The sequence below is a fragment of the Actinoplanes sp. NPDC049681 genome, assembly GCF_044465265.1.
In the GTDB taxonomy this organism is placed as follows: domain Bacteria; phylum Actinomycetota; class Actinomycetes; order Mycobacteriales; family Micromonosporaceae; genus Actinoplanes.
The window spans coordinates 287,102-343,663 of sequence record NZ_JBITLP010000007.1 but is presented as its reverse complement, the minus strand read 5'-3'; the positions used below and the strand labels follow the sequence as shown (position 1 = coordinate 343,663).

Here is a 56,562-nt window from a genome sequence, read left to right as displayed (position 1 = left end):
CGGCCGTCGTCGCCGCCGTACGCCTCCTCGAGCTGGCGCTCGTACTTGGCCTTGACGTCGGCCATGGTGAAGACGGTTGGGTCGAGCCGGAACACGTTCTGGATCCAGCGGTGCCGCAACGTGCCGAGCCGTTCGGCGTCGAACTGGAAGTACATCAGCGCCGGCATGAGGGTCGCCACCGAGATGAACGTGAGCTGCATCAGGCGGCCGACGATCACCAGCGGCTGGGAGAAGTCGACGGCGAACCCGTCGGGCCAGAAGGTGACCACGTCGTGCAGGTCGGTGGCGAGATAGAGGATGACCGCGGGTACGAGGATCCCGATGGCCACCACCATGACCATCGTGAAGTTGTACCAGGTCCAGCGGCGCACCTGCCGTCCCGTGCCCCGGGTCAGCGCCGCACTGCGCTTGCGCCCTCTGCGGGCGGGCTGGGTCAGCAGCGCGAGGAACCACACCCCGCAGCCGATCGCCAGCGCCGCGCCCAGGCGTACCCACCACCAGAGCGGCAGGGGCCACCAGGCGGCCAGCCAGCACGCACCGATGATCATGCTGATGCGGACGGCGGCGGCCATCTGCGGGTCGGTCTCCGGCGCGTCCGGCTTGCGGCACAGGGTGACCTGATGGCGTTCCTCCAGCCGGGTCAGCTGCGGGAACGCCTCGAGCAGCGCCGGTCCGGCGTGCCAGATGCTCTCCTCGTGCGGGGCGAGGCTGAGCACCCGCCCGTCGTTCTCCAGCCAGATGGGGCGCGGCGTCTCGTTGCGGATCAACCAGCACGGCGCCGCGGCGGGTGGTGCCCATCGGTTCTCGTCCTGGACGGTACGGGGTGAGGTCCGCAGAATGCGGGACGGCGTCATCGTCGGTGCGGCCACGGGAGTTCACTTCCTTCCTCGTACTGTCACGAGGCGGGTTCCCGGCGCCGAGATACCTGGCCTCAGATGGCGTGGTCCTGCAGGAACCGGACCAGGTGGGCGAACTGCGGGGACGCGTCGGTGTCGGAGCCGGTCAGCACCCGGGTCGTCCCGGCGTCCTCGACGGTGACGGTGTAGGACATGGCATCCCGAGCCGCGGCGGGCCCGGCCGGCGGGGCGGCGTCCGTGCCGAGCGCCGCGTCCGTCAGCCGGGCCAGCTCCTCCGCCTGCTCCGGCAGCAGCAGGCGGGTGTCGGCGACCCGTACGGCAGCGACCCGGTTGATCGCCGCCGCCAGGCCGCCGTGCTCCTGCAGGGTCACCCTCACTCAGCGCCTGCCCGCCAGCGCCTGCACCTCGGCGGCGAGGGCCTGTACCTGGGCGGTGAGGCCCTCGAGCTGCTCGGAGATCGCCGTCGTGGACCCGGTGCCGTCGCCCGGCGTGGCGGGCGGTGCGCTGATCGCGACGCCCACGGCCTCCCAGGCGTTCGCGACCGCCTGCTGTTCGGCGCTTCCCGCACCGCACAGCTCGCCCGCCTTGCGGTAGGTGATGCCGGCGAAGTCGGCGAACTGGGCGCGGGCGGTCGAGGCCTTGAGCGACTCGTACCAGATGTGTCCGGCGGCGTCCCAGGAGTTGCCGCCGATCGCGGTCGCGACCAGGTAGAAGGCCTTGTTCGGGATGCCGGAGTTGATGTGCACCCCGCCGAAGTCGCCCTCCTCGGTGTCGGGCAGCTCGACGTAGTCGTTCATGTGCGCCGGCTGCGGGTCCTTGCCGAACAACCGGTTGTCGAAGGCCGTGCCGGGGGCCTTCATCGAGCGCAGGGCGTCGGCCTCGATGCCCGGGGTGAACACGTCGGACCCGATGAGCCAGTCGGCCTCCGCGGCGCTCTGCTTGAGCGCCCACTGCTTGACCATCGAGCCGAAGACGTCGGACATGGACTCGTTCAGGGCGCCGGACTGCTCGTGGTACTCCCACGCGGCGGTGAACTCGGTGACACCGTGCGTCAGTTCGTGCGCGATGACGTCCAGGGACCCGGTGAAATCGCTGAAAACGCGTCCGTCTCCGTCGCCGAAGACCATTTCACTTCCGTCCCAGAAAGCATTGTTGTAACGCAGTCCCCGGTGGACGTAACCGTGCAGCCGCATGCCGCGGCCGTCGATGGAGTCCCGTTCGAACACGTCGCGCAGGAAATCCCGGGTGACCCCGAATCCGTCGTATGCGCGGTTGACGGATTCGTCCGCGACCGCCTGGCCGCCCTCGCTGCGGGCGAGCGTCGCCAGCTGCAGGACGATGCCGGTACGGCAGTCGAAGATCGTCCGGCGTCCCGCGACCGGGGCGCCGGCAGCCCCGGCGAGCAGGGACCGGACCCCCCGTTCGCCGCGGAGCTGGGCGGTCGACACCAGCGTGGCCAGCGCGGCGCGCCGGATCTCGGCGTCGTCGCTCTCGAGCAGACTCTGAAGAATGTAGGGCGGTGTGATGCAGGTCAGGCGCCGGTGATTGACGGTCACGGCTTCAGCCTCCTCGGAGCACGAATGGGGTTTTTGTTCTGTGCCCGGAGTCCCTGTGTGCTCGTGATCCGCACATCGGCCGGCGGTCGCAGAATTTCCTCACCGTGACAGCCGCGTCACCCTTGGTCCAGACGAAAGTCCAGATGGCGACATGCGTATCTGGAAGGTCCGAGGAATCACCACCGGACCATTAACGACGAGTGTCGATCGGTTTACGGCACCGAGCTGGCGGAACTGCTCTCCTGCCGGTCCGCGAAGTCCTGCACGGCCCGCGAGGTCAGGTGGCGGTGCAGCTTCACCAGCTGACTCACCTCGCGGCGCATGGTCGACGTGGTGGCGCGTACGTCGGGCAGCAACTCCTGCCCCGGCTCCTGATCGGCCCGGCGCGCACCGGTCCGCGCCTCCCGGCGGGTCGCCTCGATCCAGCAGGCGACGGCGACAAGGCGTTCCCGGCCGGGTTCCGCCACCTCGGCGGCGTACTCGGCGGCCTCGCGGAGCAGGCGCGGCGTGGCCCAGCCGTCGTGCAGGAAGGTGATGCTGTCACGGATCTCGACGACCCGTTGGTGCAGCAGCTCCCAGCTGTCGCCGGAGCTCAGCAGGTCGGCCGGTCGCGACCGCGGCTCGTGCAGGACCAGCTCCGGCGTCGCCCTCCTGAGCAGCAGCCACAGGGGGTACAGGCGCTGCCGGCGCGCCCGGTAGACGAGGGCCCTGCGCATCGGTTCGAGCGCGGCGACGGAACAGGCCAGGGCCACCACGACGAATCGCGTGAAGGAGAACCAGAAACCCGCCACGGCCAGGCCGGCGGGCGTGTCCGGCACGAACCATCGGACGGCCCTGATCACGAGGTACGGCAGCTCTGCACCGACGCCCAGGGCCAGGGCGATCATGCTGAACCGCAGGATCGGGCTGCGCATCGACCGGGCGGTGCGCCAGAAGATGGCCGAAGCCCCGATCGCCGTCGTCGCCCCGTACCCGATCCAGGCGATGGCGTAAGGGATCCACCAACCGTGGGCCTGCTTGCCGTATCGGTCGGCGTCCGGGGTGAGGAGGAACAGCACGACGGCGATGACGGCCATCGTGGCGGCCGCGATCAGCGGGGCGCGCAGGGGTCGTCCGGATCCGGGGTGAGCGGCCCGGTGCAGGTGCAGGGCGAACCACCAGACGGCCGCGAAGTCGGTCAGCGCCACCAGGGACACCACGAGGTCGCTCAGGTGCGCCACCCCCGTGCCGTCGATCCACCGGGCGACACCGGCCTGGATGACCACCGAGCCGAGGGCCAGGCACAGCAGCACGACCCACGCCGGGCGCTGCTGCCGCCGCCGGAGCGCGGGCAGGCGGAGGACCAGCACCGTCCACACGATGACGAGGAGGACGCCGCGCAGGCTCTCCACCCAGCCGGGCACGTCACGCACGGAAGGCTCCGAGCAGTTCCTCGGCGCGTCGTTCCGTCGCACTCAGGTCGGGCGGGGGCAGCTGGCCCGCCGCCTTCAGCACCATCGACGCGAACGTCTCGGCGATCTCCTCCTCGATGCTGTTGCACACCCGCGCCATGTCACGTCGCGCAGTGCCGTGGCCGGCGAGGAGGTGGCATATCTCGTGCAGGATGATGTGGTCCCGGTAGTAGCCGGTGGCCGAGGCACGATGGATGATCCGGTCGTGGGTGCCGTCGTCGTACCACAGGCCCGAGGGCAGGCCCCGGAGCCGGACCGCGTGCACCGTGAGCGGCCGGCCGCGCGCCTCGGCGATGTCCCGGCAGAGCGTCTCGATGTCCCAGGGCTTCGGCAGGTCCGGAAGCCGGGCGACGAGCCTGCCGGCGATCGCGCGCGTGTACTTGGACGTCAAAGCCCTCTCCGTTCTCCGCCCCCGGGGGCATCGCCGGCTCACCCTCGGTCGGTGGTGTCGCGCTGTCCGTCACGCTCCTTGACCATGTGGATGGCCTTCTCGATCGCGTCCAGCTCCTCGGGGCGCAGTGAGGAGAAGCGCATCGCGAGCGTCTCGACGTCCGTCTCACCGGCGGGCTCCACCGCCGGCATCAGGACGGACGGCGGCACACCGAGGAACCGGGCGAGCACGGCTCTCGTCCGGTCCGTGATGTTCACGGCGTCACCGCTGAGGATGTTGTGCATGTGGCCGTGCGAGATGGCGTCGCCGCCGTTGGCGTCCTTCATGTGCCGGGCCAGAACGCGTACGGAGGGGACACGGCCGCGCCCGTACCGTTGCTCCAGGAGCCTGATCACCGTGCTGGCCAGCCAGACACCGGAGGTGTCGCCGGCGGGGGTGCCGGTCATCACGTCAGCCCTCCCCCCGGACGCCGGCGAACAGGTCGCGCTCGGGCAGCGGCGCCCCGCTGCGGTCCCAGGTGCGGATGTAGGACTCGCGGGCGAGCACCGCGGGCAGCTCCTTGGCGAAGAGCCGCTCCATCCAGGTGCCCCCGACCTGGCTGGCGTGCGCGAGGATGGCAGCCTGCTTGCGGTCGAGGACGCCGGCCACGTCGACGGTCGTGGTGGTCCGCTCGTCCACGCGCTCGGCCTCGGCGCTGGACTCGGGCTCGGCGAAGGAGTCCCCCAGCCCGGCCTGCACCGCCGCGTCGTGGATCCCCCTCCAGTAGGAGGCGCCCAGGGCCACGCCGTACGCCTTGGCCGGGATGCCGGTGGCGGCCACGGCCCGGTGGGTCGCGGCCGCGGCGTGGGCATGGTCCGGGTGATACCGCCCCTCGGGGTCGTACGTGACCACCACCTGCGGCTTGTACCGGCCGATGAGCGCGCCGATCCGGGCGGCGACGTCGTCGACGGGAACGTCGCGGAAGGCGTCGGGCCGGCGCTCGTCCGTCATCCCGGAGTCGTGGTAGCCGAGCAGCTCGAGGTCGGAGACGCCCAGGTGCGCGCAGGCGCTGCGGAGCTCCGCGACGCGACCTCCATCGGCCGCCGGCCCGGCGCGGTGCTCCCCGTTCGTGCAGGTGATCAGGACGACACGCACACCCTGCCGCGCGTAGTGCGCGAGGATGCCGCCGGTGTTGGTGGACTCCGGCCCGGGGTGGGCATGCACCGCCATCAGAACCAGCTCTTGCGGGAAAGCCATCGTCGAGAAGGTCCTCTCGTGGGCGACGTCATTGACTCCGGTCAGTGTACGGCCCTTCGATGATCAGCTCTTCATACCACCGCCACCGCCTCACGTCCCACAATTGTCTGCTACACCACAAATGGCGTCGCGGATGTCACGCTGTTGAATGCATTCTATTAAGGACTGTGCCTTCCTTCCGGAAAACCCTGGCGCAGCAACCACTGTGCCACGTCCACTGTGGCGTCCAATGCACTTGACACCCTCCGGGGCCCCTCCTAGGCTCAATCACGCCTTCAGGAGGAAACCGCAATTGTGAAGGCTGTCGAAATAGCCACGAGAATGGATACGCAGCGATCTGCATCACGGGCGATCCACCGCTCCGAACGCCACGGCAGGTTATCGGGGGCGTCGCGCTCGGAGCACCGGAGGCACGTATGCAGAACCCCATCGCCAGCTCCAGGAGATCTCCGCATGGCCAGGCACCTCACCACCGTGCTGACCGATGACATCGACGGCGGCAGCGCCGACCGTACGGTCGAGTTCGGCCTCGACGGCATGACCTACACCATCGACCTCTCCGACCAGAACGCCGGCCACCTGCGCACGGCGCTGCAGCCGTACCTGTCCGCCGCGACCCGCATCGGTCCCGGCCGGAACCAGGGACGGACGAGGCGCCGCGCCGGGCCCGGCCAGGACCAGCACCACGCGATCCGGGAGTGGGCGAACCGGATCGGCTACGAGCTGACGGGGCACGGCCGGATGCCCATCTCCGTCGTCGAGGTCTTCCACCACGCGCACTGACGCGGGTCGTGCCCGCCCTACCGCCGGCGGCGACGCAGCCGCCCGAGCAGCGCGGGAAACGTCCCCGATTCGACGTCCTCCACCTGGATGACGATCGCGTTGGACGTCCCGCCGCCCGGCGCCGGGTTGACGACCACGAGCTCGAGCGTGCCGCCCTCGTCGAGGGCCCGCTCGTCGATCGTCAGCTCCATGGCGGTGTCGCTCACCACGCGCTGCTCGGCGGGAACGTCGCCGCGCCCGCCGGCCCGGGTCACGCGGGCGGTGGACTCCTCGGCGAAACCCTCGCCGAGCAGCCGCAGCACCGCGGTGGCACGGATCGGCACGCTGGCCGGTTCCACGGCGACCAGCCGCGGCACCGGCAGCGCCACTTTGTCCTTGCGCAGCGCGTCGCCCTTGCGGTCCTGGACGCGGAACAGCGTCGTGAAAACCTCCTCCAGCTTGTCGGTGGCCTGCTTGGAGAAGAGTCCGACCAGGCCCGCGAGGGCCGCCATGCCGTACGGATTGACGTCGCCCGAGTCGGCCTGAGCAGCCAGGAACCCACCGCGGACGGCCAGGTAGAAGATGACGGCGAGGGCGCCACCGATGAAGATCCGCAGCAGGTACCACCACACCCAGCTCAGCGTCAGCGCCCGGTTGCCCACGTACGTCGCGAACGAGGTCGCGGCGTGGACGAAGCCGCCCAGGGCACTGCTCACCACCACGAGCAGGAGCAGGGCCGCGTCGGGCACCAGCTCGAGGGTGACGACGCCGAAGAGGTGGACCCGATGGGCCGCGCCGGGGCCGGTGGCGGTCACGGCCGGCCAGATGACGATCAGGACGTAGACCAGCCCGGTTCCCATGATCACCAGGCCCAGCCCCAGCAGCTGGGTGATCCACGCGAGCAGCTTCGGGGAGTCCGCCGTCATGCCGATTCAAGGTAGTGCGCGGCACCGCGGCGGGCGGCGGCGTTGTCGGATATCCGGGCGGACGACTTCGGGATGCGTACGGCGCGCAGCGTTGCGGCGGCCATGCACAGCGGGAACACCGCGCCGCTGGGGCCCTGCACGGCCCGCCCGGCGACCATCGGGCCGAGGCCGCCGGCCGCCGCCGACACCGCCGATCCGGCGCTCATGGCGGCGAGCCGGCCGAGCAGCGGCGTGGGGTGGAGCCCAGCTCTCGCGGGAAGACGCGAGCGCGGGCACCACCAGCGACTGCAGCACCGCGTAGGCGGCGGTGCGGGGCAGAGGCCGCCCAGAACAGCCCCCGCCCCGCACCCGCGTCACGGCAGGACCACGGGACTGCGGTCAGCCGTGTTGCGGTTCGCCGGACGCGGCAGGCCGTAGTGCTCGCGCAGCGTCCGTCCGGTGTACTCGGTGCGGAACCGGTCCCGCTCCTGCAGGATCGGCACCACCTCGTCGACGAAACGCTCCAGCGAGGACGGCAGCACCGGCGGCATGATGTTGAAGCCGTCGGCCGCGCCGGCGTCGTACCAGTGCAGAAGCGCGTCGGCGACCTGTGCCGGCGTACCGGCGAAGGTGAGATGCCCCCGCCCGCCGCCGAGCCGGGCGATGATCTGGCGGACGGTGAGCCGCTCGCGGCGGCCCAGGTTGACCACCAGCGTGCGCCGGCTCTTGGCGCCCTCGATCTCGTCCTCCTCGGGCAGGTGCGCCGGCAGTTCCTCGTCCAGGCGCAGCTCGGCGAGGTCGACGCCGAGCAGCTCGGCGAGGCCGGGCAGCGCGAACTCGGGCCGGATCAGCCGGTTGAGCTCGGCGTCGAGCTCGCGAGCCTCGGCCTCGGTGGCCCCGATCAGCGGCACGATGCCGGGCAGGATCTTCACCCCGTCCGGGTCGCGGCCGTGCTCGGCGGCGCGGCGCTTCAGGTCGTCGTAGAACTCCTGGGCGTCGGCGAGCGTCTGGTGTGCCGTGAACACCGCCTCCGCGTAGCGGGCCGCGAAGTTCCGTCCGTTCTCCGAGGAACCCGCCTGCACCAGCAGCGGGTGACCCTGCGGGGTCCGGGGCACGTTGAGCGCCCCGGCCACGCGGTAGTAGCTGCCCTCGTACGCCGGAGGGTAGATCTTGCCGCCGTCGCCCCAGATCCCGCGCTCCTTGTCGGCGATGACGGCCTCGTCGTCCCACGAGTCCCACAGCTTCAGGGAGACGTCGACGAACTCGGCGGCCCGCTCGTAGCGCTCGCGGTGCGCGGGCAGGTGGTCCAGGTTGAAGTTGCGGGCGGCGTCGAGCCCCGCGGTGGTGACGATGTTCCAGCCGGCCCGGCCGCCGCTGACGACGTCCAGCGACGCGAATCGCCGGGCCAGGTTGTAGGGCTCGTTGTAGGTGGTGGAGGCGGTGGCGATGAGTCCGATCCGCTCGGTGGCCCCGGCCAGCGCGGTCAGCAGGACCGTCGGTTCCAGGACGCCGGACGGGCGGCGCTCGACCTGGTCCCACAGCACGGGCCCGTCGGCGAGGAACAACGAGTCGAGCTTGCCGCGCTCGGCGATGCGGGCCAGGTTCTTGTAGTGCTCGACGTCGGCGGCGGCGTACGGGTCGCTCTCCGGCAGGCGCCAGGCGGCCTCGTGGTGGCCGACGCCCATGAGGAACGCGTTGAGGTGCAGGTGTCCGGGCCGGGTCATCACGCCGCCTGCGGGGTGTAGTGGGCCGCGTCGCCGCCCTCGAGGACGTGGCTCTTGCCGCCGTCCGCGCCGACGGGCACGTCGCCCGCGACGGTCACCCGGTGCAGCTTGCGGGGCAGGTCGCCGTAGTCGTCGGCGGCGTAGTGCTGGGAGGCGCGGTTGTCGAAGACGACGACGTCGCCGACCGCCCAGTGGTGGCGCAGCGTGTTCTCCGGGCGGGTCACGTACGCCTGCAGCAGCCGCAGGACGTCCCGCGACTCGGTCCTGGACAGCCCGATGAGGCTGCTCGCGAAGCCGCCGATGAACAGGTTCGGCGTGCCCGACTCGGGGTGGATGCGGACCACCGGATGCGCGGTGCGGTAGCGCTGGGAAACGAACACCTTGTGGTATTCCTCCACTTCTTCCGTACGGAACTGGGGGTGCTCGGCGTAGTCGTGGTCGTTGGTGTGCACGGCCCACAACCGGTCGGCGAGCAGGCGCAGGTGCTCGGGCAGGTCGGCGTAGGCGGCGGCGGTGTTGGCGAACAGGGTGTCGCCCCCGTACGGCGGGATCACCAGGCTGCGCAACGTGGTGGCCTTCGGCGGCCGGAGCACGAACGTCACGTCGGTGTGCCACGAGTTGGCGCGGGCGCCCTCGCCGCCCTGCACCGGCAGGATGTTCGCCTGCCCGTGCACCGAGGGAACGGTCGGGTGGGCGGTGGTCAGCGGCCCGAACGCCGCGGCGAAGCGCAGGTGCGCCTCGTCGTCGAGGTCCTGGCCGCGGAAGACGAGCACCTTGTGCTCGACGAGGGCCTGGTTGAGCTCGTTTCTCAGCGTGTCGTCGAGCGGCCGGGAGAGGTCGAGGCCCTCGATCTCGGCACCGATGCGGCCACCGATTCGGCGGATGGTCATGGTCTCTTCCTTCCGGTCAGGCGGTACGCCAGGTGGAGAAGCGGCGCTCGATGAGCACGAGCAGCTGGTTGACCAGCAGGCCGATGCCGGAGATCGTGATGATCCCCGCGTACATGTCGGGCACGGCGAAGTTGTACTGGGCGTAGTTGATGAGATAACCGAGGCCGGCCTTGGCGCCGACCATCTCGGCGGCGATGAGGATCAGGATCGAGTACGCGCCGGCCAGCCGGATCCCGGTGAAGATCGTCGGTACGGCGGCCGGCAGCACCACCTTCTGGAACAGCCGCAGCGCCCCCAGGTCGAGCGAGCGCGCCGACTTGATCAGCAGCGGGTCGACGGTCCGTACGCCGCTGATCGTGTTGAGCAGCACGGGCCAGGCGCAGGCGTAGAAGATGATCGCGATCTTCGAGGTCTCGCCCAGCCCGAGGATGAGGACGAACACCGGCAGGATCGCCAGCGCCGCGGTGTTGCGGAACACCTCGAGCAGCGGGTTGAGCAGGTTGGCCACCGGCCGGTACCAGCCGATGAGCAGGCCCAGCGGGATGGCCGCGACGATCGCCAGGCCGAAGCCGGCGAGGGAGCGGCTCAGGCTGGCCTGCACGTGGTTCCACAGCTCGCCCGACTGCACGAGCTGCCACCAGGCGACCAGCACCTCGGACAGCGGCGGCAGGAACGTCGCGTCGACGACGCCGAGCCGCGGAAGGATCTCCCACACCACCGCCAGCGCGGCGATCGCGACGGTCCGGGTCACGACCGCGCCGACGGCGCGCAGCACGGGTACGCGCGGGGTCGTGACGATCTCACGTGGCACGGGCAGCACGACGCTAGACACGGGTGGTCTCCTTCTTGTGGGCCAGGCCGAGTTCGGCGCTGCGCGCCTTCCGGACCTCGTCGCGCAGCAGGGTCCAGATCTCGTGCCGGTGGTGGGCGAACCGGGGGTCGGAGCGCAGGTCCTCGGTGGCCGAGCGGGCGGTGAGCGGGATGTCCACGACCTGCTTGATCCGGCCCGGGCGCGAGGTCATCACCGCGACCCGCTGCCCGAGGTACACGGCCTCGTCGATGCCGTGCGTGATGAACACGACCGTCTTGCCGGTCTTCTCCCAGATCCGCAGCAGCTCGTCCTGCAGGCCGTCGCGGGTCTGCGCGTCCAGGGCGGCGAACGGCTCGTCCATCAGCAGCACGTCGGGGTCGAAGGCCAGGCTGCGAGCGATCGCCACCCGCTGCTTCATGCCGCCCGACAGCTCGTGGGGGTACCGGTCGTGGAAGCCGGCGAGCCCGACGAGGTCCAGGTATTCGCGGGCCCGGCCGGCGCGCTCGCGGCGGGGCACGTGCTTGGCCTCGAGGCCGAACTCCACGTTGCCCTGTGCCGTACGCCAGGGCAGCAGGGCGTACTGCTGGAAGACGACGCCGCGGTCCAGGCCGGGGCCGGTGACCTCGGCGCCGTCGACCAGGATCCGCCCGCTGCTGGCCCGGGTCAGGCCGCCGAGCAGGTCCAGCAGGGTCGACTTGCCGCAGCCGCTCGGGCCGACGATGACCAGGAACTCGCCCGCCCGGACGTCGAGGTCGATGTCCTGCAGCGCCGTGACGGTGGTGCCGCGGGCCTGGAAGCTCTTGCTCACGTTCCGGAACCGGATCTTGGCGTCGCTCATCGGGCCGCACCGCCCGAGGCCAGGTCGTTGTACTGGTTGGTGTACAGGTCGGAGGGCTTGAGGTCCTTGTTCTTGAGCTCACCGGTGCTGCTCAGCCACTCGATCCAGGTGGAGAAGTCCTTGTCGGTGATGGTGCCGCCCTTGCCGGCGACGCCGTAGCTCTTCCAGAACTTCAGCTGGCTGTCGTCCTCGTTGCGCCCGCGCTTGGCGAGGATGTCGCGGAACCGGGCGATGACCACGTCCCGCGGCTGCGTCCGCGACCACTCGATGGCCTTGGCCACCCCGGTGACGAAGGTGTGCACGGTCTCGGGGTTCTTCTTCAGGAAGTCGTCGCGCAGCACGTAACTGCCGCCGGTGAACGCCCCGAGCAGGTCGTAGTCGGTGTAGAGCGGCCGGATGCCGCCACGCTCCAGAGCCTTGTCGCGCAGCGTCCCGCTGAGCGAGGCGACGTCGATCTGGCCCTGGCGCAGCGACTGCTCGGTGTTGACCGGCGGCACCACGATCAGCTCGACCTGCTTGATCTCCTCCGGCGTGAGCCCGTTGCGGCTCAGGTACGTCTTCGTGACGGCCTCGGCGTGGGCGCCCAGCGTGTTGACCCCGATCTTCTTGCCGATGAGGTCCCTGGCCGTCTTGATCGGGCTGTCGGAGCGGACGTAGAAGCCGTTGTAGGTGTCCTTGTCCGACCCGTAGTAGCCGATCACGGCGGTGATCGGCGCCTTGCCCGCCTTCAGTTTGACGATCGCGCCGTTGAAGGCTCCGCCGAAGTCGATGTCGCCGGTGGTCGCGGCCTGGATGTCCTGCGGGCCGCTGATCGTGTTGCCGATCCACTTGAGCTTGACGTCGCCCAGGTAGCCGAGATCCTCGGCGAGCTCGGGCGGCGTCACCTGGCCCACCCAGCCCTGATATCGCAGTTCCTTGACGTTCTTGGCGGCGCCGGCGGCGCCGGACCCGCATCCGGACAATGCGGCCGCGGCGAGGCCGGCGGCCAGGGCGGCCGCCACGGCGGCTCTGGTCAGCTTCATGGGAGAGCTCCTTGCTGCGGGTAGGTGTCATCGGCCCGGGTGGCGGCGTCGCCACCGGAGGAGGGCAGGGTTGATCGCGCCGGCTCGCGGCGTCGTCATGCGAGAAAGGTCGGGCGGGGATCCGCTGTGCTCGCCCGGCGACTCAACAGGTGCAGCTACACACCCGGAGGTAGTCGACGAAGCGGCGTCGGGTGAGACGCTTGCTCCGGTTCATGCCAGCAACGTAAACATCCCGATCCGCCCACGTCAGCCACTTTGTGACCCACGTCACATACATTTCCCATAGAGTGAGTGGGATATCGGCGGAGGCGGGCGTGCAGCCGGCCGCCCAGGCCGCCGCCGCGCCGACCGTCACCCAGATCGAGGGCGCTGCCGCCGATGCGGCGGGTCTGCAGCCCACGGTCGACGCCTACCGCTCGCCGCTGGGCGAGCCCGGCAACGGCAGCACCCCGGGAAGCCACGCCCCGTACCCGAACGTCTTCGGCGCCTTCAGCCCGCACGGTCAGGGCTTCGGCGCCGTCTTCACCGACGTGACAAGGCGGACACCACCAGGATCGAGCTGTACGACCGCTGGGGTATCCGCCTCTGGTGGCACGCCGTGCCCAAGGGCACGACCGCCTCGAAGAGCCTGTCCTTCCTCGGCGTGCACGGGGAGTCCAAGGCCCTTTCCTGAGCCACGGGTAGGCGGCGTGACCGGGGTGAGAGAGGTCCCCGGTCACGCCGCCGGCCGTGACCCCTGTCGCCGCTCGTCGGCGCAGGCACGCTGCGGCACGGCGCCGCGGCGCTGGTCGGGGTAGACCGCGTCGAAGGCGGTCAGCCACCGGATCTGTTCCCGCGGCGGAATCCCGCAGCCGCGCAGGAAGGCCACCAGCGAATCCCGCCGGGGCACGCTCCGGGCGGTGACCAGGTTGTGCACCGTGGCGCGCGAGATCGGTGTCCCGGCGTCGCGGCTGCGCAGGGCCACGCTGTCGAGGGACCTGCGGCAGGCATCCATCAGGGCGCGCAGGCGGCGGGCGAACTCGATCGGAGTGGCGGCGCCGGTCGGGTCCGGCGGCACCTTCGGGGTGGTTGTGACGCTCACAGCAATCGATCCTCAGTCGGGTTCCCGACAGGAACAAGAACGCACTTGCGTACGAGTTCGGCTCACGCGACTCGGGCGAGGACGGGCGGCAGGTAGAGGCCATGATCTGCGGCGCGCATGACCGCCGCGGCGCTGCTGCCGGCGCCGAGCTTCATCCGTGCCTGGTCGAGGGCCGTCCGCACCGACCGGACCGGGATGCCCAGCCGGACGGCGATCTCCGTGACGGCACAGCCGCTGATCAGCAGGCCGAGGATCGTCATCTCGCGATGGCACAGGTGGCGCAGGTCGCCGGCGGGACGCAGCAGCACCACGGCGGTGAGCTCGTACGGCGGCTGGTCGGGGCAGGCCAGCATCGTGACCCTGAGGTAGCCCGGCGGTTTCGCGGCACCCGTGGGGGTGAGGAAGGTGGCGCGCGTGTCGCCCTCGTCGTACGACGTCCGGGCCTCGGCCAGGATCGGCGAGCCCGCGGCCAGCAGGCGGTGGCCGGGCAGCCCCGGAAGGGCGATCGTGTCGCCGCGATGGGTGAGCACGACACCGGCGATCGCGTCGTCCACGAGGGCGGCGAGGCCGGCCACCGTACGCATCGGGTCGAGGGCATGGGCGATGGGCCGCCGGAGCCGGCTCAGCACGGCGTAGGTGGCGTCGTCCACGGGCTCGGCGTCCGCGCTCAGCGTGGTGCAGAAGCCGAGGTAACGACCGTCCGAGGTGACCAGCGGGACGATGACGCCCTCCCGGAGCCCGGCCGGGTACAGGTACTCCGCCCACAGCCGGCTCTCCTGGGCGGGGACGGGCAGATCCTTGATCCGCATCGGTGGCGGGTCGCGGTGCAGGCCCAGCCGCTCCGCCTCGCGTACGGCTGCCGGCCCGGCGAGATACTCCCGCGCCCGCTCGGGGTAGCCACGACCGGCCAGGCTCGTCTGCCGCCGGCGGGGCACGTCGAAGAGGGCGATCCGGGCGGCGTCGAAATGCGTGAGCCGATGCAGCACGTCGAGCACTTCCTCGGCGCGGGCGGCGATGGGGCCCGGACGGGAACCGATCGTGTTCACCTCGCTGATGAGGCGTTGCGCCGGCGGTGAGATCGCACTCATCGGGAATCGCGCTCCTGCGGAAGCGTGAGTTCGGCGGGTATGTAAAGGCCCCGGCGCAGCGCCCGGGCCGCGGCCAGGTGCCGGGTGGCCGCGCCGAGCTTGGCCAGGAGGAGCTCGAGCTGGCCCGCCAGCACGCGTACGCCGACCGACAGCGCCGCGGCCATCCCCTCCAGGGCCCACCCCTCGACGAGCAGGCCGAGCAGGTGCAGTTCGTAGCGGGTGAGCCCGTGGGTGTGCCGCACCGGTGACAGCAGGACCACCCGGCGCAGGTGGCCGGGAGGATGGGGTGGACAGACGAGCATGCTGACCCGCACCAACCCGGACTCCGCGCGGTCGTCCGGGCACAGGAACGTGAGCAGGGGATGCCCGGCGACCGAACGGGCGGCCACGGCGACCATCAACGGTGAGCCGGGCGCCAGTAGGGGATCATCGGGCAGCCCGGTCAGCGGCACGATCGCACCGCCGCGGGTCAGCACCACTCCGGCGACGGCGTCGCCCACCAGCCGGGCGATGGCGCTGACCGTACGCAGCGGGTCGATCGCATGCGCGATCCACGGCACGGCACGGCCCAGCACGCCCCGGGCCTGCTCGGCGGCGGGCCGCGGGTCGGCGCTGTTCATCGTCACGACGCCCAGATACCGGCCGTCGCGGGTGAAGAGACCGCTGCTCAGGCACTGGCGGATCCCCGCCGGATACATGTGCTGCGACCACGTCGGCAAAGTCTCGGCCGGCACGGGCAGGTCGCCTATCCGTACGGGTGGACAGGGGCCCAGCAGACCGGCCTGCTCGAGGTCCTCACTGAGCTGAGGTCCGTCGAGGGCCCGCATGACCGCAGGGGTGTAGCCATGGCGCAGCAGCGGCGTCTGCATCCGGCGCTCCGGGTCGAAGGCCGTGATGAACGCCGCGTCGCACGGCGCGATCCGCCGCAGCGGCGCCAGCAGCGCTTCCGCACGCTCCACGGCGCTGCCGGGCGCCAGCGCGATCCCGGCGATCTCGTCCAGCACCGACACGTCGGCGGCGGACAATCGCATCATGAGGCGCACCTTCCGGTCGGCCCCCGCTCGCAATGCCTTTTTTCCACCATAGAAGGATTCGTCCTTGTAAGGAAACGACCGTGTGCGGGACGCTGGGTGACAGGCCTTCGTGAGGGGTGGGATTCCACCGTGGCCGGACTCGGCGCCGCTCGCCATGTGATGCTGCTGTACGGCCCGGACCGGGCCTGGATCGGCGACTGGGTAAGGCGCGGTCTGCGGGCCGGCGAGAAGATCCTCTACCCGGTGGACGCCGGCGGGTCCGCTCCCCCGCTGCCCGACATCCTCGACGAACGTGGTGTGGACGTCACGACGGCGACCGCCCGCGGAGATCTGCTGGCGTTGCCGTCCGAGTTGTACCTGCGGCCCGGCGACCTGGCTGCCGCGGTGCGCGGGGCTCTGCAGCGCGGATACCCCGCGGTCCGGGTCGTCGCCGGTATCGGGGCCTCGCTTTCCGAGCAGGAGTACGCGGCCTCGGAGCAGATACTCAACGACGTGTGCCTCCGGTACCCGGCTACCGTGCTCTGCCCGTACCGGGAGGACGACCTGACCGACGAGCAGATACGGGACTTCGCGGTCTGGCATCCCCATGCCCGCCACCGGTATCTCGAACTTCGGCGGCGCGACCGTACGGTGGTGGTGGCCGGGCAGGCGGACTTCACCAACGAGCGGCTCCTGCGAGGCGTCCTGAGCACGGCCGTCGCGGCCGCGCTGGCCGCATCCGCGGTGCTGTACCTCGATGTCGAGGCCCTGGCGCTGATCAGCGCCGCGGGGTGGCGGGCGCTGGCACAGGGCAGCACGGACCTGCGCGAGCGGGGCGGACGGCTGGTCCTGATCTCCCCGCAGCCGGCCGTGGCCAGGATGATCAAGCTGCTGCGGCTCGACGTGTCGATAAGCGCAGGGGGACGGGGGAGCGAACGGTGATGCCCGGTCCCTTTGCCCACGACGTCCTGTTCTTCGACACCACTGAGGAGCTGCTCACCGTGACCGTGCCGTTCCTGCGCCAAGGCCTGGCGAACGGCGAGGCGGCGGTCGTGGTCGACGCCGGCAGGAACGGCGCACCCATCGCGTACGCGCTGGGCGACGACCCGCGGATCGGCCACCTCACCCGCGACGCGCACCAGCGACCGGCGCGCACGCTGAGCATGTTCCAGCACACCGTGGAGGAGGCCCTGGCGGCCGGAGCCCGGGGCGTCCGTCTCGCGGGCGACGTGGGCCTCCCCGTACGCCCCTCCCAGTGGGGGGAATGGGTTCGCTTCGAGGCGGCCTTCAACGACGTCCTCGCCGGCTACCCGGTGCAGGCGATCTGCCCCTGGAACGTCCGCCAGTTCTCGGACGAGGCGCTGCACACGGTCCGGCGTACGCATCCCAGCGTCATCACCGCGCGCTCGCGGCGCAGGAACCCCGACTACCTCGAGCCCCGCGACTATCTGCGCCGCTTCGCCGCGCCGGCGCCGGATCCGCTCGAGTCCACCGGACCCGCCCTGACGGTGGACAACGTCACCGATCTCGAGGTGCTGCGCCGCGCGCTGGAGGAGACGCTCGCCGGCAGCCCCCTGCCGGTGGAGTACGCCGAGGATCTGGCCTTCGCCGTCAACGAGGTGGCCAGCAACGCGCTGCAGCACGGCCGCCCACCGGTGCAGGTCCGGCTCTGGTGCAGCCGCAGGAAGGTGTTGTGCACGGTTCGTGACCACGGCCGGGGCTTCGACGATCCCCTGGCCGGCTACCACACCGAGCACCACGCGGACCCCGCCCGGCACCGCCTGGGCCTGTGGCTGGCCCGCCGGCTCTGCGACCGCCTGGACTTCTTCCCGCACGCCGAGCACTTCACCGTACGGCTGACGACGACGCCCTGACGGGCGCTAGACCCCGTCAGACCTGGGTACACCCCACCGCGTGAGCGCCGAACCCTCCCTCGCCCCGAGCACTGCACCGTCGGCCTGGGCGCCTTTGCGCATCGCGGCCTACCGCAGCCTGTGGCTGGCGCTGCTGGCGAGCAACATCGGTACGTGGATGCAGACCGTCGGCGCCCAGTGGCTGCTGGTCGAGCAGTCCGGGTCCGACACGCTGGTGGCCGTGGTGCAGACGGCCAGCACCCTGCCCATCGTGCTGCTCGCGCTGCCGTCCGGGGCGCTGGCCGACACCCTCGACCGGCGACGGCTGCTCATCGCCGTGCAGGGCTTCCTGGTCGGCGTGGGAACGCTGCTGACCGTGCTGACGCTCGCCGGGCGGATGCCCGCGACGCTGCTGCTGACGCTGACCTTCGCGCTGGGCGCGGGGCAGGCGCTGACCGCTCCGGCCTGGCAGGCCGTCATTCCGGAGCTGGTGCCGCGCCCTCAGCTCGCCTCGGCGTCCGCGCTGGGCGCGATCAGCATGAACCTGGCCCGGGCCGTGGGGCCGGCGGTGGCGGGCGTCCTCATCGCGCGTACCGGCGCGGGCGTCGTGTTCGGCCTCAACACCCTGACGTTCGCCGTGTTCGTCCTGGCGCTGTGGCGCTGGCACCCGCCGGCCGCCGGCATGGCCGACGCTCCGGAACGCTTCGGTGCTGCGGTGCGGGCCGGCGGGCGATACGTGCGCCACTCTCCGGTCGTGCGGCGCATCCTGCTGCGCGCGGCGCTGTTCCTCGTCCCGGGCAGCGCGCTCTGGGCCCTGCTCCCCCTGGTTGCCAGCCGCCGTCTCGGCCTGGGCTCGGGCGGGTACGGCATCCTGCTCGGCGCGGTCGGCGTGGGAGCGGTGGCGGGCGCACTGCTCCTCCCCCGCCTCCGCGCCCGCTGGTCGGTGAACCGCCTGCTGTCCGTCGCGGGCGCCGTCTTCGCCGTGGTCCTGGTCGCCCTCGGCACGGCCCGCTCGGAGACGGTCGTCGTGGTGGCGCTGCTGCCGGCCGGGGTGGCCTGGGTCATGGTGCTCTCCAGCGTGAACGCCACCATGCAGCTGTTCCTGCCGAACTGGGTCCGGGCCCGCGGCCTCGCCGTCTACCAGATGATCTTCGCAGGGGCGCAGGCCGCCGGCGCCCTCGCCTGGGGCGCCCTCTCCGACGCGTCCGGGCTGGTCGTCGCGCATCTGGCGGCGGCAGCGCTGATGGCGGCCGGCGTGCTGACCATGCGCTGGTGGCCGCTGCGGGACACCAGCGGGATGAACCAGGAGCCGGCGGTGTTCTGGCCGGAACCGCACCTCGAGCTCGACCCGGAGGATCACGACGGCCCGGTCCTGGTCACCGTCTCCTACCCGGTCAGCCCGGCCCACGAGCAGGCCTTCGTCGAGGCGATGGAGGCCGTACGCCGCACCCGGCTCCGTACCGGCGCGGCTCGCTGGGGACTGTTCCGCGACGGCGAGGAGCCGGACCGCTTCGTCGAGGCGTACCTGGTGCCGAGCTGGGACGAGCACCGGCGGCAGCACACCGGGCGGCTGACCGGCACCGACCGGGCGGCGGAGGAACGGGCCCAGGCGCTCGCCGACGGCCCGCCCCGGGTCACCCACCTGCTCTCCGCCCGCTGAGCCGTATCATCGCCGCGCCCGCACGAGCACCTCCTCCGCGGTGAGCGCGCTGGTCGGATGGTGGGTCAGGCACATCGGCGTGTTCACCTTGCGGAACGGCGCCCCCTCGGTGACCGTGTAGAACTGCCCGGCCCGCAGCCGGGAGATGTCGAGCACCGCGCTGCCCTTGGCCTGCGCCACCTCCTTCGCCGCCGCGATCTGGGTCGGGCTGTTCAGGAAGCCGTAGAACTGGGTCGCGGCGTTGCCGACGATGCGGTTGTGGATGCCCTTCGGCGCCTGGGTCGCGAAGACCAGCCCGAGGCCGTACTTGCGGGCCTGGCTGGCCAGCGCGAGCGTGCTCTCCGTGCAGGCGGTCATGGCGCCGGAGGGCGCGAAATTCTGGGCCTCGTCCATGACGAAGAGCCCGCCCAGCGGCCGGTTTCCCGCCGGGTGCCGCTTGATCCAGGCGAACAGCGCCATCTGCAGCTGGTTGACGAAGCTCTGCCGCTGCTCGTCGCCGGGCAGTCCGATGAGGCTGATGACCGACACCCTGGACCGGCGACCCTCGGCCGGCGTCAGCAGCACCCCCGGGTCGAGGGGCGCGCCGGCGCCGCCGAACAGCGGATCGTTGACCATGGCGGCCTTGAGGGTCTCGGCCATGTCGGCGGCCACCTCACGGGCCCGGCTCAGGGACGTCGCCTCGTCGGGCAGGTCGGTCAGCAGCTCGACGAAGTCGTCCAGGCCGCCGCCATTGTGGCGACCGAAGTGCTGCAGCGCCTGGCGCAGCACGGCGCGCCCCCGATCGGCCTTGGCGGTGCCGGCGGCCATCCGGGCCCGCGGGGCCAGGGTCGCCACGGCGGCGTCCAGGGCCAGCGCGAACTCGTCCGGCTCGTCCAGGACGGCGCTGAAGTCCGGCAACGGCTGGAGACTCAGCGGGCGCCCGGCCTCCCGCCGCGGTGTCCAGACCACGACGTCCGTGCCGGCGAGGTACTCCTGAGCCTTGGCCGCGTCGTCACCGCGCCAGGACGGCGGCGGCTCGGGCCAGGCGTCCCCGAGTCGTGCCAGATCGTTGTTCGGGTCGAGGACGATGGCGGACACGCCGTGCAGGGCGCTCTCCTCGACGAGCCGGCGGATCAGGACCGTCTTGCCCGATCCGGAGCCCGCGAAGATCACTGAGTGCTTGCGCAGCGACTCCAGCGGTACGCGTACCGATGCCTGCGTCTCGGCGACCGTGCCCAGCGGAATGCTCGCAGGGCCTTGCGTCACCTGGCCGGGGGGTGACCCGAAGACCTTGGCGAACAGCGACGTGCGGCTCGCCGGGCGCCGCGTCCGCAGACAGTCGGCCAGGGCCGCGTCGCCGTCGATCAGCAGCTCCGCAAGGGCAGCGAAGGTCCGCAGGTCCTCCGTGGAGACGTCGGTGACCATGCCGCCGAGGTCGAGGAACTCGTCCAGGACCCGGCGGCTCACGGGCCCGTTCGGCCACGGCTCGTTGCGCAGCACGACGGCGCGGCGCTTGCTGACGGCCGGATCGAGGTTGACGACGCCGCGCAGCCGCTCCATCCGGGCCTGGACCGCGCGATGGTGGAGATGGGACAGCCCGCGGAACGACCAGTGCGCCTCGTCCTCGGTCTCGTCGTCGAGCAGTTCGCGCAGCAACGCGTGCGCCGCGGGCCGCCCCGGCTCGCCGGGCTGCACCTTGTACCGGCCGGCCCGCTCCCCCTGCTCGACCGTCCATGCCCGCAGCCCGGCCTCCAGCAGGCGTGACATCTCGGCGTCCTCCGTCGCCGGCCGGAGCGCGCCCTCGACGTCGGCGGCCGCCCGCAGCTGGGCGAAGCGCTCGTCGAAGGCCGCCAGTTTCCCCGGCTCGACGGCGGGGGTCCCGGGCCGGACGTCGGCGCGGTGCTGGCCGAATCCGGCGAGCGGAACGACCTCGTCCCGGCTCAGGCAGCGCCGCACGTGCTCGTCGGCATGCTCGATCAGCTGTCGCGGCGTGTAGTCGAGCGCCTCGGCGAACGCTTCCGGAAGTATCGGCCAGGTGGGATAGGGCGGTTTGAATTCGGCCGCCTCGAAGAACGGCGCGAAGCGGACGCCTATCAGCTCTTCGGCGATCTCCTGGGAAGGGAGCCGGTGCAGCCGCGTTTCCTCCCGGAAACGGTCGCTCACGGACATGACCGCGCGTTTCTTGATCAGCTCCCATGATCTCGGCAGGCAGGCCACGACCGTCACGGTGCGGAACAGTTTTTCGCGCAGATCCATGAGCCCGTTGCCGAGATCCGCGGCGAGTGCCATGGTCACGGCGTCCCCGTCTATGCCGGTGCGATCGTTCGGACGGCTCTGCGCGAAGATGACGTCGATCTGATCGACCGCCAGCATGCTCGCCCCCGTGCAGGCGAGCAGCCGGGAGATCTCCCCGGCCACGTCCTCGGCGTTCTTGACGCGCGCCGGCAGTCCCCAGTGCACCAGCTCGGACGCGGTCAGGTCGGGCAGGGACATCAGCCACGACTCCCCGAGGTCGGCGATGTCGTCGTCCGACGAGGCCAGGAGCACGAGGGCGCGCAGGGTGTGCCGGCATTCGCGGCCCATCTCCGGCTCGGCGTTGCGCAGCTCGGCCACGAAGGTGTCGAGCGCGGCGGGCGTCAGCGGCTGCTGCCCGCGCACCTGCTGGCGTAACGCCAGGAGGATCCGGGCCCGCTCGCTCAGCCGCTCCACCAGGACCGCGAGCTGGGAATGCCGGTACGAACCCGCGCGCCGCAGCCCCCGCAGGAAGGTGTGCACGATGTTGGCCCAGAAGGACCGGCCGTCCGCCACGCCCATCAGGAAGAAGTAGCCGTGCCGGAGCTGCACCTTCTCCCGGGCCCACCGCAGCAGATGGGTCTTTCCCGAGCCGTGCTGCCCCTCGACCACCAGCCCGAGCGGGCAGGTGAGGCGGCTGACGTCCGCGTCGTCGAAGGCCCGCAGCACGGCCGCGCCCGCGGCGCCGTTCAGTGCGTCCAGGTGGATGTCGAGCGACGTCCAGACGTCCTCGGCCGTCGGAGCCCAGTCGAGGCGGCGCAGCTCCGTCAGCGCCCGCCGCTGGTCGGCGTCGATCACGCTCGGCCGATCGTCAACAGGTGCTTGTCCTCTCCCCCGACCACGATCACCGCGTCGAGCGCCTCCGGCGACAGCTCGTTGCGGCCGGGATCCGGATCCAGGTGCAAATCACGGCGGCGGTCCATCTCCCTGAGCACGCGATCGAGCTCGGCGCGGTCGACGTCGGGGAGCCGCTTGCGCAGCGAGAGCAGGCTGACCAGGTCGCCCGGCGTCTCGGCGAGGTCGAGATAGGCCTGCTTGATCCGGTCCTCGAGGGGCATCCGCGGCGCCGGCGTCGCGCCGTCGGCCGCGGGCCCGGGATCGGTCTCCGCGAAGACGTCCGCGATCTTCTGGTCGTGGCGCTCCAGCATGGACCCGAGGTGGCGCAACGTGGCGTAGTGCAGCAACCAGGCGCTCGACACCCTTTCCGGCGGCGGCGACGTGAATTCCTTCCGGGCCCGGATCCAGCCCCGTTCCGTCAGCTCATGAAAGATGGCGCCACGCAGGCCCTTTCTCCATATGATCAGTCCGGCGGCGGTCAGTTCCTCCCGGGTCGCTTTGTCGATCTCCATTCGATAGCTCTTCCGGAGATCCGGATTCGACACCGGCGTCACGCGCACCATCAGGGCGATCAGGGACTGCCGAGCGGACGTACCAAGGTCAGAAGTCATGAATGCGATCTCCGGGGGAAAGGCGGACCGTACCGGGAAATCATTGCCGGGTTTCCGATCGTTGGCCTGTCCGGTATCCGATACGCAGAGAGATCAATAACTATTGACGACGAAGAACCCCCGGCCGGCGTCGCCGCCGACCGGGGGTTCCGGGGAACGATGTCAGCGGGTGAGCACCCGCGCCAGCACATCGTGGACGTACGTGTTGGGGTGCTTGCCGGTGAACCGGTCGGCCAGCGGCCCGTACGCGGTGACCGGGACGTCGACGCCGGTGTGCCCGCTGGTGGTCCAGTCCAGGTTGAACGAGAGCGGGCTGCCCTTGATCGCGAACGGGCCGTCCTCGGCGGAGATGCCGTCACCCGACTCGTCGGTGGTGGCGGTGTCCTCGACGGTCAGGCCGCCGCACTCGTGGTCGCCGGTCACCACGACGAGCGTGTCGGGGTGCGTGGCCGCGTAGTTGCGGGCCACCACGACGGCCTTCTCGAGTTCGCCGAGGGCCTGCAGCATGCGGGTGCCGTTGTTCTCGTGGGCGAACTCGTCGATGCCCTCCTCCTCCACCAGCAGGAAGAAGCCCTTGCGGTGGGTGGACAGCGTGGAGAGCGCCTTGGTGGTCATCGTGGCGAGGCTGACGGGCGGGTTGTAGATGTCACCCTTGCCCTCCTCCCGCTGCTGGAACATCTCCTCGTTGCCGAACAGGCCCAGCAGCTTGCCCCGCTTCGCCGCGGCCAGCTGGTCGGCCGTGGAGACGTACTGGTAGCCGGCGTGGCGGGCCTCGGCGACGAGGTCGCCCTTGGTGCCCTTGCTGGCCTCGGCCGGGTCCTCGGCCGGGTGGTCGGGGTACGCACCGGGCTGGCCGGCGGGCAGCCACCAGTCCTCGCCGCCGCCGAGGATGACGTCGGGCTTGCTGACCTCGATGTACTGGCGGGCGATCTCGTCCTGCGCCGAGCGGTTGGCGGTGTTGGCGAAGAAGGCGGCCGGGCTCGCGTCGGTCACCTGCGCCGTGGTCACCAGGCCGGTGCCCTTCCCGGCGGCCTTGGCCTGCGCACCGAGCGTCGGCAGCGGGTTGCCGTCCACGTCCACGCTGATCGCACCGTTGTACGTCTTCTCCCCGGTGGCCCAGGCGGTGGCCGCCGCGGCGGAGTCGGTGATCGGGGTCTTCGGGTCGTGCGGGCTCGTGGTGAGCTGGCCCGAGACCGGAAGCTTGTCCATGGTCAGCTGGCCGTCGAGACCCGCGTAGTAGAGGCGCGCGGCCTCACGCTGAGCGGCGGCCATGCCGTCACCGTTGATGAAGATGACGTTGCGTGCCTGGGTGGGGCGCTTCGCGGCCGAACCGGCGTCGGCGGCCGTCAGCGGGTTCAGCAGCGCCATCCCGGCGGCCGCTACGGTTCCTGCGAGCACCGGGGCGGTGAGCCACCGGGCGGTGCGGGCAAACATTGTTGTTCCTCCAGATCGTTGCCGAGACCGGTTGAGCCAACTAGACCCGCGGTCCCTGCGCGTGGCTTCCGGATGAACGGCGAACGTCGAGTGGGCGACCTCGCTCAGCGGGTGCTGTCCCGCACCACGATGTGCGCCTTGGGAGCCTCGTAGACGCCGTCGGCCGAGGCCTCGCGCATGGCGTCCAGGACGGCGCCGGCCGCCAGTTCGCCGATGCGGCCGACGTCGTGGCTCATCGCCGAGAGGGCCGGCACGGCGAGCTGGCACTGGGCGGAGTCGTCCCAGGCGACCACGGAGACGTCGGCCGGCACCGCCAGGTCGTGTTCCCTGATCGTCTCCAGGCCGCCGAGCGCCATCACGTCGTTGTCGTAGACGATCGCCGTGGGCCGCACCGGGCGTGCGGCCAGGATCTGCGCCGTGGCCTCCCGGCCGGACTCCTGCGAGTAGTCGCCCTCCGCGGTGATCAGCGTGAGGCCGCGGTCGGTGGCCTCGGCCTCGAAGCCGCCGCGGCGCAGCTGCGTGTGCGCGAACTCGAGCGGCCCGCAGACATGGCCCAGCACGGTGTGACCGCGGTCGGCGAGGAACCGGACGGCCTCCCGCGCGAATCCGGCGTCGTCGGTCCACACGGTGGGCAGCCCCGACGCCGTGGACGGGTCACCGATCACGACGGCCGGGATGCCGAGCTCGCGTACCAGTGCGACGCGGTCGTCGTCCGGGCTCAGGTCGACCAGGATCACGCCGCCGACCCGCCGCTCGGCGGACCACTGCTCATAGGTGGCGGTCTCGGCCGCGCGGTCGGTGACGACCTTCACCAGTACGGACAGCCCGGCCGGTGTCAGCACGCGTTCGAGACCCTCGAGGAACTCGTGGTAGTAGGGCTCCTCCCCGAGAACCTGGGAGGCACGTGCCAGCACGAGACCGATCCGACCGGGCGCCTGAGTCATCGCTCGCTCCGCATCGCAGGGGTGGTGTGGCCGGGAGCGACGGCCGCCTGCACGACGAGCACCGCGGCGCCGATACCCGCCGCGTCGCGGGGCCGGGCGGAGAGCTCGACGGACACGTCGTGCCGCTGCCGGGAGTGCGCCGTACGGCCGAGGTGGGCGCGCAGCCGGCGGGCGAAGATCGATCCTGCGAGGGCGACGCCCGGTCCGGTCAGCACCAGGCGGCCGAGATCCAGCAGGTTCACCACCGACGTCGCGGCCACGCTGAGCCGTTCGGCCGCCCGGTCCAGCACCTCGTAGGCGGCGGGATCCCCGTTGACCGCGGCCCGGGCGATCGCGTCGTAGGCGCTGGCTTCGCTGCCGTCCAGCGCCAGTCGCTCCCGCAGCGCCGGGTCCTCGCGCGCCTCGGCCACCGTCGCCCGCATCGACGCGTACTGCTCGATGCAGCCGAGGTTGCCGCAGGGGCAGGGACGCCCGGCGTAGTCGATGGACATGTGGCCGAGTTCGCCGGCGCCGAAGCTCGCGCCGCGGAACAACGCTCCACCGAAGACGAACCCGGCGCCGATCCCGGAGGACAGGTAGATGCAGCCGAACGCCTGTTCCCGCGAGACCCTGCGGCTCCAGAACTCGCCGAGGGCGGCGGCCGCGGCGTCGTTCTCGACCAGAACGGGCACGCCGATCTTCTTCCCGAGCTCGGCACGCAGCCCGGCCGGCTCCGCCCCGGCTCCCGCCGATCCCGGCACGTCGGCCGGCGCGACGACGGCCAGGCCCTCGATGCGGTCCCGGGGCAGATCGAGCCCGGCCGTGAAGTCGTCGAACCGCTCGGCCAGGCGATCAGCCCGCATCGCCTCGTGCGGCGGCCGCGGGACGACCTCGCGACCGACCACGCCGCCGGTCAGATCGACGGCGACACACGTGACCGCTTCGGGTCCGAGGTGGAACCCGATGCCGAACCGGTTGCCGGGGTTGATGGCGATGAGCTTGCGCCGCCGGCCGTTGACGGAGTCGAGCGACCCGATCTCGTGGATGATGCCGTCGGCGATGAGCTCCCGCACGATGTTGGAGATCGACGGCTGGGTGAGGCCGGTCCGCTCGGCGATCTCGCCCCGGCTGATGGTCACCGCCGAACGGATGACGTCCACGACGAGGGCGCGGCTTCCCGGTCCGGCCGCGGGCGATTCTCGACGTGCCATGGCGGTGGGGTTCTCCGGTTTCTGACCGTGAGCGGCGGGTCCGCTCCGCCGCTACCGTACCCGCCGCGAGGCCCGGAACGAGCGCTCGGCCCGCCGTCCTGGAGTAAAATAAATTAGTAATCTAACCTTGACACCTCCCTCGCGGCCGCCGCATGCTGAGCGCTCCACCGGGCGGTCGACGCATCCGCCCTCGTCGAACCAGCAGGACGGATATCGGCATGATCAATAGAAGGTCTTTCGCGGGCATCGGCGCGGCCGCCGCGCTCGCCCTGGTGGCCGGGTGCACCGGCGGCGCGAGCGACGAGACCGCGGGCAGCGGCGACTTCTCGGGTGACGTCAAGGGCACGATCACGGTGCTGACGAACCGGACCGACCTGGCGACCACGAAGCTGCCCGAGTACGCCAAGAAGTTCGAGGCCAAGTACCCCGGCACGAAGGTCAGCTTCCAGGGCGTGACGGACTACGAGCACGACGTCACCACCCAGCTCAGCGGCGGCGACTACGGCGACGTGCTGCTGATCCCGAACACCGTCGCCGTCGACCAGCTCGGCCAGTTCTTCGAGCCGCTGGGCACCGTCGACGAGCTCAAGGCGCGCTACCGGTTCGTCGACGAGAAGGCGTACGAGGGCAAGGTGTACGGCCTGTCGCTCGGCGGCGTCGCCAACGGCTTCGTCATCAACAAGCGGATCTGGGCACAGGCGGGCATCACCGAGCCGCCGAAGACGCCCGAGGCGTTCCTGGCCGGGCTCAAGGCGATCGCGGACAAGACCGGCGCCGTCCCGTACTACACGAACTACAAGGACGGCTGGCCGGTGAGCATGTGGAACAACCAGCGCGCCATCCTCGCCGACCCGAAGATCAACGACACCTTCCCGACGGACGCGAACCCCTGGCAGCCCGGCAAGGTCCAGCACATCACCGACGGGTTGCTCTACGACATCGTGCATGCGGGGCTCAGCGAGAAGGACCCGCTCACCACGAACTGGGAAGGCTCCAAGCCGATGATCGCCACCGGCAAGGTCGCCACCATGCTGCTCGGCTCCTGGGCCGTGCCGCAGATGAAGGACGCCGCCACGGCGGCCAAGGCGAACCCCGACGACATCGCGTTCTGGCCCTTCCCCTACCAGGCCGGCGGCAAGTTCCACGCCCGCATCGACGGCGACTACTCGGCCGCGGTGAGCAAGACCTCCAAGAACAAGGCGACCGCCCGCGCCTGGCTCGACTGGTTCGTCAACGACTCCGGCTTCGCCGCCGACCAGCAGGCCATCCCGCCCGCCCTGGGCCAGCCGCTGCCCAAGACCCTGCAGGACTTCACCGCGACCGGTGCCGAGCTGCTCGAGACCCCGGCCGCGACCACGAACGCCGGCAAGGAGGACGAGATCATCAAGGAGTCCGAGATCGACCTCAAGGGCAACATCTACCGGCAGAAGCTCATCGACATCGCCCGCGGCGCCGCCAAGGGCGACAAGGACTCGTACTTCGCCGAGCTGAACAAGCGGTGGAGCGCGGCCCAGTCCCAGGTCATGAAGTGACCAGTCAGGTCATCCCCCGGGCCCGGTCCGCCGCCACGGCGGACCGGGTGGCCGGCACGCCCCGCCGGCGCCGGTTCCGGCACAGCCCGTGGCTCTACCTGGCGCCCGCGCTGATCCTGCTGATTACCTTCACGTACGTGCCGGTCGGCAACATGCTGTTCTACAGCTTCCACAAGTGGGACGGCCTGGATCCGGCGATGGACCCCGTCGGCTGGGACAACTACGTGCGGGTGTTCACCGACGAGCGGTACTGGCGGGTCTTCCTGATCAGCCTCTACTACTTCGCCGCGTCGTTCGTGCAGATCGCCGTCGCCCTGTACTTCGCGGTCGTGCTGTCGTTCGACGTCCGGTTCCGCAACCTGTTCAAGGGCATCCTGTTCTTCCCGTACCTGCTGAACGGCGTCGCGGTCGGCTTCGTGTTCCTCTACCTGTTCCAGCCCGACGGCACGCTCGACACCCTGCTGCGGATGATCGGGCTGGGCGGGCACACCCAGCTGTGGCTGGGCAATCCCGACATCGCCAACTTCTCGCTGGCCGGCACGTCGATCTGGCGCTTCACCGGGCTCAACTTCGTGCTCTTCCTCGGCGCGATCCAGTCGATCCCCGGCGAGATCTACGAGGCGGCCGAGGTCGACGGCGCCAACCGGTGGCACCAGTTCCGGCACATCATCGCGCCGGGCATCAGGCGGATCATCAGTCTGTCCTTCATCCTGGCGGTCTCCGGCAGCCTCTCGGTCTTCGAGATCCCGTTCATCATGACCGGCGGTGCGAACGGCACCCGCACCTTCGTGATCCAGGCGTACGACACGGCCTTCCAGTTCCGGCAGATCGGCCTGGCCTCGGCCATGGCGGTCGTGCTGCTGGTGATCGTCCTCGTCATGACCTGGATCCAGCGCCGGATCCTGCCCGACGACGAGGTGACCCTGTCATGAGAACCGTGGCTCGCTCCGCCAAGTACGCCTCCCTCGTCCTGGCGGCCGTGGTGGTCCTCGTCCCGCTCGTGGTCGTGCTCTTCGCGTCGCTCAAGACGCACTCGGAATACAGCACCACGGGCCCGCTGACGCCGCCGCGGAACTGGCTCAACGCCGAGAACTTCGCCACCGCCTGGACCGACGGCAACATGCTGCGCGGCTTCTGGAACACCACGATCATCCTCGCGGTCTCGCTGACCGGCACCGTGGCGGTCGGGACGCTGGCGGCGTACGCGATCAGCCGCTTCACGTTCCCCTTCAAGCGCCTGGTCCTCGGGCTGTTCCTGGTCGCCGCGCTCGTACCCGGCGTGACGACCCAGGTGGCCACTTACCAGATCGTCAAGTCGATGGGCCTGGTCAACACCCTGGGCTCCGCCATGGTCCTGTTCATGGGCACCGACATCGTGTCCATCTACATCTTCATCCAGTTCATGCAGTCCATCCCGCAGAGCCTGGACCAGGCCGCCCTGATCGACGGCGCGAGCCGGTTCACCATCTACCGCAAGATCGTGCTGCCGCTGATGAAGCCGGCGATCGCCACCGTGGTGATCATCAAGGGCATCGCCGTCTACAACGAGTTCTACATCCCGTTCCTGTACCTGCGCTCGCCCGACCTCAACGTCATCTCCACCGCGCTGTTCCGCTTCAAGGGACCGTACGGCGCGCAGTGGGAGACGATCGCCGCCTGCACCATGATCGTCATCCTCCCGACCGTCGTCATCTTCCTGCTGCTGCAGCGCTTCATCTACAACGGCATCACCGCCGGAGCCACGAAGTGAGAAAGGACGTCCGAATGCTGCAGGTGGAAGATCTCGGCGGCGCCTGGGAACTGCGGGCCGAGTCCGGCGGCATCACGCTTCCGGCGACCGTCCCGGGCTGCGTGCACACCGACCTGATGAACGGCGGCCGGCTCGAGGACCCGTTCCTCGACGACAACGAGGCCGCGGTCGCCTGGGTCGGGCGTACGGACTGGCGGTACAACCGCGACGTGGCCTGGAACGGCCCGGAGCACGAGCGGATCGACCTGGTCTTCGAGGGCCTCGACACGGTGGCGGCGATCGAGCTGGACGGCACCGCCCTCGACGCCACCCGCAACATGCACCGCAGCTACCGGTACGACGTCACGACGCTGCTGGACGGCACCCCACGCCCGCTCACGGTGCGCTTCACGTCGGCGTACACGGAGGCCGAACGCGTCCGTGACCTCGTCGGGCCGCGGCCCAACGCGTACCCGGAGCCCTTCAATTTCATCCGCAAGATGGCCTGCAGCTTCGGCTGGGACTGGGGACCGACGCTCGTCACCGCGGGCATCTGGCGGCCGGTCCGGCTCGAGGGCTGGAGCACGGCACGGCTGGCCGAGGTACGTCCGCTGGCGACCTACGACGGCACCGGCCGGCTGGACGTGACCGTCGGCGTGGAGCGCACCCGGGAGCGCGACCTGCACGCCCGCGTGCTGCTCGACGGCCGGGAGATCGCCGTCCTGCAGCTGCCGGCCGGCGCGACGCTCGCGCAAGCGGTCGTCGACGCGGGCGACGTGACCCCGTGGCAGCCGCGCGGGTACGGCGAACCGGCGCTGTACGACCTGACCGTCGAGCTGCTCGACGGCGGTCACGTCCTCGACCGGTGGCAGCGCCGCACCGGCTTCCGCACCGTGGAGATCGACCGTACCGATGGCGGATTCGTGTTCCACCTCAACGGGAAGCCCGTGTTCGTCCGGGGCGTCAACTGGATCCCGGACGACATCTTCCCGTCCCGGATGACCCGGGAACGTTACGAGCGGCGCCTGCGCGAGGCCGCCGACGCCGGCGTCAACCTGATCCGGGTCTGGGGCGGGGGCATCTACGAGGACCGTGCCTTCTACGAGGTCTGCGACGAGCTCGGGCTGATGGTCTGGCAGGACTTCCTGTTCGCCTGCGCCTGCTATCCCGAGGAGGAGCCGCTCGCCTCGGAGGTGGCCGCCGAGGCCCGGGAGAACGTCGTCCGGCTCGCCCCGCATCCCAGCCTGGTCACGTGGAACGGCAACAACGAGAACCTGTGGCTGCGCGAGCCGTGCGGCTGGCCGGAGCAGCCCGGCGGAGATCTGAGCTGGGGCGAGACGTACTACCTGCGGACGCTCCCGGCCATCGTCGCGGAGCTGGACCCGTCCCGGCCGTACCAGGCGGGCAGCCCGTGGTCGGGCAGCTGGGACCACCCGCCGAACGACCCGGACCACCAGACCTTCCACTCCTGGGACGTGTGGAACCGGCAGGACTACCTGCACTACCGCGACTCGGCACCGCGGTTCGTGGCGGAATTCGGCTGGCAGGCACCGCCGGCGTGGACCACGCTGCGGGACGCGGTCTCCGACGAACCGCTGCTGCCCGACTCGCCGGGCGTGCTGCACCACCAGAAGGCCGAGGACGGCAACGGCAAGCTGGCGCGCGGCCTGGCCCCGCACTTCGGCACGCCGGCGGACACCGAGGCCTGGCACTACCTGACCCAACTGAATCAGGTACGCGCGGTCCGCACCGGCATCGAGCACTGGCGTTCCCACTGGCCGCGCACGGCCGGCACGATCGTCTGGCAGCTCAACGACCTGTGGCCGGTCACCTCGTGGGCCGCGATCGACGGCGCGGGCCGGCACAAGCCGCTCTACTTCGCCCTGCGCGAGCTGTACGCCGACCGCGCACTCACCATCCAGCCGGGCGACGACGGCGGCCTGACGGTGGCGGTCCTCAACGACCACGCCGACGAGTGGACCGGAACCCTGCTCATCGAGCGGCAGGACACCGGCGGCGAGGTGCGGGCCACGGTGACCGGGCGGGTGTCCGTCGCCGCGCGGTCGGTGGCCCTGGTACCGGTGCCGGACGCCGTGGCCGGGTTCGGCGACCCGGCCGGCGAGCTGCTGGTCGCCCGGCTCGAGGAGGCCCGCGCGCTGTGGTTCGCGGTCGAGGACCGGGATTTCGCGTACGACGACCCGGGGCTCACCGTCGACGTCGAGGCCGTGGCGGGCGGGCTGGACGTCCGCGTGCAGGCGGTGGCCCTGGCCCGCGACGTCCTGCTTCAGCCGGACCGCATCCACCCGCGGGCGGTGACCGACCGGGGTTTCGTCACGCTCCTGGCGGGCGAGTCCACGGTGTACCACGTCCGCGCACCGATCGAGCTGGACGCCGGTCTGGTCAAGGCGCCCTGGGTGCTCACCGATCTTTCCTCGGTCCTCCGGAGGACACCATGAAGAACCTGATCCGCATGGCGGCCGTCGCCCTCACCGTCCTGACGACGGCGGTGGCCGCCCCGGCCCCGGCGAACGCCGGCGATCGCGGCTTCGTGACGCGGGACGGCTCCCACCTGAAGCTGGCGGGTCGCGACTTCCGCTTCGCCGGTACGAACATCTACTGGCTCGGGCTGGACGAGAACGTGGGCGGGGTGGACTACCCCACGTTCTTCCGCATCCGGGACGCCATCGACACCGCCAAGGCCATGGGGATGACGGTCATCCGCTCCCACATGCTGGTGTCCACGGGCAGTCCCAAGACGCTGCTGCCCTCGAAGGACGCCGGCTTCAACGACGCGGCGTTCCGGACCATCGACTACGCCGTCGCGTACGCCGGGAAGGCAGGCATCCACCTCGTCCTCCCGCTGACCGACAACTGGGCGTACTACCACGGCGGGCACGCCGACTTCACCGCACCGTACGGGTTGCCCGAGTCGGCCTTCTACACCGATCCGCGGGTCATCGCCGACTACCAGGCGTACGTCTGGCACATCATGCACCACGTCAACGGGCTGACCGGCAAGCGCTACGTCGACGACCCGGCCATCATGGCGTGGGAGCTCGGCAACGAGCTCGAGGGCATGACGCCCGGTTGGATCAACGCCAACGCGGCGGCCTTCTCCGCCTGGGCGCCGCGTCAGCTCATCGCCGCGGGCCGCCAGTTCGACATCGACCCCGACACCCTGGTGGCCCCCGACGTCGACATCGTGGACGTCCACTACTACCCGCCGACGACCCCGAAGGTGACGGCGGACGCCGCCACGGTCGCCGCGTCCGGCAAGGTCTACATCGCCGGCGAGTACGCCTCCACGGCCGCGAGCGGCTCGCTCCTCGACCCGCTGGTCGCGGACCGCAACGTCACCGGCATGCTGTCGTGGTCGCTGTTCGGGCACCACGACCGCTCGGGCTTCGTCCAGCACGACGACGGGTTCACCTTCCACTACCCGGGCGACGACGAGCGGATGATCGCGGCGAACCGGGCCCAGATCGCGTACGCGGAAGCCCTGGGCGGATCCGTCGCCACCCGCCCGGAAGGCACCCCGCTGATCACCGCGATCACCAAGCGCGGCGGGCTCAACGTGCTGCAGTGGCGGGGCGCCGCCTTCGCCGACGGCTACCGCGTGCAACGCGCGCGAACACCGCACGGACCCTGGCGGGCGGCACACGACGGCCTGCTCTCCGACAACGACACGCCCTGGACCGACCTCACCCCGCCCGGCACCACCTGGTACCGCGTCGTCCCCGTGAACGGCACACCATCGCCGCCTCTGTACGCCGGCGCCGCCGAATCGGTCCTCACGGACCCGCTCGAGACCTTCGGCATCGCCGACGGCCACTCCGGGGTGGACATCCGCCCCGGCCCCGGGTACGCCGTGGTCCGCCCCACCGGCCCGGGCCCGGCCTGGGTGAGCTGGCACAACCCCGGGACGCACCGGATCCGGTTCGACGTGCTCGCGGCCCGGCGCCCCGGCCTCACGCTGCAGGTCTCGGCCGACGGCACCGCCTGGCGCACGGTGGCGGCTCACGTCGATCGGCGGGGCCGCACCGGCTTCACGATCACCGCGACCACTCCCGCCGTCGACCACGTGCGCATGGTGTGGACCGCCGGAGACGCCGGCGTGTCCAGCGGCACGTTCTGGGCCGCGGATCCGGCACCGGTGACCCAGCCGCCCGCCGCGTTCGAGCCGGTGTCACCGGCGGCGGGAGCCACCGGCGTCATCGGTCCCCGGTCCTACTCCTGGAGCGCGGCCCCCGGCGCCGGCTACTACACCCTCACGGTCTCCCGCCGTCCGGACCTCACCGATCCGGTGATCAGCGCGACCGGGCTGGACACGACGACGTACACACCGGCCGAGGACCTCGATCCCGCAACGACGTGGTACTGGAACGTGCGAGCCACGAACGCCGCGGGCAGCACGGCCACACCGGTCGCGACCTTCACCACGCGGGCCCTGCCGACGGCGCCCGCGACGATCGACGACTTCGAGGGGTACGCCACCAGCGCCGCACTCGCCGAGGCGTACGTCCGCAACCCTGGCGGGGACGCCGTGACCCCCTCGCTGGTCGCGTCGCCCTCGGGCACCGGTCACGCCATGCAGCTGGACGTAACACCGGGAGCTGCGGGGTACGCGGGTGTCACCCGTACCTTCTCCCCGATCGACATCTGGGGTCAGCAGGGGATCTCGTTCCTGCTGGATCGATCGGGGAGCCGGGCGAGCGTGACGATCCAGTTCGTCGCGAGCGGCGCCTACTGGGAGCACACCCTCCCGGAGGGAACGCCGTCCGGGACCGTCCGGGTACCGTTCACGGCCTTCACCCAGCCGCCCTGGGCACCTACCGCCACCCTGGACCTGCAGCACGTCACGCAACTGTCGTTCTATCTGGGCGGCAGCGACGCGGGCCGGCTGATCGTCGACGACGTGGAGGCGTACCCGGTCCCCGGGTGACCGAACCGGCGGCCATGCCGCGCATAACCTTCGGATACCGGTTCGCGTGCTCGAGGTGTCCCGCGCGAGCGGCCGGGGGTTCACGCCGGACCGCGTGAGCCAGAGGTAGTGTCCGTCCATGCTTGTCGATGAGAGCCTCTCGGCGCTTCGTCAACTCGATTGGCGAATCACACCGGAGACCACGACCGCCCACCACGCGCTTCTCGCGCCGCTGCTCGGGATGAAGGAGTATCTGGCGCCAGTCGTGCACCGGGACCTGCCCTACGGCGCGGATGCCCGGCAGCGGCTCGACGTACACACCGCTCCAGACGCCGCTGACCGCCCAGTGCTGGTATTCGTCCACGGCGGTGGCTTCGTCGCGGGCGACAAGACCCTGCCCGGTTCACCGTTCTACGACCACATCGGCGGATGGGCCTCTCGTCACCAACTGGTCGCGGTCACGATGACGTACCGGCTGGCGCCTGAGCATCGATGGCCCGCGGGTGCGCAGGATGTCGCTGACGCGGTCGCCTGGATCCACGAACACATCGCGGAGCACGGCGGTGATCCGGACCGCATTGTCTTGATGGGACACTCGGCGGGCGGCGCGCATGTCGCCGGGTACCTCGCCGGACAAGCGGGCACCCCGATGACGGGTGTCGCCTCAGCGGTGCTGATGTCGGCCTTCTTCGATCCCGCACCGGTCCAGGACCAGCCGACGATCCGCGCATACTTCGGCGACGACTCTGATCGATATCGCCTTCAGTCGACCGTCACCGGCTTGGTCGAGTGCGAGTTGCCCCTGCTCATCGCGACGGCTGAACGGGATCTCCCTGCCTGTCACCGGCAGGCCACCACGCTCCTTGACGCCATGCTGACCGGTGAGCGGACCCACCCCCTCTTCATGACCATCCCGGACCACACACACCTGTCGGAGATCTACTCCTTGGGCTTGGATGAGGAGGCGTTCGGCGGAATACTGGCGCGGTTCGTAGGCCGCACATGTCGGTGAGGCGGTCGCGGCAGGCCATGAAGGCGCAGTCACCGCACCCCGGCTCTCGCCCACCATCGACGACTTCGCGCTGATCGCCATGCTGGGCCTGCTGGGCCGCAACAAGGCGCGTCGTCCGATGACCGGCCCGGCTACTGCCCAAAGGTGTACCGCAGGTTGGCGTTGATCAGCTCGTTGAGCCGCTTGCGCAGGTGTCCGAGCAGCGACGGATCGGGCATCGACTCCTCGACGAGCAGGGTCCATCGCAGGTCAGTGCCTGCTGCGCCGTCGGACGCCAGGTCGAATCGAACCCGGGCGTCCGGCCGCTTCTCCCACAGAGAGGACCAGACGACAAAATCCGGCTCGCTGGCCTCGACCAGGTTCGGCGACTGCTCATCGTCCAGGAGCAACAGCCATGGTCGAGCCGAATCCCGGCCGGGGTCGGTCAACACCTCGAAGATCACATGGGGTGGTGCTGGCTGATGGCGCTGCCGGCTGCCCGCTACAAGCATCCCTCATTCTAGGGCGCCCACGGTTCCATTCCGCTGGTTACCGAACATGAGCGGCGCCCTCCCCGGCCGCCATCCGCGCGCCTAGCGGGAACGATCGGGTCCACTTCTGCTCAGGGCGCCCGGCAAGGCGGCAGGCCCGGCACGAGCTCGTTCCTGGGCTGGATCCTGACCTCGATTGCCGAACAGGCCGCCAGCTGCACGCCGGCGCTGGCGAGTGCCACGGGCGTTGCACGGAGGCCGCTGGCCGTACGTCTTTGGCTTTGGATTAAATTATTAATCTAATGTTGACAGGTTCGTAGCGTAGAACGCATGCTGGGCCCGCCAAGACAATCCGTCCCCCACGGAGGTCCCGATGCGCATCCCCCGCCCCGCCTGGGCAGTCGGCGGAGCCGTGCTGCTGCTGACCGCCGGCATGGTCCACGCCGCCACGACCGCCGAGGCGTTCGCGGCCACCCCCAGGTCGACCGTGATCAACTATCTGCGGACCATCACCGGCACGTCGATCGTGTCCGGCCAGCACAACAAGGAGCCCGCCAGCAGCCCGGCGCAGTACACGCAGCAGGTACGCACCGCCACCGGACAGTTCCCGGGGCTGTGGGGCAGCGACATGATGTTCCGCGCGGAGGACGTCGCCAACCGGCAGCTCGTCATCAACGAGGCCAAGGCACAGTGGGCGGCCGGTTCCCTGGTGGCGCTCACCTGGCACGCCTGCTCGCCGACCGTCGGCGCCACCTGCGAGTTCGACGGCGGCGTGAAGACGCAGATCTCGAACGCGCAGTTCCAGGAGATCGTCACCGCGGGTACGAACCTCAACTCGGTCTGGCGCAGCCGGATGGCGGCGGTCGTGCCGTACCTGCGGCAGCTCAAGGACGCCGGGATACCGGTGCTGTGGCGGCCGTTCCACGAGATGAACGAGAGCTGGAACTGGTGGGGTGCCCGGCCCGGCGCGAACGGCGGCGCGAAGATCTACCAGCAGATGCGCGACTACTTCGACAGCCAGGGCCTCGACAACCTCATCTGGGTGTGGAACGTGCAGGACAACCCGGCCGGCGGCTGGGCGAACTACTACCCCGGCAGCTCGTACGTCGACGTGGTCACCCTCGACGCGTGGTACAAGAACTACCCGTCGGCCGCCGACTACCAGCAGATCCAGTCGATCGCGGCGGGCAAGCCGATCGCGATCGCCGAGATGGGCAAGATGCCGGACGCGGCCCTGCTGTCGGGCCAGCCGAAGTGGACGTACTTCATGATCTGGTCGGAGCAGCTGCTCGGCAACAACTCCACCGCGGAGATCCAGGCGACGTACAACAACCCGCGTGTGCTGAACCGGGGTGAGATCACCTTCGGTGGCGGCACCCCGCCGCCACCGCCCCCGGCGGGCGGCAGCGGCAAGATCCGCGCCGTCGCGAGCGGCAAGTGCGTCGACGTCGCGGCCGCCAATCCCGCGAACGGCACCGCGGTCCAGATCTACACCTGCGACGCCGGCGGGACGGCCCAACAGTGGACCGTCGGCACCGACGGCACGCTCCGGGCCCTCGGCAAGTGCCTGGACGTCGCCGCCGCGGGAACCGCCGACGGTACGAAGATCCAGATCTACGACTGCAACGGCAGCGGCGCCCAGCGGTTCACGTACGACGCCTCCACCCGGGACCTGGTGAACGCCGGGTCGGGCAAGTGCCTCGACGTCCGGGCGGAGGCGACGGCGAACTCGACGCCGCTGCAGCTCTGGACGTGCAACGGCAAGGCCAACCAGGACTTCACCCTGCCCGCCTGACCTGCTCGAACGGGCGCCGGCCGACCGCGGCTCAGCGGCCGGCCGGCGCCTTTTCGGGCGCCAGGGCCCGCCGGGCGTAGGCCCGCACGTCCGCGTCCGGGTCCGCGCCCGCGGCCCGCAGCACGGTGACCACGTCGGCGCGGTGGGACCATCCCGCCAGCGAGCGGACGGCCGCCCGCCGTACATCGAGGTTGGGATCCCGGGCCGCCTCCGACAGCGCCGGTACGGCGATCTCGGGCTCGGCCCCGCCGAGCGCCTTCGCGGCTCCCTCCCGCGCCTGCCATGCCGGATCGGTGAGCGCCGCGACCGCCGCGGCCGCCAGCTCTCCGTCGCAGCCGATCTGCCCGGCCGACTGCAGGGCCGCCGCACGCACGAGCGGATCGTCGTCATGGGCCAGCCGGTGCAGCACCACGGACCCGGCGGAGTCGCCCACGGTGCCGACGCCGTGCGCCACCGCGACCCGGATCTCCCTCGCCGGGTCGCTCGCCGCCGCCCCGAGCCCTGCCAGGTCGTCCAACCGGACCAGCCCGCGTACGGCCTGCAGGCGTACCGCCTGCTCGGGGTCGGCGGCGGCGGCACGGAAGTCGGCGGTCTCCCCGACGCCGGTGATCCGCTGGAGCTCGACGACGACCTGCCGGACCGCCGGATCCGTGCCGGAAACCGCCCGTCGCAACCGGTTCGCCAGTGCCACCGTGGCAGGCAGGACGTCCGCCATCTCCCGTAGCCCGGCAACGGCCGTGGCGCGAACCTCGGCGTGCTCGTCGGCGAGTGCGTCGACCAGGGCGTCGGCCACTCCCGCCGGGGCCACCTCGACCAAGGTCGCCACGGCCGTACGCCGGACATCGGGGTCGGCGTCGGTCAGATACGGCCGGAACGCACCCAGCGCGGGTTCCTGCTCGCCCAGGGCGAGCACGGCCACGATCCGGTCGGAGGCGGCCGCGCTGGTCCGTGCGACCGCGTGACCGCGCGATGCCCGATCTCCGGCCGCCGCGCCGAAATGACGCTCCTCCGCGACCACGCTCTCCGCGGGCCCGGCCGGCGGGCGGAAGTCGTCCACCGGCACCAGGTATTCGGCCACCGGGCGCTTGACGAACTCCATCTCGCCGTCGGGGCGGCGGCGCAGGTTCAGGTGGTACAGCCAGGTCTCGTCGTCACGCTCCGGGTGGTCGGTCCGGTCGTGATAGAGACCCCAGCGGCTTTCGGTACGCACCAACGACGCGCGCGCCGCCATCTCGGCGCAGTCCCGGATGAAGGTGACCTCGGCACAGCGCATCAACTCGTGCGGGGTGCGCGCACCCATGCCCGCGATCTCGCCGGCCATCCGCTGGAAGGTCTCGACCGCGATCTCCAGGTTCGCCGCCGACTTCGGGGGCGCGACGTAGTCGTTGACGAAGCGGCGCAGCTTGTATTCCACCTGTGGCTGCGGCGGGCCGTCGGGGTGCCGCAGCGGCCGGTAGACGAGTTCGTGCGCGGCGGCGATCTGGTCCTCGGGCAGCGGACCCGGGCCGGTCGTGTGCCCGGCGGCGTGGGTGCCGGCCAGGTCGCCGAAGACGAACGCCCCGATCATGTAGTTGTGCGGCACGCAGGCCAGGTCGCCCGCCGCGTACAGGCCGGGGACGGTGGTGGCGCCGTGCTCGTCGACCCACACCCCGGAGGCCGAGTGGCCGCCGCACAGCCCGATCTCGGAGATGTGCATCTCGACGTCGTGGGTGCGGTAGTCGTGACCCCGGCCGGCGTGGAAGGTGCCGCGGGTGGGCCGCTCGGTGCTGTGCAGGATGCCCTCGAGCTGACCGATGGTCTCCTCGGGCAGATGCGACAGCTTGAGATAGATGGGACCCCGGTCGGAATCGAGTTCCCGGGCGACCTCGGCCATCATCTGGCCCGACCAGTAGTCGCAGTCGACGAACCGGTCGCCGCGGTTGTTGACCTGGTAGCCGCCGAACGGGTTGGCCACGTACGCGCACGCGGGCCCGTTGTAGTCCTTGATCAGCGGGTTGATCTGGAAACACTCGATGCCGGAGAGTTCCGCGCCGGCGTGGTACGCCATCGCGTAGCCGTCGCCGGCGTTGGTGGGATTCTCGTACGTGCCGTACAGGTAGCCGCTGGCCGGCAGCCCGAGCCTGCCGCACGCGCCGGTCGCGAGCACCACCGCCCCGGCCGCCACCGTGACGAAGGCCCCGCTGCGGGTGTCGAAGCCCGCCACCCCGGCGGCGCGCCCGTCGCGGGTGAGCACCCGCACCGGCATCACCCGGTTCTCGATCTGGATCTTCTCGCGCATCTCGCGGCGGCGCAGGACGCGGTAGAGCACCTTCTTCACGTCGCGGCCCTCGGGCATCGGCAGCACGTAGCGGCCCGAGCGGTGCACCTGGCGGACCGCGTAGTCGCCGTACTCGTCCTTCTCGAACTTGACGCCGTACCGTTCGAGCCGTTGCACCATGTCGAAGCCGCGCGTGGCGGTCTGGTAAACCGTGCGCTGATCGACGATGCCGTCGTTGGCCCGGGTGATCTCCCGGACGTAGTCCTCCGGGGTCGCCTTGCCGGGGATCACGGCGTTGTTGACGCCGTCCATGCCCATCGCGAGGGCGCCGGAGTGCCGCACGTGGGCCTTCTCCAGCAGCAGCACCCGGGCTCCCTGCTCGGCGGCCGAGAGCGCCGCCATGGTGCCGGCGGTGCCGCCGCCGACGACGAGGACGTCGCAGGAAAGTTCCCGGCGATCGGTGGGCGAAGGGATCAGCACTGGCCGCTCCTGTCGTCGGCGCCGAGCGCGGCGAGCACGGCGGTACGGGCGGCCCGGACCACCGGGGTGCCGCGGGTGGCGAGGTCACGCGGTTGCGGTACGTCGACCAGCGTCTGCACGCCGTCCGGGCCGAGCACGGCGATCCGGTCACCGATGAAGAGCGCCTCGTCGACGTCGTGGGTGACGAACACGACGGTGGCCGGGGTGGTCCGCAGCACCTCGACGAGCAGGCGTTGCATGGCGGCGCGGGTCTGCGCGTCGAGCGCGCCGAACGGCTCGTCCATGAGGATCGCCCGCGGGCCGCCGGCGAGGGTGCGCGCGAGCTGCACCCGCTGGCGCATCCCGCCGGACAGGTGGGCCGGCAGGCGGTGCCCCTGCCCGGTGAGCCCGACCTGGGCGAGCCACGACTCGGCTCGCTGCCGCCGGTCGGCGCGGGGCACCTTCCGGATGGCCAGCGGCAGCTCGACGTTGCGCCGCGCCGTACGCCACGGCAGCAGCGCATCACCCTGGAACACCAGGGCGCGGTCGGGCGACGGGCCGGTGACCGGGGACCCGTCCGCCGAGATCACGCCGGCCGGTACGGGCAACAGCCCGGCGAGGGTCCGCAGCAGGGTGGACTTTCCGCACCCGGAAGCGCCGACCACCACGAGGATCTCCCCGGGGGCCACGTCGAGCGTCAGGTCGCGGACGACCGGCGCGCCCCCGTACCCGAGGGTGACTCCCTCGGCCCGCAGCCGCAGACCTGTCCGGATGGTCTCCGGAACGGCGGTGAGCGTCATCGCGCACCCCCCGACCGGCGGTCGGGCAGCCAGCGCGTGACCCGCCGTCCGATCAGCTCGACGGCCGCGGAGGTGCCCCAGCCGAGCACGCCGATGGTCACCATCCCGACCAGCACCGCCGGGTAGTCCACGATGGTGTACGCGTGCCAGGTGCGGTAGCCGACACCGAAGTCCCCGGAGATCATCTCGGCGGAGATCACGCAGATCCACGAGACCCCCATCCCGACGGACAGGCCGCCGAGCACGCCGGGCAGGGCGCCGGGCAGCACGACGCTCGAGAGGACGCGCCACCGTCCGCCGCCCATGGTGCGTACGGCGTCCTCCCACACGGTCGGCAGCGCGCGGACGGCGTGCCGCGTGCTGACCAGGATGGGGAAGAACGCGGCGGTGAACGTGATGAACACGATGCCCTCCTCGTTGCGGGGGAAGAGCAGGATCGCGACGGGCACCAGCGCGATCGCCGGAATGGGGCGGACCACCTCGAACAGCGGCTGGAGCAGGTCCGAGAGCAGCCAGGACCGGGCCACCGCGACGCCGGCGGCCACCCCGGCGACGGCCGCGAGGGTGAAGCCGGTCAGGATGCGGACCAGGCTCTGGGCGATGTCCTGGTAGTACACCGGGTCCTGCGCCACGTGGCCGAACTGCTGGGCGACCGCCAGCGGGGTGGGCAGCCGGTCGAACCGCAGCCACAGGGTTATGTCGGCGCTGGTCAGCCACTGCCACAGGAGAAGTGCGCCGGCCAGCGATCCGATCCGTACGGCCCAGCGCAGCGGTTCCGGCCGTCGTCGCCCGGGGCGCGACACCACTGCCACGGCTCGGGTGCGAGGCGCGGTGGACAGCGCCGTCATGCCGCCTTCACCGCCTCCGCGTACGGCACGACGGCGGCACCGGTGTGCGCCGAGACGTACCGCTGGGCGGCGGCAGCGCTGACGAACGGGTGGAAGGTGGCGCCGTCGCGGACCCAGACGCTCTTGTCGGCGAACCACCGGGTGCCCGTGCCGGCGTCCGGGACGTACGCGGACTTGATCTGCTCACCGGCGGCCTGGGCGGCCCGGACCGCCCGCAGCAGGCACCTCGGGTTCGCCGCCGGCTGAGTACGGCCGGACAGCCACAACTCCCCCGCGAGGGCCGGGTCGGTGACCGGGGTCTTGCAGACCGGGTCGGTACCGGCCAGCGCGGCCCTGTTCGCGGTGCCGGCGACGTCGGTGTCGTACGCGGTGCCGTAGACCCCACGCAGGTAGCTGTCGTCGATGAACGTGGAAAGGTCGATCTGCTGGAGCACGCCGATGGACTTCAGGAACGGCACGTCCTGCTGCAGGGCGGCGCGCAGCTGCGGTTTGAGGGTGAGGTCGAAGGTGGCGATGCCGTTGGCTCCGTTGTAGAGGTACACCACCTCCGGCGGCAGTCCGGTCGCCTGCGCCACGATCTCGGACGCCTTCAGCGGCTGGTCCCACAGGAACCTGGTGGCGTCCTGCTGCGCCTGGAGGAACGCCTCCACCACGTCACGGTTGGCGGTGGCGTACTTCTCCCGCACGACGGTGCCGTGCAGGGTCGGTACGCCCAGTTCCCCGCCGTCGTAGATGACGGTGGCGGCGCCCTGGTGCACCAGCAGCCCCGGCCAGGCGACGAACTGCGACAACGCGTCGACGTTGCCGGACTGCAGCGCGGAGGCGCCGATCGGCGGCTGCTGATTCTCGATCTTGACGTCCCGGTCCGGGTCGAGCCCGTTCTTGCGCAGCGCCTGGACGAGCAGTCCGTGCCCGGCCGAGCCGGAGCTCGCCGACACCACCTTGCCGCGCAGGTCGGTGAGGCTGTGGATGGGCGACTTCGGTGCCACCACTACGGTGTTCAACGCCCCGCGCAGGTTGTAGCCGGTGACGGCCACCATCTTCGTGCGCGTCTCGGCGGACTGCTGGCCGCGGGCCCCGTTGATCAGCAGCGGGTAGTCACCCATCGAGCCGATGTCGATCTTGCCGGCCATCATCTGCGCCGTGATCGGAGCGCCGGTGTCGTAGTCCTGCCACGTGACGGCGTACTTCTTGCCGGTGCGGCCGCCGAGCTCACCCAGGCGCTTCTCGAAGAAGCCCTGAGCCCGCAGCAGCGTGCCGGCGGTCACCGTGTTGATGGTCTTCGACTGGTATCCGACGACCACCTGTTCCGCGCCGGCGTCGGCGGCGTGACCGGCGACGGTGCAGCCACTCAGGCCGGCGACCAGCGCGATCAGCAGGGCGGTACGGCGTGCTCTCATAGGCGACCTCATCTGATCAGGAACGGCATGTTGACGGTCACGGCACCGGTGGGGCACCGGGCGGCGCAGGGCCCGCAGTACCAGCACTCGTCGACGTGCATGTAGGCCTTGCTCGTCTCCGGATCGATCGCGAGGGAGTCGAGCGGGCACATGTCGACGCACAGCGTGCAACCGTCGATGCAGAGGCTCTCGTCGATCGTCACCGGGACGTCGATGCGTTGGTTCACCAGGGCCATGGATGTCTCCCGTCGCGGGTTCAGTAGCCGATGACGCGGGCTGCCGGCGCACCGCGTTGCAGTTGGCCGTGCATGGCGAGACGGTCGCCGCGGAAGCGGATCCACTCCAGGTCGACCGGTCGCCCGTCGGCCAGGCGGGTCAGCCGCTCGACCATGAGGACGGCCGCCTGCTGCGGCAGTTCCAGCAACGCCGCCGTGTGCGGGTCGGCGTTGACCGCCTCGAAGGACATGTCCGCGACGCCGAGCGGCCGGCCGGCCACCCGCTCGATGAGCACGAAGATGTCCTGCCCGGCGAGATCGGCGGCGAGCAGCGGCTCCCCGATGTCCCGGGGCAGATACGTCAGATCCAGCGACATCGGTACGCCGTCGAGCCGGCGCAGCCGTTCCACGTAGACGACGAGCTGATCCTCGGGCAGGCCCAGGCGCTGCGCCACGAGGGCGGGTGGCCGGACGAGGGCGGCGGTCCGGACGTCGTTGGTGATCTGCCCCTGGCCGTGCAGGGTCTCATTCAGGCCCATCAGCCGGTGCAGGCCGTGCGCGTACTTCTCGGTGAGCACGGTCGTACCGACCCCGGGCGAACGCTCCACCAGACCCTCCGCCGCCAGCAGGGCCAGCGCCGCACGGACGGTGTTGCGCGAGACCTCGAAGTCGCGGCACAGCTGGGCCTCGCGGGGCAGCTGGCCCTGCGGGAAGGAACCGGCGAGCACCTGATGGCGCAGCACGTCGGCGACCTGGCGGGCCCGGTCGGCGCGCCGGCGCCGTGCCTGCTCCAGATTGCTCATGGCGACCCCCTCTCGTCGAGACGAACCCTACGAAACTCATAGGAGAAGGGGGAAGTCGGCAAGGTCTACGCCACCGAATCAATCCGCAGTAACGCGTTCGACCTGCACAAACGTCTGCGGTCTGCACCGTTGCGCCACCCCGGGTGTCCGCATGCTGGTACGCACCCCCTCTCGATAAATCGACGTTCTTGACTGAAGTGCAACCCCGGCGCAAACTTTTTGTAAACTTTGTTAAGGGAGCGCTCCGATGACCAGATTCGGGAACTCGCGCCTCGGCCTCGCCGCCCTGCTCCTCATCGGATGGTGGCTCGGACCCGCCGCGGCGGCACAGGCCGGGGTGACCGCGGGCCTCACCGCCGCCTTCTCGGCCACCGACTACGGCACCTACTACATGGACAAGTACGTCGTCAGCAATCCGACCAGCACCGCGATCACCGGTTGGACCCTGGAGTTCGACCTGCCCGCGGGAGTCACCATGGGCAGCCCGTACAACGGCGTCGTGACCCGCACCGGCGACCATGTCTCCGTCGTCAATGCGCACTACAACGGCACGGTGCCCCCCGGCGGCAGCACCGAGCCGTACAGCTTCTGGTTCATCGCGACCGGCTCGGACGCCGCGCCGCTCCACTGCCGGATCAACGGCAACAAGTGCGACGGCAGCGCCGACCGGGCACCGGAGGCACCGACCGGCCTGACCGTCGCGGGGCGTACGACCAGGACCGTCTCGCTGCGCTGGACCGCGGCCAGCCCGACGGACTTCCCCATCGCCGGCTACGACGTCTACCGCGGCACCACCCTCGCGGCGACGGTGACCGAGCCCGCCGCCACGATCGGCGAACTCACCCCGAACACCGCGTACACGTTCACCGTGCGGGCCAAGGACTCGCGCGGCAACGTCTCCCCCGCCTCGGCCGCAGTCAGCGCCACCACGCTGAACCCGGCCGACGACACCACCGCGCCGCCCGCACCCGGCGCGTTACGGGCCACCGCCAAGAGCGCGGTCAGCGTGACCCTCGCCTGGAACGCGGTCACGGACACCCACGGCATCGCGGCCTACGACGTCTACCGGGGCACGACCCTGGCCGCGTCGGTAACCGGGACGACCGCGACCGTCGGCGGGCTCACCCCGCTCACCGCGTACACGTTCACCGTGCGCGCCCGCGACGGCTACGACAACGCGTCGCCCCCGTCCGGCGGACTGACCGTCACCACCGACGACTCGGTCGGCGCCGGGAAGTACGCGAAGGTCGGCTACTTCGTGCAGTGGGGCATCTACGGCCGCCAGTACTTCGTCCGCAACCTCGACACGTCGGGAGCTGCGGCCCGGCTGACCCACCTCAACTACGCCTTCGCCAACCTCGATCCGGTCAACCTCACCTGCCTGCAGGGCGTCACCCGCGGCACCACCGCCAACCCGCAGGATCCCGACCAGGGCACCGGCGCCGGGGACGCGGACGCCGACTACGCCCGGCCGTTCAGCGCGGCGCAATCCGTCGACGGGGTTGCCGACACCGGCTGGGAGACGCTGCGGGGCAACTACAACCAGCTGCGCAAGCTCAAGGCCAAGTACCCGCAGCTCAAGGTGCTCATCTCGATCGGCGGGTGGACGTACTCGAAATTCTTCTCCGATGCGGCCGCCACCCCGGCCTCGCGCGAGAAGCTCGTCACGTCCTGCATCGACATGTATCTGCGCGGGAACCTGCCGGCGTACAACGGCGCCGGCGGACCGGGCAGTGCGGCGGGCATCTTCGACGGCATCGATCTCGACTGGGAGTGGCCGGGCGCCGAAGGCCACGCCGGCAACCACTGGGGCGCACAGGACAAGGCGAACAACACCGCGCTGCTGGCCGAGTTCCGCCGGCAGATGGACGCCCTCGGCGCGACCACCGGCAAGCGCTACCTGCTGACCGCGTTCACACCGGCGGACCCGGCGAAGATCGCCGCCGGCTGGGACATCACCCACGCCGACGGTACGCCCAGCGTCTTCGACTCCCTCGACTTCGCCAACGTCCAGGGCTACGACTTCCACGGCGCCGGCAGCGACAACTCCTGGGAGCCGAACCGCACCGGCCACCAGGGCAACCTCTATCGCGACGCGCAGGACCCGTACCCGTTCGAGTTCAGCGTGGAACGGGCCGTCCGCACGTACCTCGATGCCGGGGTCAATCCCCGCCAGGTCACCATCGGCTTCGCCTTCTACGGGCGCGGCTGGCAGGGCGTGGCGGCGGGACCGGCCGGTGCCAACGGTGAGTGGCAGACCGCCACGGGGGCGGCTCCCGGTCAGTTCCCCGAGGAGGCCGGGACTCGGGGGTACGCCAACCTCATCGCGAATGTGCCCGGGTGCACGGTCCAGCACGACACGCAGTCGGTGTCGACGTACTGCTACACCGGCGCCGGCGGCCAGTGGTGGACCTTCGACGACGCCTGGTCGATCGGGCAGAAGAGCACCTGGCTCAAACAGCAGAACCTGCTCGGCGCGATGGTCTGGGAAATGTCCGGCGACACCGCGGGCGGCACGCTGATGACGGCATTGCACAACGGCTTGTGAGCCACTGATCAGGCCGGCATCGCGGCGATGACGAACAGCACCCCGAGGATCAGGGCGGCGACCGCCAAGCGCTTCGAGACGCCGGGCAGCCGTTCACGCCACGGGATCGCATCCGATTGCGGCGGTGCCGGCCGATCGAGAGCCGCAGCAAGCACCATCGGCACGATCGCGGGCAGGAAGTAACAGCCTCCCACCATCAGCGCGAAGAACCCACTGACGGCGAGCAGCACGATCGACGTCCCGCACGCCGCGAGGAAGACGGTGCGACGGCGGAACGGCTGAGGGATGGCGGTGATCAGCGCGAAGAACGCGCCGAACCCCCAGCTGAACCACCGCAGGTCCGGATCCGCAGCGGAAAAGCTCAGGGCGACGACGACGCAATAGGCGGTCGCCGCCAGCGCCCACATGCGGGTGGCCGGCGCCACCCGCTCAATTTGAACGCGTTCAACCATGCTGCGGATCATAGCGACCCGTTCCTCTAGTTGACGCTTGATAAAGCACATGCTTGAGTAAGAGCCATGGGAACCACCGTCGAGGATCAACGGCTGGACGCCTTGTTCACGGCGCTCAGCGACCGGACCAGGCGAGACATCGTCGTGCGGCTCAGCGCCGGCGAGGCGACGGTCAAGGAACTGGCCGAGCGGTACGCCATGAGCATGCAGGCCGTGTCGCAGCACATCCAGGTGCTCGAGCGGTCCGGCCTGATAAGCCGCGGCCGCCACCGGCAGACGCGGCCGTGCCGGCTGGAACCGGCCGCCCTGGAGGTCGCGGGCTCGTGGATCGAGGAGAGCCGGCGTACGTGGTCCGAGCGGATGGACCGGCTGGAGTCGCATCTCGCCCGTCTGCAGGAGCGGGAGGATCGATGAGCGACGACGAACTCGTCTACCGGCGGGTCCTCCGGGCGCCGCGCGAGCTGGTGTGGCGGTGCCTCACCGAGCCCGCCGAACTGGCGCACTTCTGGGGGCCGCGCGGCATGGCGGCCCCCGCCGACGGCATCGTCGTCGAGCTGCGGGCCGGTGGCCGCTTCGAGACCCTGATGATCGGCGTGCACGGCAGCCATCGGATGGTGGCCACCTTCACCGAGGTCGTAGCGCCCGAGCGGATCGCGTGGGTCGAGGCGGCGAGCGGCATGCACACCACGAGCACGCTCGACGACCTCGGCGACGGCACCACCGCGGTCGTGATCCATCAGCGGCACGTACCGGAGGCCATGCGCCTTCCCGAGAACCGTGCCGGCTTCCTGACCTCCCTCGACAAGCTCGAGGACCACCTCGCTCGCCTCATGCAAGGAGACCGATCATGACCGACCCGCAGACCTGGGTGGCGCCGACGTTCGACGGGCTCGCCGAGCTCCTGGCAGCCGACGCCGACGCGTGGGACGCCCCGTCGCTCTGCGACAAGTGGTTGGTACGCCACGTCGTCGCCCACGTGACGATGCCGGCCCGGCTGACTCCCGAGCAGTTCGGAGCCGAGATGGCGGCGGCGCGCGGCGACTTCACCACGCTCTCCGAAACGGTGGCCGCCCGGGACGCTTCCCTGCCGGCCGCCGAGCTGCTCGACCAGCTCCGATCGCCCCGGCTGCACGCGTGGCAGCCGCCGGGAGGCGGCGCGGCCGGTGCGCTGACCCACGCCGTCATCCACTCCCTGGACGTGACGATCCCGCTCGACCGGCCGCCGGTCGCGCCGGCAGCGGCCCTGACCGCCGTCCTCGACCTGCTCACCGGCGCCAAGGGGGCCTGGTTCGGGCTGGATCTGACCGACGCCCGGCTCGAGGCCACCGACACCGGATGGAGCTGGGGCGACGGCCGGCTCCACCGCGCCGACAGCGGCTCACTGGTGGCACTGCTGGGTGGCCGTACGCTGCCCGACGGCCGCGTCCTGCCGAAGGGCTGACCCCGTCACGGCTCCCAGGCGACGAGCTGGTCGAGGACGCGCCGGTCCCCGTCCAGCTCCAGGAACTCCAGCGGGATCCGGCCGTAAAAGGCCAGGACCAGGTCATTCGCCGTACCCCGCGCGGAGGCGTCGGCGGGGCCGGCACCGGGCGCGGAGAGCCGGGCGACCCGCGCCCCGTCACCGGACAGCCGAAGGCGCCAGGAGCGGCCCTCGGTGGCGTGGTAGTCGACGACAGCGGGCTCGTGCGGCCACGCATCCGTCGTCGCGCAGCACGTGACCTGGAACTCCTCCACGCCGTCGAGCGCGACCGATACGAGATCGCCTTTGCCAGCGACGGCCAACCGCCGCTGAGCGCATCACCGGGATGCGCTCAGCGGCGGGACGACGCACGTTCCCAGCGTGTTGCTGACAAACACGAGCGAGGCCGAGGGACAGCCATGGCAATGGAGTACACCTACTACAGCGCGGCTGACCTGACGACCGACGAGCTGCGAACGGCGGTGACAGCCGCGCTGGATGGCTCCGCCACACCGGACGGCTCGATCATGCGGGAAGGCTTATCGGCTTCGGCGTATCACATCGATCCTGACGGGGAGGCCACTGCGCCACAGCGCTTCGGATTCGTCCATCGCGTGACATGCCTGTTCCGGTTCTCCTCGACCAGGCGTGAACTGGAAGAGCACAACACTGCGCTCATGGTCGGCGCCTTCCTCGAAATCGCAGACCGCACTGGCGCCGACAGCGTCCTGCTGTTCAACGGCGAGGAGGCCGTGCTCCAAAGCCGGGACGGCGAAGTCATCTTCTCGGCGGACTGGGAGGACTGGGAGATCCTGCCGGAGCTGTCGGCGCTCACAAGCGGACGCCGAGTCGCGCAGCTCGCACAGCCGCTGCTCTGATTCAATTTGTCCGGGAGGCGCCACGAATGAAGTGCGAAAGCAGGCCGTTCCGCCGACGAGGCTGCGCCGCGGCCAGGCAGCCCGGCGTCTCCGTCACCCGGTAGCTTCCGTCAGGATGAGTTGCTGACGGCGCCTGCGAGTGCCCAGCGCCCAGCCCCAGGTGGCAAGTACGGCCGCGCGGTTGGCCCAGCCGACGAGGAATCCGAGGTGGACGCCCGCCCAGGCCGCCTTGCCCAGCGGGCCGTGCAGGCGCAGCCCGCGGATGTCCGCAACGGCATCGAAGGGGCTGATGGTGGCCATGATGCCGAGATCGCGGTAGCGGAACGGCCCCGGGTGCGGACGGTGGCCCAGCCGGTGCTTGATGAGCTCGGCGACGTAGCGGCCCTGCTGGATGGCGGGTTCGGCGATGCCGGGCAGGTCGTGGACGTTGGCGATGTCACCGATGGCGAACACGTCCGGGTGCCCGGGAAGAGCGCAGTCGTCGCCGACGACGACGCGGCCCTTGTGGTCGGTCGCGGCGTTCGTGGCGGCAGCGAGCCGGGCTGCCAACGGTACGGGTTTGACGCCGGCCGCCCACACCACGGTCCGGGCGCTGATCCGCCGCGAGCCGTCGTGGCTGTCCGCGGGTGCGACCGTCAGCCCCGTGTCGTCGACGGCGGTGGCGGTGTGGCCGAGCACGATCTCGATACCGAGCCTGCGCAGCTGCCGCTGGGTGTGCCGGCGCAGCTGCTGCGGGAACGGCGCGAGGACGTGGTGACCGGCGTCGACCACGACGATGCGCAGGTGGGTGGGGTCGAGGTCGTGGAACTCGCGGCGCAGGGTACGCCGCGCCAGGGCGGCGAGCTGTCCGGCGAGTTCGACGCCCGTGGGGCCGGCGCCGACGACGGCGAAGGTGAGCCACTCCCGGCGCGTGCCGGGGTCGGGAGCGGCGGCCGCGGCTTCGAAGGCGTGCAGCAGCCGGCTGCGCAGGCCGATCGCCTGGTAAAGGGTCTTCATTCCGGGCGCGGCGGCCGCCCAGTCGTCGTGGCCGAAGTAGTTGTCGGTAGTGCCGGCGGCGATGACGAGGTAGTCGTACGGCACCGCGCGGTCGGCGCCGTCCGCGGTGTCGGCCCGCACGGTCCTGGTCGCGGGGTCGACGGCGGTGACCTCGCCCAGCAGCACGCTGGTGTTGGCCTGATCGGCGAGGATCTGCCGCAGGGGCGGGGCGATGTCGCCGGGCGGCAGCAGGGCCGTGGCCACCTGGTAGAGCAGGGGCTGGAACAGGTGGTGGTTGACCCGGTCGATCACGACGACGTCCGCGCGGGCGTGGCGCAGCCCGCGGGCGACCCGCAGGCCGCCGAAGCCGCCGCCGACGATCACGACGCGCGGTCGGCCGCGCGACGGGGCGAACAGATCGCCGGTCATGAGGAGGTCCCGTCGAGGGTGATGACGACCTTGACGTCCTCGGGGCCGGCGGTGAACGCGTCAGCGGCCTGTTCCAGCGGGACCCGGCGGGTGACGAGGCGCCCGAGCCATTCGATGTCGGCCTTGGCGAGCGCCTCGGCAGCGGCGGCGTAGTGGCCGAGGTTGGCGTTGACCGAGCCGATGACGACGTCGTTCTCGAGCACGATGTCGCGGTTGAGCCCGCCCGCGTCCACCGGCAGGGTGTGCCCGGCGGAGGAGACGCCGGTCAGGCAGACGATGCCGTACGGGGCGGTGTTGGCCATCGCGGCGAAGATGACCGGGCCGGCCCCGGTGGCTTCGATGACCACGTCGGGGCGCAGTTTCGCCGCGACCTCGTCGACGCCGTCGCTGTGGTACGTCGCGCCGACGTCGGCCACGAGGCGCGGCTTGGGACCGTCGGTGACCCTGTCCAGCACGTGCACGTCCAGGCCGCGCTGGACGCCGAGCAGCGCGGCGAGCAGCCCGATGGGGCCGGCGCCGGTGACCAGTGCGGTCCTCGGTGCGAACCAGGCACGCGCGCCCACGGCGTCGACCTCGGCCCAGGCCTTGGCGACCACGGAGGTCGGTTCCATCAGCATCCCGACGTCGGCGAGGCCCGGGTCGATCTTCACCGCGTAGCCGGTCTCGACGGTCCAGGCCTGGCTCGCGTAGCCGTCGAGCTCCTTGATGCCGCGCTCGGTGTAGCGGCCGTTGCGGCACATGTCGAACTGGCCGTGCGCGCAGGCCCCGCACGGAACGGGGTCGGGACGCCGTACCACGCCGACGACCAGGTCGCCGGGCGAGAAGTCGCTGCCCGGCGGGGCGGTGCGGACGCGGCCGAGGGATTCGTGGCCGATCACGAGCCGGTCCCGTCCGGGCGGCGCCCAGCCGTAGTCCCCGTTGGCGATCTCCTTGTCGGTGCCGCAGACGCCGACGGCGAGGCCGTCGACCAGCAGTTCGCCGTCGCCGGGCTGCGGATCCGGGACGTCGGTGACGGACAGGGAGCCGGCTTGCAGGGGGATCACGGTCAGGGCACGCATCAGTGCTCACCTCCGTTGACAGTGGTTTCGCGGGCGGGCCGCGAAGAGGACAGGTGGCGGGCGGCGTTGACCAGCCCGACGTGGCTGAATGCCTGCGGGGTGTTGCCCATCTGCCGGCCGGTGGCCGGGTCGTACTCCTCGCTGAGCAGCCCGAGGTCGTTGCGCAGGCCGAGCAGTTTCTCGAACACCTCGACGGCCTCGGCTTCGCGGCCGATGCCGAACAAGGCGTCGGCCAGCCAGAACGTGCAGGTGATGAAGGCGCCCTCGCGGCCGGGCAAGCCGTCGACGCCGCCGTCGGCCGTGGGGTCGTAGCGGAGCAGGAAGCCGTCGGTGCACAGCTCCCGCTGGATCGCGTCCACGGTGCCGGCCACCCGCGGGTCGTGCCAGGGCAGGAATCCCACCCGCGGGATCAGCAGCAGTGCCGCGTCCAGGCCGCGGGCGCCGTAGAACTGGGTGAACGTCGTGCGGTCCGGGTCGTAGCCGCGTTCGCACACCTCGGCGTGGATCCGGTCGCGGGTGGCACGCCACCGGTCGACCGGTCCCGGCAGTCCGAACCGGTCGACGGCCTGCACGGCCCGGTCCAGGCCGGCCCAGGCCATGACCTTGGAGTGCACGAAGTGCCGGCGGTCGCCGCGTACCTCCCACAGGCCGTTGTCCGGGTCGTCCCAGTGCCCTTCCAGGTAGTCCAGCAGGGCCGCCTGCAGGTCCCACGCCTCGTCATCGGGGTGCAGGCCCGCGGCCCGGGCCTCGTGCAGCCCGTCGAGGACCTCGCCCCACACGTCGAGCTGGAACTGCCCGGACGCGGCGTTGCCCACCCGTACGGGCGTGGCCTGCTCGTAGCCCGGCAACCAGTCCAGGGTGTACTCCGGCAGCCGGCGGGTGCCGTCGATGCCGTACATGATCTGCAGATCCGCCGGGTCGCCGGCCGCCGCCCGCAGCAACCATTCGCGCCACGCCTTGGCTTCGGCGACGAAGCCCGTCCCGAGCAGGGCCTGGAGGGTGAAGGTGGCGTCGCGCAGCCAGCAGAAGCGGTAGTCCCAGTTGCGGGGCCCGCCCCACTGCTCCGGCAGCGAGGTGGTCGCGGCCGCGAGGATCCCGCCGGTCGGGGTGTACGTCAGCGCTTTCAACGTCAGCAGCGAGCGGCGCACCGGCTCCTGCCAGCGCCCCTCATAGCGGAAGCGGCTCATCCACGACGCCCAGAAGGACTCGGTCTCCGCCAGCGCCTTCTCCGCGTCCACCGTCTTCGGCACGGATTCGTGTGACGGCCGGTACGTCAGCACGAACGGCACCCGGTCCCCCGGGCCCACCGAGAACTCGGCGTAGGTGGTGAAATCCTCACCGCTCAGGGCCACCGGAGTGTGCAGCCACGCCGCATCGGGGCCCGCCACCGCGGCGAGCTGACCGTCGCGGTGCCGCACCCAGGGCACGACACGGCCGTAGTCGAAGCGCAGCCGCAGAGCCATCCGCATCGGCACCCGGCCGCTGACGCCCTCGACCACGCGAACGACATCGGCCGCCTCGCCTCGCGGTGGCATCGTGTCGATCAACCGCACCGTACCGTCGGGCGTGTCCCATTCCGTCTCCAGGATGAGCGAATCGCCGCGGTAGCGGCGCCGGCTGCACCGTCCCCCGGACTCCGGCGCCAGGCGCCAGAAACCGTTGCGCTCGTCGCCCAGCAGCGCGGCGAAGCACGCGGGCGCGTCGAAGCGCGGCAAGCACAGCCAGTCGACCGATCCGTCGCTGCCGACCAGGGCCGCGGTGTGCAGGTCCCCGAGCAGTCCGTACTCCTCGATCCGTAACGCCATGGACAGCTGCGTTACCCGTGCCCTGGACACCTATGCATCGGGCATGCATCGGGTACCGCCGAATTCGGCGGTACCCGACGAGGAGGTATCAGTACGGCAGGTTGGCGTCGGTGTAGATGTGCAGGTTGACCAGTGTGTTCGTGGCGTTGTTGTTGGTCGCGCAGACCGCGTAGCTCCCGGAACCGGCGAAGGTGCCGAGTGAGGTACGCCCCTCGTACGCGAAGCCGGCGATCGTGCCGGTCGGGGTGCCGTACACCAGGCCGCCGTTGCGGGTGACCTTGAACCTGGCGCCGGACCCGGTGGCCTGACCGTCGGCGCGGACCTGATAGGTCGCGGTGTCGCTGGCCGTGAGGCAGTGCTGTTCCCCCGGGCGAAGCGTGCCGCTCCACCCTTGGGCGGAGGCGAACGCCGCGTGGGGTGCGACGGCCATGGCGAGCCCGGCGATGCCGGCGGCGAACGCGGTACGTCCGGCGTGGCGGGTGAGAGAGCTGCGGTTCATGGTGATCTCCTTGGAGTAGCTGGGCCTTACTGACGCCGCTGACGCTATGGCCGCCGGATTTCCGGAAGACAGACCGTTCCGCGCCCGATCCGCGCCCACTTTCCGCTCACCCCGTCCACTCCCCGGCGGTCGGGATTTCGACAGACGGCCGGCCGGGAAGGGACGAGACTCAGGTCATGAGCACGCGGTTCGCCGACCGGGTGGCCAGCGCGCGCCGCCGGGACTTCGTCGGCCGCGCGGCCGAGCTCGCCGCGTTCGCGCAGCTGCTGACCGGCGAGGGCGGCGCGCTGGTCTGGGTCTCGGGCCCCGGCGGCGTGGGCAAGACCTCGCTGCTCCACCAGTTCGCGGGTCTCGCCGAGCGCGCCGGCCGCACGGTGGTGTGGCTGGACGAGCGCGTGCCCGACGGCGACCACCTCGTGGTGCTGGCCGACGAGGCGGTCGAGACGGAGCTGCTGGCGGCGCTGCCGGCCGACGCCGTGGTCGCCGTGGCGAGCCGGGCCGGGCCCCCGGTGCAATACCGCACCGACCCGGGCTGGTCGAGCGTGCTGCACCCGATGCCCCTGGTCAACCTCGATCCGGTGGAGAGCGCGCTGCTGCTCACCCGGCGCGGCGTACCCGCCGCGGCGCACGCCGACGCGATGGCCTTCACCCACGGTCATCCTTTGGCGCTGGCCCTCATCGCGGATGTACGGGCTCAGCGCCGGGAAGCCGCCGCACCGGCCGGGGGCCCCGAGGTCGTGGCGACGCTGCTGGCCGCGCTCCTCGACGCGGTGCCGAGCCCCGCCCACCGGCTGGCCCTCGACGCGGTGTCGCAGGTCGCCGGGACGACCGAACCGCTGCTCGCCGAACTGCTGGACCTGCCGGACGCGCACGAGCTGTTCGAGTGGCTGCGCGGGCTGTCGGTGATGACGGCGAGCAGCCACGGCCTGGTCCTGCACGATCTCGCCCGCGAGGTGCTCGCCCGTGACCTGCGCTGGCGGCACCCGGAGCTGCACGCCACGATCCACCAGCGGGCCGGCGGCTACTACCGGCGCCGGTTCGCCGGCGCGGGTCCCGACGAGCAGCGCCGGATCCTGCTGGACTTCGCCTTCCTGCACCGCGACAACCCGGTGATCGGAGCGTTCCTGCAACAGCGTCCGAGCGGCGACCTCCGGGTGGTGACCGCGGGCCCGCGCCGGTGGCCGGCGCTTCGCGAATGGGTACGCCGTCACGAGGGCACCACCTCGGCGGACCTTTTCGACCACTGGTGTCGCAACCAGCCGGAAGCCGTGCACGCGGTGGTCGACGCGGAGGACACGGCGGTGGGCCTGGCGGTGCTCCCGACGCTGCACGCGCCCGACCCGCGCGACCCGGCGGCCGCCGCGGCGTGGCGGCGCGCCGCACCCGCCGCGGGCGAAGCGGTCTCGCTGCTGCGGTTCTGGCTCGACGCCGAGGCGTACCAGCAACCGTCCCCGGTGCAGGCGCTCATCTCGTTGCACGCCGTCCGCCACTACCTGGTCACGCCGGGCCTCGCCTACTCGCTGATCTACCACGCCGATCCGGAGCTGTGGGCCCCGATGTGCGAGTACGTCGGCTTCACCCGGGTCGAGGACGCGGACTTCGTCGTCGACGACCGCCGGTACGCCGGCTTCGGCCACGACTGGCGCGGCATGCCGCGGCTGGCCTGGCTGAGCATGCTGGCCTCCCGGGAGACCTCTGCGGAGACGGCTGCACCCGAACCGTCGACGGCATCCGGCCCGCTGGACCGGGCCGCCTTCACCGCCGCGGTCCGCGCGGCCCTGCGGGAATGGGGG

52 protein-coding genes (2 of these 52 only partly in view) are annotated in these 56,562 nt (G+C 71.1%); 17 read left to right on the top strand and 35 right to left on the bottom strand.

The genetic code is table 11. The features are described from left to right. The 7 genes from ACIBO8_RS26630 to ACIBO8_RS26600 all read right to left on the bottom strand — a co-directional run. On the bottom strand, positions 1–869 hold the start of the coding sequence (locus ACIBO8_RS26630) for a hypothetical protein (RefSeq protein ID WP_396118025.1). The gene continues 1,051 nt to the left of window position 1, outside the view; only the first 869 of its 1,920 coding nucleotides appear in the window; it begins with the start codon at positions 867–869; its stop codon lies off the left edge, out of view. A gap of 62 nt (positions 870–931) precedes the next feature. After that, the gene (locus tag ACIBO8_RS26625) at positions 932–1,234 is read right to left on the bottom strand and encodes a protealysin inhibitor emfourin (protein ID WP_396118024.1); all 303 of its coding nucleotides are present in this window, start codon (positions 1,232–1,234) and stop codon (positions 932–934) included. Continuing rightward, positions 1,235–2,413, bottom strand: coding sequence for a M4 family metallopeptidase (locus ACIBO8_RS26620; RefSeq protein WP_396118023.1), 1,179 nt, complete (start codon positions 2,411–2,413; stop codon positions 1,235–1,237). Between the two features lie 212 nt (positions 2,414–2,625). Continuing rightward, positions 2,626–3,825, bottom strand: a complete 1,200-nt coding sequence (locus ACIBO8_RS26615; protein WP_396118022.1) for an MAB_1171c family putative transporter — start codon at positions 3,823–3,825, stop codon at positions 2,626–2,628. Further along, positions 3,818–4,255, bottom strand: coding sequence for a hypothetical protein (locus ACIBO8_RS26610; protein ID WP_396118021.1), 438 nt, complete (start codon positions 4,253–4,255; stop codon positions 3,818–3,820). Before ACIBO8_RS26610 ends, ACIBO8_RS26615 begins: the two co-directional genes overlap by 8 nt. 38 nt (positions 4,256–4,293) lie before the next feature. Continuing rightward, positions 4,294–4,701: a hypothetical protein gene (locus ACIBO8_RS26605; RefSeq protein WP_396118020.1), complete on the bottom strand. Its 408-nt coding sequence runs from the start codon at positions 4,699–4,701 to the stop codon at positions 4,294–4,296. Positions 4,702–4,705: 4 nt separating this feature from the next. Further along, entirely contained in the window at positions 4,706–5,491 is a 786-nt protein-coding gene (locus ACIBO8_RS26600; protein ID WP_396118019.1) for a PIG-L family deacetylase, read from the bottom strand. A gap of 453 nt (positions 5,492–5,944) precedes the next feature. Here ACIBO8_RS26600 and ACIBO8_RS26595 point away from each other — a divergent pair, with 453 nt between their 5' ends. Next, positions 5,945–6,274: an Lsr2 family protein gene (locus ACIBO8_RS26595; RefSeq protein WP_396118018.1), complete on the top strand. Its 330-nt coding sequence runs from the start codon at positions 5,945–5,947 to the stop codon at positions 6,272–6,274. Positions 6,275–6,291: 17 nt separating this feature from the next. Here ACIBO8_RS26595 and ACIBO8_RS26590 read toward each other — a convergent pair whose 3' ends face one another. The 10 genes from ACIBO8_RS26590 to ACIBO8_RS26545 all read right to left on the bottom strand — a co-directional run bounded on the left by ACIBO8_RS26590 (position 6,292) and on the right by ACIBO8_RS26545 (position 15,646). Continuing rightward, entirely contained in the window at positions 6,292–7,179 is an 888-nt protein-coding gene (locus ACIBO8_RS26590) for an IPT/TIG domain-containing protein (protein WP_396118017.1), read from the bottom strand. Beyond that, positions 7,176–7,385 carry a hypothetical protein gene (locus ACIBO8_RS26585; protein WP_396118016.1) on the bottom strand — a complete coding sequence of 70 codons (210 nt, stop codon included), beginning with the start codon at positions 7,383–7,385 and terminating at the stop codon, positions 7,176–7,178. The genes ACIBO8_RS26590 and ACIBO8_RS26585 overlap by 4 nt, the downstream gene beginning before the upstream one ends. Positions 7,386–7,532: 147 nt before the next feature. Beyond that, complete coding sequence (locus tag ACIBO8_RS26580; RefSeq protein WP_396118015.1) at positions 7,533–8,882, bottom strand: LLM class flavin-dependent oxidoreductase; 1,350 nt, start codon at positions 8,880–8,882, stop codon at positions 7,533–7,535. Beyond that, on the bottom strand, positions 8,882–9,772 hold the full coding sequence (locus tag ACIBO8_RS26575; RefSeq protein WP_396118014.1) for a TauD/TfdA dioxygenase family protein: 891 nt from the start codon (positions 9,770–9,772) through the stop codon (positions 8,882–8,884). Before ACIBO8_RS26575 ends, ACIBO8_RS26580 begins: the two co-directional genes overlap by 1 nt. 16 nt (positions 9,773–9,788) lie before the next feature. Then, positions 9,789–10,604, bottom strand: coding sequence for an ABC transporter permease (locus tag ACIBO8_RS26570; protein WP_396118013.1), 816 nt, complete (start codon positions 10,602–10,604; stop codon positions 9,789–9,791). After that, positions 10,597–11,421, bottom strand: coding sequence for an ABC transporter ATP-binding protein (locus tag ACIBO8_RS26565; RefSeq protein WP_396118012.1), 825 nt, complete (start codon positions 11,419–11,421; stop codon positions 10,597–10,599). Before ACIBO8_RS26565 ends, ACIBO8_RS26570 begins: the two co-directional genes overlap by 8 nt. Next, entirely contained in the window at positions 11,418–12,443 is a 1,026-nt protein-coding gene (locus ACIBO8_RS26560) for an ABC transporter substrate-binding protein (protein WP_396118011.1), read from the bottom strand. Before ACIBO8_RS26560 ends, ACIBO8_RS26565 begins: the two co-directional genes overlap by 4 nt. 715 nt (positions 12,444–13,158) lie before the next feature. Then, a complete protein-coding gene (locus tag ACIBO8_RS26555; protein WP_396118010.1) occupies positions 13,159–13,524 on the bottom strand; it encodes a helix-turn-helix domain-containing protein in 366 nt (121 codons plus the stop codon). Positions 13,525–13,586: 62 nt separating this feature from the next. Further along, positions 13,587–14,612: a LuxR C-terminal-related transcriptional regulator gene (locus ACIBO8_RS26550; RefSeq protein WP_396118009.1), complete on the bottom strand. Its 1,026-nt coding sequence runs from the start codon at positions 14,610–14,612 to the stop codon at positions 13,587–13,589. Next, positions 14,609–15,646 (bottom strand): hypothetical protein, encoded by a 1,038-nt coding sequence (locus ACIBO8_RS26545; RefSeq protein WP_396118008.1) that lies wholly within the window; start codon positions 15,644–15,646, stop codon positions 14,609–14,611. Before ACIBO8_RS26545 ends, ACIBO8_RS26550 begins: the two co-directional genes overlap by 4 nt. A gap of 96 nt (positions 15,647–15,742) precedes the next feature. On the opposite strand from ACIBO8_RS26545, the gene ACIBO8_RS26540 reads away from it, so the two are divergent. The 3 genes from ACIBO8_RS26540 to ACIBO8_RS26530 are packed head-to-tail and all read left to right on the top strand — an operon-like array spanning position 15,743 to position 19,138. Next, entirely contained in the window at positions 15,743–16,567 is an 825-nt protein-coding gene (locus ACIBO8_RS26540; RefSeq protein ID WP_396118007.1) for an MEDS domain-containing protein, read from the top strand. After that, complete coding sequence (locus ACIBO8_RS26535) at positions 16,567–17,499, top strand: anti-sigma factor RsbA family regulatory protein (RefSeq protein ID WP_396118006.1); 933 nt, start codon at positions 16,567–16,569, stop codon at positions 17,497–17,499. Before ACIBO8_RS26540 ends, ACIBO8_RS26535 begins: the two co-directional genes overlap by 1 nt. Positions 17,500–17,539: 40 nt before the next feature. After that, positions 17,540–19,138, top strand: a complete 1,599-nt coding sequence (locus ACIBO8_RS26530; protein ID WP_396118005.1) for an MFS transporter — start codon at positions 17,540–17,542, stop codon at positions 19,136–19,138. A 6-nt stretch (positions 19,139–19,144) separates the two neighbouring features. Here ACIBO8_RS26530 and ACIBO8_RS26525 read toward each other — a convergent pair whose 3' ends face one another. The 5 genes from ACIBO8_RS26525 to ACIBO8_RS26505 form a co-directional block, all read right to left on the bottom strand. Beyond that, the gene (locus ACIBO8_RS26525; RefSeq protein WP_396118004.1) at positions 19,145–22,207 is read right to left on the bottom strand and encodes a helicase HerA domain-containing protein; all 3,063 of its coding nucleotides are present in this window, start codon (positions 22,205–22,207) and stop codon (positions 19,145–19,147) included. Continuing rightward, on the bottom strand, positions 22,204–22,758 hold the full coding sequence (locus ACIBO8_RS26520; protein WP_396118003.1) for a hypothetical protein: 555 nt from the start codon (positions 22,756–22,758) through the stop codon (positions 22,204–22,206). Before ACIBO8_RS26520 ends, ACIBO8_RS26525 begins: the two co-directional genes overlap by 4 nt. A gap of 261 nt (positions 22,759–23,019) precedes the next feature. Continuing rightward, complete coding sequence (locus ACIBO8_RS26515) at positions 23,020–24,291, bottom strand: alkaline phosphatase (RefSeq protein WP_396118002.1); 1,272 nt, start codon at positions 24,289–24,291, stop codon at positions 23,020–23,022. 104 nt (positions 24,292–24,395) lie between these two features. Then, a complete protein-coding gene (locus ACIBO8_RS26510; RefSeq protein WP_396118001.1) occupies positions 24,396–25,235 on the bottom strand; it encodes a LacI family DNA-binding transcriptional regulator in 840 nt (279 codons plus the stop codon). After that, a complete protein-coding gene (locus ACIBO8_RS26505) occupies positions 25,232–26,425 on the bottom strand; it encodes an ROK family protein (protein ID WP_396118000.1) in 1,194 nt (397 codons plus the stop codon). Before ACIBO8_RS26505 ends, ACIBO8_RS26510 begins: the two co-directional genes overlap by 4 nt. Before the next feature lie 218 nt (positions 26,426–26,643). Between ACIBO8_RS26505 and ACIBO8_RS26500 the strand changes: the two genes are divergently transcribed. The 6 genes from ACIBO8_RS26500 to ACIBO8_RS26475 all read left to right on the top strand — a co-directional run bounded on the left by ACIBO8_RS26500 (position 26,644) and on the right by ACIBO8_RS26475 (position 35,619). After that, on the top strand, positions 26,644–27,957 hold the full coding sequence (locus tag ACIBO8_RS26500; protein ID WP_396117999.1) for an ABC transporter substrate-binding protein: 1,314 nt from the start codon (positions 26,644–26,646) through the stop codon (positions 27,955–27,957). Beyond that, positions 27,954–28,889, top strand: a complete 936-nt coding sequence (locus tag ACIBO8_RS26495; protein WP_396117998.1) for a carbohydrate ABC transporter permease — start codon at positions 27,954–27,956, stop codon at positions 28,887–28,889. The genes ACIBO8_RS26500 and ACIBO8_RS26495 overlap by 4 nt, the downstream gene beginning before the upstream one ends. Next, positions 28,886–29,707, top strand: a complete 822-nt coding sequence (locus tag ACIBO8_RS26490; RefSeq protein WP_396117997.1) for a carbohydrate ABC transporter permease — start codon at positions 28,886–28,888, stop codon at positions 29,705–29,707. The genes ACIBO8_RS26495 and ACIBO8_RS26490 overlap by 4 nt, the downstream gene beginning before the upstream one ends. Before the next feature lie 14 nt (positions 29,708–29,721). Further along, positions 29,722–32,142, top strand: a complete 2,421-nt coding sequence (locus tag ACIBO8_RS26485) for a glycosyl hydrolase 2 galactose-binding domain-containing protein (RefSeq protein WP_396117996.1) — start codon at positions 29,722–29,724, stop codon at positions 32,140–32,142. Beyond that, positions 32,139–34,628, top strand: a complete 2,490-nt coding sequence (locus ACIBO8_RS26480) for a cellulase family glycosylhydrolase (RefSeq protein ID WP_396117995.1) — start codon at positions 32,139–32,141, stop codon at positions 34,626–34,628. Before ACIBO8_RS26485 ends, ACIBO8_RS26480 begins: the two co-directional genes overlap by 4 nt. Positions 34,629–34,746: 118 nt before the next feature. Further along, entirely contained in the window at positions 34,747–35,619 is an 873-nt protein-coding gene (locus tag ACIBO8_RS26475; RefSeq protein ID WP_396117994.1) for an alpha/beta hydrolase, read from the top strand. A gap of 131 nt (positions 35,620–35,750) precedes the next feature. Here the strand turns inward: ACIBO8_RS26475 and ACIBO8_RS26470 are convergent, their stop codons facing one another. Continuing rightward, the gene (locus ACIBO8_RS26470) at positions 35,751–36,062 is read right to left on the bottom strand and encodes a hypothetical protein (RefSeq protein ID WP_396117993.1); all 312 of its coding nucleotides are present in this window, start codon (positions 36,060–36,062) and stop codon (positions 35,751–35,753) included. A 400-nt stretch (positions 36,063–36,462) separates the two neighbouring features. On the opposite strand from ACIBO8_RS26470, the gene ACIBO8_RS26465 reads away from it, so the two are divergent. Beyond that, the gene (locus ACIBO8_RS26465; RefSeq protein ID WP_396117992.1) at positions 36,463–37,884 is read left to right on the top strand and encodes a glycosyl hydrolase; all 1,422 of its coding nucleotides are present in this window, start codon (positions 36,463–36,465) and stop codon (positions 37,882–37,884) included. 31 nt (positions 37,885–37,915) lie between these two features. Here ACIBO8_RS26465 and ACIBO8_RS26460 read toward each other — a convergent pair whose 3' ends face one another. The 6 genes from ACIBO8_RS26460 to ACIBO8_RS26435 are packed head-to-tail and all read right to left on the bottom strand — an operon-like array spanning position 37,916 to position 44,666. After that, positions 37,916–40,621: a fumarate reductase/succinate dehydrogenase flavoprotein subunit gene (locus ACIBO8_RS26460; protein WP_396117991.1), complete on the bottom strand. Its 2,706-nt coding sequence runs from the start codon at positions 40,619–40,621 to the stop codon at positions 37,916–37,918. Further along, positions 40,615–41,400, bottom strand: a complete 786-nt coding sequence (locus ACIBO8_RS26455; protein WP_396117990.1) for an ABC transporter ATP-binding protein — start codon at positions 41,398–41,400, stop codon at positions 40,615–40,617. The genes ACIBO8_RS26460 and ACIBO8_RS26455 overlap by 7 nt, the downstream gene beginning before the upstream one ends. Beyond that, entirely contained in the window at positions 41,397–42,248 is an 852-nt protein-coding gene (locus ACIBO8_RS26450) for an ABC transporter permease (RefSeq protein ID WP_396117989.1), read from the bottom strand. The genes ACIBO8_RS26455 and ACIBO8_RS26450 overlap by 4 nt, the downstream gene beginning before the upstream one ends. Then, a complete protein-coding gene (locus tag ACIBO8_RS26445) occupies positions 42,245–43,648 on the bottom strand; it encodes an ABC transporter substrate-binding protein (protein ID WP_396117988.1) in 1,404 nt (467 codons plus the stop codon). Before ACIBO8_RS26445 ends, ACIBO8_RS26450 begins: the two co-directional genes overlap by 4 nt. A gap of 8 nt (positions 43,649–43,656) precedes the next feature. Next, positions 43,657–43,884, bottom strand: a complete 228-nt coding sequence (locus tag ACIBO8_RS26440; protein ID WP_396117987.1) for a ferredoxin family protein — start codon at positions 43,882–43,884, stop codon at positions 43,657–43,659. Between the two features lie 20 nt (positions 43,885–43,904). Beyond that, positions 43,905–44,666, bottom strand: a complete 762-nt coding sequence (locus ACIBO8_RS26435) for a GntR family transcriptional regulator (RefSeq protein ID WP_396117986.1) — start codon at positions 44,664–44,666, stop codon at positions 43,905–43,907. 247 nt (positions 44,667–44,913) lie between these two features. Between ACIBO8_RS26435 and ACIBO8_RS26430 the strand changes: the two genes are divergently transcribed. Then, positions 44,914–47,214 (top strand): glycosyl hydrolase family 18 protein, encoded by a 2,301-nt coding sequence (locus ACIBO8_RS26430; RefSeq protein WP_396117985.1) that lies wholly within the window; start codon positions 44,914–44,916, stop codon positions 47,212–47,214. 8 nt (positions 47,215–47,222) lie between these two features. On the opposite strand, the gene ACIBO8_RS26425 is transcribed toward ACIBO8_RS26430, so the two are convergent. Continuing rightward, on the bottom strand, positions 47,223–47,678 hold the full coding sequence (locus ACIBO8_RS26425; RefSeq protein ID WP_396117984.1) for a hypothetical protein: 456 nt from the start codon (positions 47,676–47,678) through the stop codon (positions 47,223–47,225). A gap of 54 nt (positions 47,679–47,732) precedes the next feature. On the opposite strand from ACIBO8_RS26425, the gene ACIBO8_RS26420 reads away from it, so the two are divergent. The 3 genes from ACIBO8_RS26420 to ACIBO8_RS26410 are packed head-to-tail and all read left to right on the top strand — an operon-like array spanning position 47,733 to position 49,107. Next, entirely contained in the window at positions 47,733–48,080 is a 348-nt protein-coding gene (locus ACIBO8_RS26420) for an ArsR/SmtB family transcription factor (protein ID WP_396117983.1), read from the top strand. Then, complete coding sequence (locus ACIBO8_RS26415) at positions 48,077–48,517, top strand: SRPBCC domain-containing protein (protein ID WP_396117982.1); 441 nt, start codon at positions 48,077–48,079, stop codon at positions 48,515–48,517. The genes ACIBO8_RS26420 and ACIBO8_RS26415 overlap by 4 nt, the downstream gene beginning before the upstream one ends. Beyond that, entirely contained in the window at positions 48,514–49,107 is a 594-nt protein-coding gene (locus tag ACIBO8_RS26410) for a maleylpyruvate isomerase family mycothiol-dependent enzyme (RefSeq protein WP_396117981.1), read from the top strand. The genes ACIBO8_RS26415 and ACIBO8_RS26410 overlap by 4 nt, the downstream gene beginning before the upstream one ends. A gap of 5 nt (positions 49,108–49,112) precedes the next feature. On the opposite strand, the gene ACIBO8_RS26405 is transcribed toward ACIBO8_RS26410, so the two are convergent. Next, positions 49,113–49,448, bottom strand: a complete 336-nt coding sequence (locus tag ACIBO8_RS26405; RefSeq protein WP_396117980.1) for a hypothetical protein — start codon at positions 49,446–49,448, stop codon at positions 49,113–49,115. Positions 49,449–49,550: 102 nt separating this feature from the next. On the opposite strand from ACIBO8_RS26405, the gene ACIBO8_RS26400 reads away from it, so the two are divergent. Then, positions 49,551–50,003: a SitI3 family protein gene (locus tag ACIBO8_RS26400; RefSeq protein ID WP_396117979.1), complete on the top strand. Its 453-nt coding sequence runs from the start codon at positions 49,551–49,553 to the stop codon at positions 50,001–50,003. A 93-nt stretch (positions 50,004–50,096) separates the two neighbouring features. On the opposite strand, the gene ACIBO8_RS26395 is transcribed toward ACIBO8_RS26400, so the two are convergent. The 4 genes from ACIBO8_RS26395 to ACIBO8_RS26380 all read right to left on the bottom strand — a co-directional run bounded on the left by ACIBO8_RS26395 (position 50,097) and on the right by ACIBO8_RS26380 (position 54,769). Beyond that, positions 50,097–51,407, bottom strand: coding sequence for an NAD(P)/FAD-dependent oxidoreductase (locus ACIBO8_RS26395; RefSeq protein WP_396117978.1), 1,311 nt, complete (start codon positions 51,405–51,407; stop codon positions 50,097–50,099). Further along, positions 51,404–52,465: a glucose 1-dehydrogenase gene (locus ACIBO8_RS26390; protein WP_396117977.1), complete on the bottom strand. Its 1,062-nt coding sequence runs from the start codon at positions 52,463–52,465 to the stop codon at positions 51,404–51,406. Before ACIBO8_RS26390 ends, ACIBO8_RS26395 begins: the two co-directional genes overlap by 4 nt. Beyond that, the gene (locus ACIBO8_RS26385) at positions 52,465–54,270 is read right to left on the bottom strand and encodes a glycoside hydrolase family 15 protein (RefSeq protein WP_396117976.1); all 1,806 of its coding nucleotides are present in this window, start codon (positions 54,268–54,270) and stop codon (positions 52,465–52,467) included. The genes ACIBO8_RS26390 and ACIBO8_RS26385 overlap by 1 nt, the downstream gene beginning before the upstream one ends. An 88-nt stretch (positions 54,271–54,358) precedes the next feature. Continuing rightward, positions 54,359–54,769: a hypothetical protein gene (locus tag ACIBO8_RS26380; protein ID WP_396117975.1), complete on the bottom strand. Its 411-nt coding sequence runs from the start codon at positions 54,767–54,769 to the stop codon at positions 54,359–54,361. 176 nt (positions 54,770–54,945) lie between these two features. Between ACIBO8_RS26380 and ACIBO8_RS26375 the strand changes: the two genes are divergently transcribed. Then, positions 54,946–56,562 carry the 5' portion of a hypothetical protein gene (locus ACIBO8_RS26375; protein WP_396117974.1) on the top strand. 306 nt of this gene lie beyond the right edge of the window, so only the first 1,617 of its 1,923 coding nucleotides appear in the window; it begins with the start codon at positions 54,946–54,948; the stop codon falls past the right edge of the window.

Bases quoted from the DNA above. Each gene is read 5' to 3' on its own strand.
- ACIBO8_RS26605 (WP_396118020.1), bottom strand. From the start codon at position 4,701: ATGACCGGCACCCCCGCCGGCGACACCTCCGGTGTCTGGCTGGCCAGC.
- ACIBO8_RS26520 (WP_396118003.1), bottom strand. From the start codon at position 22,758: ATGGAGATCGACAAAGCGACCCGGGAGGAACTGACCGCCGCCGGACTG.
- ACIBO8_RS26510 (WP_396118001.1), bottom strand. From the start codon at position 25,235: ATGACTCAGGCGCCCGGTCGGATCGGTCTCGTGCTGGCACGTGCCTCC.
- ACIBO8_RS26400 (WP_396117979.1), top strand. From the start codon at position 49,551: ATGGAGTACACCTACTACAGCGCGGCTGACCTGACGACCGACGAGCTG.
- ACIBO8_RS26385 (WP_396117976.1), bottom strand. From the start codon at position 54,270: ATGGCGTTACGGATCGAGGAGTACGGACTGCTCGGGGACCTGCACACC.
- ACIBO8_RS26435 (WP_396117986.1), bottom strand. From the start codon at position 44,666: ATGAGCAATCTGGAGCAGGCACGGCGCCGGCGCGCCGACCGGGCCCGC.
- ACIBO8_RS26600 (WP_396118019.1), bottom strand. From the start codon at position 5,491: ATGGCTTTCCCGCAAGAGCTGGTTCTGATGGCGGTGCATGCCCACCCC.
- ACIBO8_RS26590 (WP_396118017.1), bottom strand. From the start codon at position 7,179: ATGACGGCGGACTCCCCGAAGCTGCTCGCGTGGATCACCCAGCTGCTG.
- ACIBO8_RS26595 (WP_396118018.1), top strand. From the start codon at position 5,945: ATGGCCAGGCACCTCACCACCGTGCTGACCGATGACATCGACGGCGGC.
- ACIBO8_RS26440 (WP_396117987.1), bottom strand. From the start codon at position 43,884: ATGGCCCTGGTGAACCAACGCATCGACGTCCCGGTGACGATCGACGAG.
- ACIBO8_RS26450 (WP_396117989.1), bottom strand. From the start codon at position 42,248: ATGACGGCGCTGTCCACCGCGCCTCGCACCCGAGCCGTGGCAGTGGTG.
- ACIBO8_RS26395 (WP_396117978.1), bottom strand. From the start codon at position 51,407: ATGACCGGCGATCTGTTCGCCCCGTCGCGCGGCCGACCGCGCGTCGTG.
- ACIBO8_RS26550 (WP_396118009.1), bottom strand. From the start codon at position 14,612: ATGAGTGCGATCTCACCGCCGGCGCAACGCCTCATCAGCGAGGTGAAC.
- ACIBO8_RS26445 (WP_396117988.1), bottom strand. From the start codon at position 43,648: ATGAGAGCACGCCGTACCGCCCTGCTGATCGCGCTGGTCGCCGGCCTG.
- ACIBO8_RS26430 (WP_396117985.1), top strand. From the start codon at position 44,914: ATGACCAGATTCGGGAACTCGCGCCTCGGCCTCGCCGCCCTGCTCCTC.
- ACIBO8_RS26480 (WP_396117995.1), top strand. From the start codon at position 32,139: ATGAAGAACCTGATCCGCATGGCGGCCGTCGCCCTCACCGTCCTGACG.
- ACIBO8_RS26580 (WP_396118015.1), bottom strand. From the start codon at position 8,882: ATGACCCGGCCCGGACACCTGCACCTCAACGCGTTCCTCATGGGCGTC.
- ACIBO8_RS26425 (WP_396117984.1), bottom strand. From the start codon at position 47,678: ATGATCCGCAGCATGGTTGAACGCGTTCAAATTGAGCGGGTGGCGCCG.
- ACIBO8_RS26545 (WP_396118008.1), bottom strand. From the start codon at position 15,646: ATGATGCGATTGTCCGCCGCCGACGTGTCGGTGCTGGACGAGATCGCC.
- ACIBO8_RS26490 (WP_396117997.1), top strand. From the start codon at position 28,886: ATGAGAACCGTGGCTCGCTCCGCCAAGTACGCCTCCCTCGTCCTGGCG.
- ACIBO8_RS26380 (WP_396117975.1), bottom strand. From the start codon at position 54,769: ATGAACCGCAGCTCTCTCACCCGCCACGCCGGACGTACCGCGTTCGCC.
- ACIBO8_RS26515 (WP_396118002.1), bottom strand. From the start codon at position 24,291: ATGTTTGCCCGCACCGCCCGGTGGCTCACCGCCCCGGTGCTCGCAGGA.
- ACIBO8_RS26485 (WP_396117996.1), top strand. From the start codon at position 29,722: ATGCTGCAGGTGGAAGATCTCGGCGGCGCCTGGGAACTGCGGGCCGAG.
- ACIBO8_RS26575 (WP_396118014.1), bottom strand. From the start codon at position 9,772: ATGACCATCCGCCGAATCGGTGGCCGCATCGGTGCCGAGATCGAGGGC.
- ACIBO8_RS26420 (WP_396117983.1), top strand. From the start codon at position 47,733: ATGGGAACCACCGTCGAGGATCAACGGCTGGACGCCTTGTTCACGGCG.
- ACIBO8_RS26475 (WP_396117994.1), top strand. From the start codon at position 34,747: ATGCTTGTCGATGAGAGCCTCTCGGCGCTTCGTCAACTCGATTGGCGA.
- ACIBO8_RS26585 (WP_396118016.1), bottom strand. From the start codon at position 7,385: ATGAGCGCCGGATCGGCGGTGTCGGCGGCGGCCGGCGGCCTCGGCCCG.
- ACIBO8_RS26455 (WP_396117990.1), bottom strand. From the start codon at position 41,400: ATGACGCTCACCGCCGTTCCGGAGACCATCCGGACAGGTCTGCGGCTG.
- ACIBO8_RS26565 (WP_396118012.1), bottom strand. From the start codon at position 11,421: ATGAGCGACGCCAAGATCCGGTTCCGGAACGTGAGCAAGAGCTTCCAG.
- ACIBO8_RS26560 (WP_396118011.1), bottom strand. From the start codon at position 12,443: ATGAAGCTGACCAGAGCCGCCGTGGCGGCCGCCCTGGCCGCCGGCCTC.
- ACIBO8_RS26415 (WP_396117982.1), top strand. From the start codon at position 48,077: ATGAGCGACGACGAACTCGTCTACCGGCGGGTCCTCCGGGCGCCGCGC.
- ACIBO8_RS26500 (WP_396117999.1), top strand. From the start codon at position 26,644: ATGATCAATAGAAGGTCTTTCGCGGGCATCGGCGCGGCCGCCGCGCTC.
- ACIBO8_RS26505 (WP_396118000.1), bottom strand. From the start codon at position 26,425: ATGGCACGTCGAGAATCGCCCGCGGCCGGACCGGGAAGCCGCGCCCTC.
- ACIBO8_RS26535 (WP_396118006.1), top strand. From the start codon at position 16,567: ATGCCCGGTCCCTTTGCCCACGACGTCCTGTTCTTCGACACCACTGAG.
- ACIBO8_RS26410 (WP_396117981.1), top strand. From the start codon at position 48,514: ATGACCGACCCGCAGACCTGGGTGGCGCCGACGTTCGACGGGCTCGCC.
- ACIBO8_RS26390 (WP_396117977.1), bottom strand. From the start codon at position 52,465: ATGCGTGCCCTGACCGTGATCCCCCTGCAAGCCGGCTCCCTGTCCGTC.
- ACIBO8_RS26465 (WP_396117992.1), top strand. From the start codon at position 36,463: ATGCGCATCCCCCGCCCCGCCTGGGCAGTCGGCGGAGCCGTGCTGCTG.